The sequence below is a fragment of the Candidatus Binataceae bacterium genome (assembly GCA_035294265.1).
Classification (GTDB): domain Bacteria; phylum Desulfobacterota; class Binatia; order Binatales; family Binataceae; genus DATGLK01.
On record DATGLK010000035.1, the window covers coordinates 57,351 to 115,021 of the forward strand.

Below are 57,671 nucleotides of genomic sequence, written 5' to 3' on the forward strand. Positions count from 1 at the left end.
ACTGGGCGCAGCTCGGGAATGGCCTTGCTCCAAGCCACGAATTCGTAACCATTTAGGCCGGCCAAACCGATGTTGCACAGGATACAGTCGGGATGCCAATTGCCAAGTGTGCTCCAGCCTTCGCTGGCATGCGAACTCATCCGCAAGTCGGCACCCGCCATTTGCAGTACGTACTCCAGTGCTTTGCGGGTCTCCTCGTCGTCGTCGAGCACCAGCAGTTTCTTGCCCTCCAGGCGGCGGGCGATCGGTGGCTTGTGGAGCTCCGCGGCCGGCTCCGCCGGCTTCAGCATTGGCGGTCCAATCAAGGGCAAGCTGACAACAAAATCTGCGCCCTTGCCCACTCCGGAGCTTTTCGCGTCAATCGTGCCAGCGTGGCTTTCGACCACGTGTTTGGAAATTACCAACCCCAGGCCCAAACCCGCCTGTCCTTGGAGCGAATCCGGTTCAAGCTGAGAAAAGGCCTGAAATAGCCGCTGATGCTCATCGGTGGTAAAGCCACGACCACTGTCGTGCACGATTACCTCCGCCCGATGCTCGCGCTGACGCGTCTCCAACTCGATTTGCCCACCCTCATCGGTATAGCGCAGCGCATTGTTGAGTAGATTGGTCAGTACCTGCTCCAGTCGCACCCGGTCACCCCTTATCCACAGCTCGACCGCAGCGGGCTTGAGCCGAAACTCGATCTTCTTACTTCGCGCCTGCTCCATAAACGTTTGCGCGCAGGCGGCCACGATCGTGCCCAGTTCCACCACCTCGAGATTAATTTGAAACTTACCCGCCACGATCCGCGAAACATCCAGCAGATCGTTGATCAACGCCGCTTGCGCATGCACTCCGCGATGAATCGCGGTCAGCCCTTCACCCAAGGTACGCTGATCTATCTGCTGACGTTCTAATGCGGCCAGAAGTGCGTCGGTCCAGATCGAGATCGAGTTGAGCGGCCCGCGCAGCTCATGGGAGAGTACAGCCAAAAACTGATCCTTTGCGCGGCTGGCAGCCTCGCTCTCCTGCAGCCTGCCTTTAAGCTCGGGATCCAGGCTCCGCGGCTCGTATGAATTGTCAATCTCGGCAACCATCTCCTCGTCGCCACACGCATAGCGCAACCAATGGCTGGCCACAATTCGCAATTCCCCAGCTTTGCCGATGTGAACCAGATCCCCCTGCCACGAACCAACCTTGCGAAACTCCGCTCGGATCTGTCCGAGCGGAGTTGGAAATATGGTCCGCAGGAGCTGATGACTCACTCTGCCCAGTGCCTCGGCTTTGGTGTAACCATAGAGATCTTGCGCGCCCGCGCTCCAATATACGATTCTGTCTTCCGAATTGCGCACGAAGACGTGTGCCGCGCTCATAATCCCTAATGCGTCCAACCGAGCGGTCACTTTCTCACGATCGAAATGGAATCGGTGATCGGACTGGGACGTTTGCTTACCCATTTTTTCCTGACCTGCGTAGAGACCAGCAGATTAAAAGTCTAGCGCACGGGGGAAATGCCTAGGACGCCGTATATACTGAATTAGTTAATTAAACGTAATTGTAAGTGAAAATGAGATAGTAATATCTCACGCTTCCAATGATAGTAGGCAGCAACTAAAGTTTATTCGAAGCAAGGTCTAAATAAGCGAATGCCACTCCGGGCATTTGTGTGTCAGTATTGCGTTTGTTGTCTCAAACGAGCTCGAAATTAACCCCAGCGTCTTGGTTGTGCGCTCTTTACCGCTTCCTTGGGGGCAGCAAGCAAGCGAAACGACTGGTGCTCGCGCGGCGTCATCGCGTTTTTTCGTGCCGTCGCGTTGCTATTGTTGTTTCGGGAATAGTGTCTTCGGCTCAGTCACTCGCGCCCGCCAACTCGATAACATAGCCGTCAGGATCCGCGACGTAGACATACGGATAACCCGGCGCATGCTCGCCTCGCCCTACAAATTTACCGCCCGCTTCGACCGCGGCAGCGGTCACTTCCTCCAGTGACCCTTGGTCGACCCGAAAGCCCAGATGCTGCAAGCCGGCGGCGCCGATCGGGAGGGTCTGATGCAAGGTGATCACCTGATGGGTGTGCGAGCTCAGGAAGAGCATCGTCCCCTCGCGGAAATCCTCGTGCAGGCCGAGCGCTTGGCGATAGAAGCGCGCGGAACGATCGAGGTCGGCCACATTGATGTGAAAATGGTTGAGAGATGCCTTGATCATAAGCTCCCCCTGCCAGGATCGCGGACAACCCTGGACAAAAACTGATGGTATCAGCTTCTCCACCTAATAAAAATGACTACTACACCAAGCAACCCGGTCAGCGAAACTTTAGCGAACACCTTCCCGTCTCGGGCCGGCATCTCGCTTGACCCCGGCGCTACCTGAGGGTCTGGAATTGTTGGTGCGAGAGGGGGGACTTGAACCCCCACGCCTTGCGGCACCGGATCCTAAGTCCGGCGCGTCTGCCATTCCGCCACTCTCGCGGATCGGAGAAAGAACCCGTCGTGCGCCCCTACCGACAGGGGTCTGACCCCTGCCGAGGATGATTGTGACATAACAACGAAACCCTCAAAAGGCTGGTCCGCGAACATTGAACGAACGCAGCGTCGGAGATCCCGCTATCAGGAAACGTCACCCTGTCAGCGCGGTCAAAGGACGCTGCACAACCCCTCAGCGGACGATGCCGCGCCGGCGCAAGTCGTCGATCGCTTGGGCGGAGTAGCCCAGCTCGGTCAGCAGCGCCTGCGTATCCTGACCTAAATCCGGCGCCGGGCGCAGCGGTTGCCGCTCACCCTCCAGTCGAATCGGCGAGGCGACCGCTCGAATTCGGCCGCGCCCTGGATGGTCGGATTCCACGATGCGCTCCTGCTCGCGCACGAAACCGCTCTCCAGCGCTTGGCGCACGTCTTTGACCGCCGCTGCCGGTACGCGCCCGGCAAAGCGCGCCAGCCACTCGGCGGTGGGTCGAGTCAGTAAGATCGCTTCCAGCTCGTCATTGAACTGCGCGCGATGCTGCAGGCGGGCGGCGAAATTGGCATAGCGCGGCTCCTCGATCCATTGCGGCCGGTCCACCAGCCGCGCCAGCTCGGCGAAGAACTTCTCCTTGTTGCACATAATGAAAATCCAGCCGTCGGCGCTGCGATAGAGCTGGCTTGGGACGAGTGAGGGATGACCCGAGCGAGGCTGGCGACCCGTGAGCGCGCCCGCATTAAGATACCAACTCGCCACATAGGAAAGCGTGTGCAGGGCGGTATCGAACAGGCTCACGTCCAGGTCACGCCCGCGCCCGCCGGCGCGCACCTCGATAATCGCCGCCAGCAGGGCCATCGCGGCTACCGTTCCCGCCATCAGATCAACCACCGACAAGCCTGCGCGGGTGGGCGGACTGTCAGGCTCTCCAGTCAGGCTCAGGAACCCGGTCTCCGCCTGCATCAAGTAGTCATAGCCCGGCCATGCGGCCCGCTCGCCCTTGCGCCCGTAAGCCGACAGATGGACGCAGACCAGTTTGGGATTGATCGCGCACAAGCTGGAATAGGTCAGTCCCAGCCGCTCCGCCACGTCGCCACGCAGGTTATCGAAGAGCGCATCGGCGCGCGCCGCCAGGGCGCGTAGAATGTCGCCGCCTTCGGGGGTGCGCAGATCGACCGCCAGACTACGCTTGTTGCGATTGAGGGCCTCGAAAAACAGGCTGTCGCCGTTGGCAAAGAAATGCGGCCCGACTGTCCGGCTGACATCGCCCCCCTCGGCCAGATTTTCCAGTTTGATTACCTCGACTCCCAAATCGGCCAAATGCTGGGTAGCGAACGGCCCAGCGCCGTACTGCTCCACCGCGATTACCCGAATACCCTGTAACGGCAACCCCATCGCCAACACACTCCAGTAGAGTTGCGTACAGTCTTGCGGTTGTCGGCGGCGAGAACAAGGCGACGGAGGCGAGTCAACTCGCGCTGGCGCCGAAACTTACCCAAATTGACCTTCCTTGGCTTCGAAAGTCGGAACAGGATGCGGTATCATTAAGTAGACCCACACCCTGGTTCTTCCCCAAGGAGTGGCAGCTTGAGCAATCCGACCTGGAAGGCGTGGGACATGTTGCGCTTGCTCCGCCATGGCGGGCCCGCTCTGTGTAACGTCGCGGTGACCAACGCCTGCAACGCCGCTTGCGCTTTTTGCAATTTTTCCCGAACCAAGACTAAATCCAAGGATTGGCGCTGGATCGACGCCGACCGCTTCCTCCCGGCGCTGGATATTCTGTACCAGCGCGACATTCGCTACTTAGCCTTCTTTGGCGGCGAGCCTTTGCTGCATCCCCGGCTGAGCGAAATGGTCGCGGCGGCAATCGGCAAAGGGATGGGAGCGCTAGTGATCACCAACGGCTGGTTGCTGCCCAGCCAGTTGAACAAGCTGGCCGCGGCCGGACTGAAGGTGATGTTCATTTCCATCGACGCACCCGCGATGGCGCGCCACGAGGCCAATCGCGGCCTCAAAGGGCTGGAGGAGCGGATCAGGGAAGGGATCGGCGCGATGAAAGCCTTGGGAATGAGCGCCTTCGCTTCGGTCACGATGAGCAAACTTATCGATGATTACCGCGCGCTGGTCCCGCTGCTGCGGGAACTGGGTTTCCGGGCGGTAACTTTCTCCTATCCGCAACAAACCCCTCACGGCTCGACTTCGCTCATCTGGTCGGAAGACTGCGAGCTGCTGGATTTCACTCCCGCGCAGCTTTCTCAGGCCTTCGACCAGGTTGATGGCCTGCGCGCCTATTTTCCGGTCACCAACCCCAGCGCCTCCATCGCCGACATGAAACGCCATCTGCGAGGCGAGCGCGAACGATTCACCTGTCACGGCGGTTATAAGAGCTTTTACATGGATTGGAACTACGATATCTGGCGCTGTGAGGCCTGGAACGAGCCGTTATGCTCGGTATGGGATTTTGCCAACACCCCGCTGGTGCGCGACGGCTGTACCGCCTGCATCGCCGATTGCTACCGCGATTCCAGCGTGATGCTGCAATTCGCAGTCGCCCTGGGCGACAGCCTCGACCATCTCACCCAAGGCCGTCCGCTGCAGGCACTCAAAGTCCTGGCCGCGCGACGCAACCTGACTTCGCTGGGAGCCGTGATCGCCAACAGCCGCCTGATGCCGCGCTTGGCCGCGCGAGGTTAGGCGCGCCCCTACAGTATCGCGGCAAGAACCTCCAAGTCATGCCAATTTCCAGCAAGCTGGCGCTAATCGCCAATCTCAAGCATCCCGGCGAGCGAATTTTCGGACGCTGTGTGCTGGAGCGAGTACTAATCCTGTGCGAGCGGGCCGGCTGCAACCGTTTCGTGATCGTCTTAAACGACTTGCCGCGCCCAGCCGTCAGCAGCGCGTTGGGAGCCTATCGTGGCGATTCACGGGTATCGATGGTACCCAACCCACGCGACGCGTTCGCCGATCTGGACGGCCATCGGAGCGGACTTTTGATCTCGGGCGACCTGGTTTTTTTCCCCTCGCACCTGCGCGCGCTCGAAACTCAGGCCGCCACAGCTCCGGATCAGCTTGCCGGAATTGCGAGCGCCAACTCACCGGCAACCAGCTTTATCGCGGCGGGAACACTCGAGCGCCTGAAAGAAGCCTTGGAGGCAAGCCGGAGCTTCACGAGCGCTGGCCTACTGCCTTTCACCCTGGAGCACGATGCTATCGATCGCGTCGAGGCTCAGCGCCGGCTGGCAATCGGCGTCAGAACGCAGAGCGCGGCCCGCGACTCTTTCTTGGCACGCGCACTCGATCGCAAGCTTTCCTGGCAGCTGAGTCTTCCCCTGGCTGGCACCCGGATTACGCCGAACCAGATTACGATCGTCAACTCGATGCTTGGCGTGGGCGCGGCCTGGCTATTCGCGCTGCCTCATTATTGGTACCGGCTGGCGGGCGCCTTGCTGTTTGTGGTGATTACCACTCTGGACGGAGTCGACGGAGAAGTCGCGCGGCTTAAGCTTTTAGAGAGCGAGTTCGGTGCCCAACTCGACATTATCAGCGACACCATTGTCAATTTCATCGTATTTATAGGGATATATATTGGCTGCTACCGAGTCGGCGGCAATTCCACCTACCTCCACCTGATCGCACTTTTGGCCGGAGGCTACGGTTTGTGCGCATTGGTATACTTTTGGGCGGTAGGGAGCGCCGGGGCGGCCAACGACCGCTGGGCACAGGTGATTGATCGCTGCACCTCGCGCGATTTCAGCTACCTACTGTTGGCTTTTGCCCTGCTCGACATCCTTCCGGCATTCGCCTGGGGAACAGCGCTTGGCAGCTACCTATTCGCGATCGGCCTAGCGCTGGCGGTCGTCCTCAAGCGGTCCGGCGGCGTGAAAAAGGCGCCGCAACTCGCGGCTGCGTTGTCTCCCCCAGGTCAGCGAGAGAGGGCTTAAAGCAAATAACCTCAGACCATACGGGTCAACTGCCCCAGGTTCTCCGCCACCGCCCCCAGCGAATGCGCTACGCTGCGGCGCGCGAGCAAGCCGGCGGCCTGCCCTACTCTGCCCTGGGCCAAAGCCCGGGCTGCGTCCGCGACCGCGATCCCCGCATGCATCAGAACGCTGGTGTCGCGATAGCAGGAAATCATGCAAGCGGTACATCGATCGCGCCGGTCGGAAATTTGCTCGAAGTCGAAGACCGAGCCCATCGGTTCCTTCCAGTCCTCGCATCGCCAGATGTTGAGATCCCAGTCCAGGTAGAAGTACTTGTGGCCACCCACGCAGGGAAAGCATTCGCGCTCGCCGCGGATGTGGCGCTCGATCTCGCTTAGCGCGGCGCTGGAATTAAGCACGCGGAAGTTGTGCTTGAGCGCCTTGATCGCGGCGAGCGCCGCTATTAGTTCGCCATCCTCGAACTTGAGCAGGTCCGAATTCTGGTCGTAGATCAGGGAGGATGAGCCCAAGGCCGCGCGCCGCGGATAGCAGAAGGTGACGGCGCTGAAGCCCATCGGCCCCAGCAATTGAGGCAGCTTATCGTATTGGACCAGGCGGCTCATAGTAACCGACGCGATGGGCGACAGGCCGCCTTCGCGCGCGATCTTGAGTCCCGCAATCAGGCGCTGGCCCAGTCCCGGCAGACCGCGATTTTTCTCATGCAGGGCCATCGAATGGCTGTCGATCGAGACCAGCAGCGAGTTGAGACCAGCGGCGATAAGGCCGGGCAGCTTTTGGGGCAGGTACCAGCCGTTGGTAATAATCGTGGGCCGCATCCCCGCCGCCCGGGCATCGGCTACCATCCGCTCAATCTCCCGATGCATCAGCGGTTCGCCGCCCTGAAAGTTGAGATAGCGAATTCCCCGCCGATACATGATGGGCAGGGCACGCGCCATGGCGTCGCGGTCGATCCAGCGGCGCTGCTCGACGCGGTGTTTGCTGCGCGCGAAGGAGCAGAAGTCGCAGGCGGCATTGCAAGCGTTAGTCACCGACACATCGCACGCGGCCGGCATCAGTTGCCAGCGGCCGCGTCCTCGCGCGCTTGCCTGGAGCCCGTTTGTCGCCATTGCGCCAGCTTCCCTCTCTTCAGTGCGCACTTCCGTGCCGATACTCCAACGTTACCACAATGACCGGAGCAGCGCGCGAAAGCTCGCTGCGACACTCTTGCCCTGCCTTAGGGGAGGATAGATAACAAGATTCAAGTTTTCATGAATAAAAAGCTCTCGGCCGCCCTCGACAAGGCTACGAATCAGGCCGGCGGCGAGCGTGCGCGCGCGCAGCGCCAGCCTTGGTTGCAAAACCTCCTTGCTCTGCTGCTTTATGCGACGGCGACCTGGGCGATTGTTGGACGAGCGCTGCTCAGCCGCGGATTTTCCTGGCGCCTGGGAGAATGCGCGCCTTGCGATCCTGATGTGTACCTGTGGGCTTTGGCCTGGTTTCCCCATGCCCTACGTCACGCCCTCGATCCTCTCTTCACACGCGCGGTTTACGCGCCCGGCGGTTACAATCTAGCTTGGTCGACCTGTATCCCGGGCGCCGCTCTGCTGATGGCGCCGGTGACGGCCGTCCTGGGGCCGTTGTTTTCCTACAATATCCTGACCCTGGCCGCACCAATGGCCGGTGCCTTCGCTACCTTTGTGCTCTGCCGTCTAGTGACCGACACATTCTGGCCCTCGGTGGCTGCCGGTTGGCTGTTCGGCTTCAGTCCCTTCGAACAGGTTCAACTCCCCAACCATCTCCATCTGGCGCTCGACTTCCTGCCGCCGCTGCTGCTCTACCTGGCGCTGAAGTACTGGATGGAACGGCTCCCGGCCTTCAAATTCATTGCCTGGACCGCAATCTTGCTGGTTGTGCAATTTTCCTTAAGCCCGGAAATTTTTGCCGACACCATCGTGTTTTCGGCAATCGCCTTCACGGTCGCCTATCGTATGGTTGAGCCGCGGGCCCGCGTCGCGCGGCTGATACGCATGTCGATTCTGGCCCTGACTTTGGCCACGCTAACGCTGATTCCCGCGCTCGCCGCCACGGCAAGCTCCGGCATAGGCCTATTGCCGGTGTTCAACCCCGCCCATTGCTCGGTTGATCTGAGCAATTTTTTTCTGCCCGGCGTCGGATGGCTGAGCAAGTGGCCCGCACTGGCTCGTCCGACGCAGCGGCTGGGATGCGAACCGGCCGGATTCATGGGATTGCTGCCGCTGATAGCCCTACTTTTTTTGGTGGGAACTGGCGCACATGGCCCCGCTCGCTTACTGGTAACCATGCTGGCGATAGTGTTAGCGGCCGCGCTGGGACCAGTGGTGCGTTTCCAAGGCCGCGCCTGGTTGCCCGGGGTGGGATTATTGTGGCTGCCGTTCCCGCTTATCAATAACGCCCTACCCGCCCGCTTTATGCTGTTTTCCTTTCTGCTGCTGGCGCTGATTTTGGCGCGATGGTTAGCGGAGCGGCGCTGGGAACTGGCGCGCTGGACGATTGCGGCGGTAGCCCTGGCCATGCTGCTCCCCGGGCCGCAATTCAGTGCAGTGATTAAGCCGTACATCCCGGGCTTCATCGCCAATGGTGACTATCGCCGTCTGCTGGCTCCAGGCGATACCGTGCTGATTTTACCGTGGGGGGAAGACGGGCAAGGAACGCTGTGGCAGGCGACTAGCGCCTTTTATTTTCGCCTGGCGGGAGGTTATTTGGGCGCGGTCACTCCAGCCGAGTACCAGCGTTGGCCGATTGTGCGTGCGCTGGATCGCGATGGTCCCTATATTCTGGATGACGGCGCTCAGTTGCGCGCCTTCCTGAGCGCCCATCGCGTCCGCGCAGTAGTCGTCAGCCAACCCGATTACCCACCGTTAGCAAAGCTGTGCGCGGCCCTGGGGGTGGCGGGACGCAGGCTTGACGGGGTTCTTTTTTTCGACCTCCGCAACGACCAGGGGTCGCCGGCCAAACCGGCGGACGCCGCCGCGATGGACCTGCGATATAATGGTGCGCGACTCGCCGCCCTGCTCGGCGCAGCGAACCGCTATCTTCGTTCAGGTCGACCGCTTGAGACTTTGTCGGCTAGCGCCGCGACCGAAGCAGGATTGCTATCCTACGACGACGTAGGTGATCCCGCCGCGCGCCAGATTCCCGATCTGCCGCTAGTTGGGAGGATTTTAGGATGGCCCGCGATTTCACGCTTGACCTATGCATTGGCGGGTCACGGGTGGCTGCGCAGCCGCCTAGCGGCTGAATTGAGACCCGGTGTTACGATGGCACTGACGACGGCGGGAGTATGGTTGGGACCATGGCCCGGCGGGCGGATAGCTGCGGGCGTGATTTGCGACCCGGCAACCGCACGTGTCCTGGCAGGTCGCTACGCCCATAGCGCCAAAAGCATCTTTTATCCCTACCCCGCCACCTATCGCGATCTGGGCGAAGCGGGGCGGCCGCACTTGCTGCTGCTGACTTTCACTCCGGAGACAGTCGGAGCGCTGGCAAATCAGCGTTCAGCGGCCGAGCGGCGAGTTGCCGAACTCCTGATGGAGCCGGATTTCCGCGGCTTTGGCCTCCTGCGCAGTGGAGTAACGACCCACCCGCACGCGGTACCAGGTCTGCCCCGCCATCTGAGTCTGCACGATAAAGGGCTGAAATCCCCGTGCGCGTAATTTGGCGGCCATCTGCTCGGCTCCCTGACGATCCATCACCGCATCGATTTGAACGCTATAAGGCTCGGGGTGGGCGGCCGGGGCCAGTTTGGGCTGAGTATTGAGGGCTACTTTCTTTCGCGCGGCCAACGCGGCGCGCTTGGTTGGCAAATGATCGTTGGTCCCGCCCGGCGCGGGTGCTACGTAGTCCACTGAAGGAGGTGGCAGCGCGCCACTCACGTCGGGTGCCACCGGAATGCGCTCGGGTGCGGGATTACTCAGCCGGCTGGAGCCCGCGCTTCGTTCGCGCAGGCTGGCCAGAGTCTTGTGCAGGTGATCCGAGGCAGGCGCTGGCGCGCCACCGCTATCGCCTACCGGCATCCCGGCCGGCGGCATCACCGCTGCGTCGGGCGACACCGGTGGGGCGTTGTCAGGCGCGGGAGCGCTGGCGCTGTCGGCCAGCGGCGCGCCAGCACCGGGAGCGCTAGATGCCGCGGTCGCCGCCCCTGAGAGGGCCGGCGCCGGCGGCAACGCCACGCTGCTGGCGGTCTGCTCGGCTGGCGGCTCCTGGGTGGCCAGTTCGTGGCCTGCCACCAGACCTAGGCCGAAAACGGCCCCAGACAAGCCCACTAGACCGATTAGGATAACGATTGTTCCGCCCGCACCGATTTCAAACCGCATCACCGACGCCCCATTATATTTGAGCCCAGGACTTCGCTGGCTGATTGATGTCCCCAGGCTTACATCCGCTCCGGCGCATTGACTCCCAAAAGCTTAAGTCCGCTTGCGATTCCCTCCTTGAGCAAACCCGCCAGGAACAGGCGAGCCTGACTAAGAGCCGCATCGTCGCTTATTATACGATTACTTGGCTTATTGTAGTAGCGATGAAATTCCCCCGCCAAATCCAGCAGAAAAAACGGGATTCGATGGGGTTCGAGTTGGGTTACGCTCTCAGCTACTACCTCGGGTAACTGCAGCAGATGGCGCGCCAACGCTAACTCCTCTTCCGACCAGCGGCTCAGTTCCAAGGCCTGTAAGTCGGCGGGCACAGCCAGTCCGACCTTGGCGGCCTCGCGAAAGACACTGGCCAATCGGGCGTGTGCATACTGGACATAGAAGACGGGATTTTCGGGCGCCTGGCGTTTGGCTAAATCGATGTCGAAATCGAGATGGGTATCGCTTTTGCGAAAAAGAAAGAAAAAGCGCGCCACATCGCTGCCAACTTCGTCGATTAGCTCGTCCAGCGTGACGAAGGTCGCCTTGCGCGTGGACATTTTAACTTTTTCGCCCCCCCGGGTCAGGGTCACGAATTGATAAATGATCGCCCGTATCCGCTCCACCCCATATCCCAGAGCGGCGACCGCCGCCATCACGCCCTGATACTCGGCGATATGGTCGGCTCCGAACACATCGACAATGAGATCGAATCCGCGCCGCAGCTTGTCGATATGATAGGCAATATCGGGAGTGCGATAGGTCGGCTCGCGCTCTGGGCCGGAGCGTACCAGGACGCGATCCTTGTCCAGTCCCAGCGGCTCGCCGCGCAACCACAGCGCACCCTCGTACTCGGCCACCAGATTGCGCGCGCGCAAAGCCTCGATCACCGCATCGACCTGACCGCCGCGGATTAAATCAAGCTCGTTGGTAAAGAGGTCGAACTTGATCGCCAACCGCTCACAGGTATGACGAATATCAGCGAAAATCGCGGCTTCGGCGGCCTCCTTGAAGGGCTCCGGCGCCGCTGTGTTGGCCAGAGCCGCGCCGTGGCGAGCGACTAGATCGCGCGCGATTTCACGAATATACTCGCCCTGGTAACCGTCCTCGGGCATCGCAGCCTCGTGCCCCAGTTCCTGCAGGTAGCGCGCCCGCACTGATTCCGCCAGCATCCTCATCTGACGGCCGCCGTTGTTGAAGTAGTACTCGCGCACGACTTCGAAGCCGGTGGCCTCATGGAGCGCCGCCAGGGTATCGCCCAGCACCGCGTTGCGACCGTGCCCCACGGTTAGCGGCCCGGTTGGGTTGGCGGAAAGAAACTCGACGTTAACTTTGCGCCCGCCACCGATTTGCGGGTACCAGAAGCGCGCGCCGGCGCGGGCCGCCTCGCGCATCCGCTCGTGCCAAAAGCTCGGGGCGAGGCGAAAATTGATAAACCCCGGCCCAGCTATCGTAACTTCACTCAGCTGCGGGTCGCGGGCCAGATAGCGGCAGATGGTGTCGGCAATCGCGCGCGGCGGTTTTGCTTCGGCCCGCGCCAGAATCAGGGCCAGATTGGTGGCGGCATCGCCATGCCTGGGATCGCGCGGGGCCTCGACGGTGAATTGCGGGGTAGGCGCGTGCAGCTCGCCCGCCTCACGAGCCCGGCGCATCGCCTCCTCAAGCAGCAGAGTTAATATTTCTTTCATTGCACGAGCGGCTTGGCAGCATCGTGCCAGATAGCCGCCCCGCTGTTAAGGACGTAGCCCTGTCCAGACCGTAATTGGTACAGTTCTACTTACGCGACCACTTGGGGTCGCGCGACAGCGTGGGGTATCCCGACCCCACCTGAATCAGGACGCCATGAGCCGAGCGCGGCGAGATAAAAGCCTCATGTGAATCGGGCCCCCATTGCCGTTCGCCGACAATTCGCACTCCACTGGCCTTAAGCGCGGCCAACGTCGCGGCAACCTCGGGTACCCGAAAAGTCACGTGATGGACTCCTTCGCCGCGCTGGTCGATGAAGTGCTGAACAAACGAGTCCTCGCCTACCGGCTCGATCAGCTCGATAATCGTGTCACCAAGCTCGAAATTGAGTACCCGAAAGCCTTCTTCCGCGCGTTTGCTCTCAAACAGGAAACGCGCACCCAAGGCCGTCTCGAAGAAGCTTCGTGCCTGTTCGGCGCTGCGCACCGCGATAGCAATATGGTCGAGATTAGTCAGCCCCGCAGTAGCTCGCCGTGGCCGCCGAGTCGGTTTATTGACGGCTTTGCCAGCACCGATCGAGCCGCCAGCCTTGGCCGGACGCGCTACCAGAGAAAGCTCTCCTTGGTACGATAAATCACCGGTTTAACTCACTAAGAAGGAACTATCCGACAAAACCTATGAGTTTGGAAGCTTACGCCACAGCGCCGTCAATCTGCGACATAGCCGTGCGGAAGTAAGATAAGCAAGGATTGCGCCTACAAATAGTTCGTGCCACGGCGAAGCATTTTGCACAAGATTCGATTTTTGCGAAATCGATCAGGCCATTCGTGTGACCAAGGCGCAGGATGCCGAAAAACTCGGCTCGAAGGAGGTCGAGACGGTGCTGAAAATGGCAGCCTACACAAAAGATGGCGGCTTTCCTTGATCCTTCCTCCCCGAGCAGCGGAGATAAGCGAGCCTCGGCAGGCTGCCAAGACTCTTCCTACGGCCTGCTTAAACCTGGCATACCAATTGCTCCTAACGTTAGACAGTCGCGGTTGCCAAGAACAGCGACATTAAGAAGTCAAATAGACAAAAATAGACAAGCGGAGGATTTTCAGCAATGAAGGCCATCAAAACCGTACTGACCGCAGCGGCGTCGGCGCTCGCACTCAGCGCGGTGGCAATTCCTACCTGGGCTAGCACGATGCCTACCCCGACCACTCAGAGCCAGGCCCGCCAGCTACTGGATCGCGTCACTCATGAGGTCGATCAAACCTCTTTCGGGTTTATCAATAATCCGCAACCTGAGCGTCAAGACCCCTATATGAGCGAATACAGCGCCGGGCTCAAGGCGTATCAAAGCGGCAATTACGATGCGGCTGTTAAGGCCCTAAATCAGGCCGAACAGGATATGAAGACCACGCGCGAATGGGCTGAGCGCAGGTAGTTTCCAACTAGGTTGGCGGCGATGGGCGGGCCCCAATGTAATTGGGGTCACGCCCGCTCCCGGCGGCTTGCTCCTCGCGCTGAGCGAAGTGGGCAAACAGCCAAAGGATTGCGGACGGCCTCCTTCAACCCTCTGTTCCAATAGTGCCTCGCCCGACGCGCTGGTATGCCTATGAAGCGTCTATTTTCATCCGTGTGTATATAGTTGGCATACGCAGATCTCCTCAAATCTAGCGTAGATAAAAGCGCGGCGGGATTATAGTTCGTCTCAATCGATATGGAGCCGCGCAGCCAGGCCGCTGAAGCGCTTGCGTTCTTCGTCGTTGCGCACCGCTTGGGCCAGGGCGGCGCGGGTCCCGACCAGCACGCAGATGCGTTCGGCGCGAGTGATCGCGGTGTAAATCAGGTTACGCCGCAGCATTAGGTGGTGGCCAGGATAAATCGGCATCACCACGGCCGGATACTGACTGCCCTGACTTTTGTGAACCGAGATCGCGTAGGCCAGGGACAATTCTTCCAGCTCGGCCACTTCGTAACGCTGGCGCCCCTCCTCGAAGCTCGCCTCCAGCCACCCGGCGCTAGGCTCGATCCGCGCCACGTGGCCGATCTCCCCATTGTAGATCTGCTTATCGTAGTTGTTACGCAATTGGATCACGCGGTCACCCTCGCGCAACTCGCGTTCGCCCACGCGCCAAGGCCGCCCCTGCTGGTTGAGCACCCGCTGGAGTTCAAGGTTGAGGGCCTGCACTCCCAGCGGGCCCCGATTCATCGGGGTAAGAACCTGAATCTCGGCCGCGCTGGAGAGGCCGAAATGGCCCACCAACCGCTGTGCCACCAACTGCTTGAGGGTGCTTAAAATCTCCTCTGGAGTGTTGCGCTCGAAGAAAAAAAAGTCGCCGTCCGCGCGATTACTCAAGTCGGGCGCCTCGCCGCGGTTGATGCGATGGGCATTGGTCACAATGAGACTCTGGCTGGCCTGGCGATAGACCTGATGGAGTTCCACTACCGGCGCCAACCCGGAACATAGGACGTCGTGCAATACACTGCCCGGCCCCACCGAGGGCAGTTGATGGCGGTCGCCCACCAGCAATAGCGTGCACCCCGGTGCCAGCGCGGCCAGAAGGCTGGAGAACAACTCCAGATCCATCATCGAGGCCTCGTCCACGACCAGGAAACTGGTGCGCAAGGGGTAGAGCGGGCCACGGATGAATTGCCCGCTGTCGGGCGAATATTCCAACAACCGGTGCAGAGTACGGGCTTCGCGGCCGGTCGCCTCGGCTAGGCGGCGGGCGGCGCGGCCGGTGGGTGCCGCCAACAGCGGACGCACGCCCAAGTGGTCGAGCGCCGCCAGCAGTGCGCGCAGCAGGGTGGTTTTGCCCGTCCCCGGACCTCCGGTAATCACTGCCAGCTTGCTGCGCAGCGCGCAGCGCAAGGCCGAGAGCTGTTCGGCCGAAAGCTTGATCGCCACCGCCTTGGCGGCGGCCGTCAACGCGCGTTCCACCGCCGCGGGTGCGATGGCTCGCCCCTGGCTCAGACGCCGCAGGCATTGGCTGACGTTGACTTCGGCTTCGTGCAGCCGGCGCAAATAGACCATCGGTTCCGCGCCTTCGGACTCCAACACCACTTCGCCAGTTTGAACTAGTTCGGCCACCGCCTGCGTGGCCAACTGCGGACTCATCTCCAAGGCGCGATGAAATTCATCTTCCAGGTAGGCCACCGGCATGCAAACGTGCCCGTCTTCGGCCATTCGCTCCAACAGATACATCGCGGCACCGCGCGCGCGTTGGATCGAATTGCGTGCGATTCCGACCTGCTCGGCGACCAGGTCGGCGGTGCGAAAGCCGATTCCCGTAACCGTGCGAGCCAGCAGATAAGGATCGTTGCGAATCACTTCCAGGGAGCGGCTGCCGTAGAGCTTGTGAATGCGGCGCGCGTGGTGAGCCGCGATACCGTGGCCGCGCAAAAAAACCATCAACTCGCGCAAGCCGGTGCGGTCCTGCCATACGTTTTGAATCTGGCGCACGGTAACCGGACCCAACCCCTTGACCTCGCGTAGGCGGTGGGGCGCGTGGTCGAGGATCTCGACCAGGCTGGGACCGAAATGGTTGGCGATTCGCTTGGCCAGCGCGGGCCCCACCCCCTTGATTTGGCCCGAAGCCAGGTAGCGCTCCAGCGCGGTCAGTTCGGCGGCCTTGAGAACCTCGCTGTCGGTGATCCGAAATTGGCGGCCGAAGCGCGGATGATCTTCATAAACCCCGCTCAGGCGCAGCATGCTCCCAACCAGCGGATCGGGCAGGAAGCCGACTACTACCACGCTTTGGTGCCGCTGCTCGGCATCCTCAATCCCAAGGCGCGCGACTACATAGCCGCTGTCGTCATTGACGAACAGGATCTGATCGAGCACGCCCTCCAGCGTTTCGCTCGCCGCCATCGGCGTAGCCATCACCATCTCGCCCTCAGGCCGAGCGCGCCTGCCGACCGCGCCGATGGGCAGCCCGAGTCATGCCGCCGAGGGCTGCTCCGACAAGCCGCGGGCCGCGCCTGCACCGTCGGCGACCCGGATCGGCAGCACCACCAGGCTGTAGCCCTGCAACTCCAACCAATGTTGGATTTCGTAGGCAGTCTGATTGTGCAAAAAGCGATTGAGAAAACCGTCATGCTCGGAGATAAGCTTGCCGGCGAAGAAGACGGCATGGGGAAACTCGTGGGCGACCTGCAGGCACAGGCGGCGCAGCTCCAGGATGGTATCGGTGCCCACCGACAAGCGCAATTCGGCATGAAAGCCAAGGTTGGAGGCGAAGCGGCAGTACTCCTCCAGATCGTCGCGTAGGGCCTTTTCCATCTCGGCCAAGCGCTCGTGACTACCCAACTGAGCCGAATCTACCTCCGCCACCGAAACGAAAACCAGGTTAAGAAACTGGCGACCAAACAAGCGTGGGAGGGCGACGATCGTCCCCAGTCCCAGACCGTTGAAACCGTTGACCAGGATTATCGCGGTGGGGGCCTTGGGGTCGTATTCACTGGCCGGTTGCTGGTCGGCTGCGAAGAGCTGAGGGACGATTTGCACTTCGAGCTGCCCCACCGCCTTGGCCACATTGGCGTAATGCTGGCGCACCACTAGGCATAAGGCCACCAGACTGCCGGTCATCACCACCGTAACCCAACCGCCCTCGTCGAACTTAAGCGTCAGCGTGATAAGCAGGATGCTGGCCGTGAACAAGCATCCGAGCCCGTTGATGCACAGCTTGCGCAGCCAGGCGCGCTCGGCGCGCCGGCTCTGCCACCAATGCACACTCATCCCTAGCTGGGAAAGCGTGAAGGTCACGAATACGTTGATTGCATACAGCACGACCAGCACGTCCACGCTGGCGCGCGTGGCGAGCAGGATAACCCCCGCCGTCAGCCCCATCGCGAGCACGCCGTCCTGGGTCACCAAGCGAGTGCTGAGATAGGAGAAGCGGCGCGGCAACCAGCGGTCATGGGCCATGTTGGCGAGCACACGGGGGCCGTCGATAAAGCCGGTCTGCGCCGCCACGAACAGCAGCGCCCCCTCGGTCAGCAACGCGAAGGTGATGAAGGCGCTACCCACCGGCAAGCCGCCCAGATGCCAACCACCTGCCAGCCGCTCAAACATCACTGCGTTGAGGGTCTTGCCGTGCTCGGGCTCGACGTTGACTAGCAGGTAGCCGATCAGGATGCCGCCGGCGATGAACGCTAGCGAGATCGCCATGTAGATCATCGTATGTTTGCCGGTGACGGTGCGCGGTTCACGTAGAATGGGCAGGCCGTTGCTAACCGCCTCGATCCCGGTGTAGGTGCCCCCGCCCAGGCTGTAGGCGCGCAGGAAGATAACCGCCAGCGCGACGAATCCCAGGCTGGCGATCCCACTGTGGACCTGCGCGACGGCGTCGCGCATCACCATCGGCAATTCCGCCCCCCGGGACACCAGAGCATAGGCGATGATGAAGACGTGAACCAAGACGAAGGCCAGGAAGATCGGCAGCAGCGTCATCACTGACTCTTTGATGCCGCGCAGGTTCATTCCCACCATCAGCACCACGATCAGCAGGCAGAAGAGCAGCTTCCAATGAAGGATGCTGGGCGGCAAGAAACTGAACACCGCGTCGGCGCCGCTGGCGATGGAAATCCCCACCGTCAGCACATAATCCACTACCAGCGCACAGCCCGAGACCAGGCCCAGGTGGCTACCCAACAATTTGCTGGCAACCAGGTAGCCGCCCCCGCCATTGGGGAATAAATCAATGGTCTGGGAATAAGAAGCCGAGATGACGAAGACCGTCAGCGCGGTCATCAACGCCATGAACACCGCCAGGTATTGATGATGCCCCAGGGCCAAAAAGGCCTCCTCGGGGCCGTAGCATGAAGAACTCAAGCCATCGGAGCCCAGCCCCACCCAAGCCAGGAACGCGATCAGGGACAAGCGATGGAAGACATTGGGGTCGTGCAGATCGCGCGGCGGACCAATCAGGAGGTTGGTCAGGGTGCGCTTGTTGTCTTTGGAACCTTCGCCAGATTGATTATTCAGGCTCATCGTTGATTCGAGGGTCAGCTACCGCATGGTAGGGACCGGCGCTACTCCCGCCGTTTAATGGCACGACCTCGAAACCCTCCTCTTAGACCCAGTTATTGCGCTGGCACCAGCCCGAGCTGGTAGCGCGCTCCGTCGATTACGCCTTGCATTACCGCCAGCACCATCATCGGTCCAGTCCCGCCAGGATTGGGAGCGAGCCATCCGGCCACGGCGCGGACCCCCGCGAAATCGATGTCGTTAGTAAAGCGGTCGTCGCCTGGACGGCGAAAGCCCGCGTCACATGGGCTCCAGCTTCGATCATTGATGCGATGATCAGGTGGGGCTGCTCGGGGCGCGCAGCAGTCCAAGAGACTATCATTTTGGCTCTGAGGCAAAGCTGGGCCAAAGCTGGAGCATGGCGATGGCGCCGACGACGCGTTTGCAGCCCCTGGGCATGCGCCCGCAGTTCGGACATCAAGTTTGCGCTGCATCTTCGACCATCCACCAAATTCTCACTCTATCGGGCCGTTAGCATACCATGCCGATGGCGCGCGCCAATTGTGCCGGATGCACGTGCCTCAAGCGGGGCGCGACCGATTCAGAACAGCCTGCGCCCGCAGGTAATCCTCCGCCGTGTTGAGATTGAAGAAGCTGGCAAGCTCCGGATCTAGCGCGCGAAGCTCGGATTCCCGGAGCCAGCGTGTCGCCAGCCGCTCCAGCAAGGCGCGCAGGCGGGTCTCCTTGGCGGCCAGCAACGCGTCGATTGCCGTCAGCGCATCGGAGCGGCGATAGGCCGCGCACAAGGGTTGCGGTCGTCCCTGCACCTGCGCTGCCACAGCCTGATCGGAGGGTTCGAGCAGCGCGCACAAGCCGGCCGCCAATTCGACCCGCAGGAAGGGCAGATCGCAGCCACAAGCGAATACCACCGAAGCCTGGGCAGCGCGCAGCCCCTGGCCAAGCGCCGAGAGCGGACCGGGATAAGGGCTCGGGTCGAAGACAACTGACACACCGGCAAGCCCTTTCAACCAAGGCTGCTCGAGCTGGGCTGCGGCCGCCACGACAATGATTTTGGCAAAGTTTCGTTTGAGTTCTCCTACCGTTTTACTGAGTAAGCTGTCGTTGCCCAGGCGCAAGCCGGCCTTGGGCGCGCCCAAGCGCGAGCCGCGTCCGCCGGCCAAAACTACCGCGGCTAATTCAGCTGCCATATCCGCACTCGCGGCCCGGGCCGAGTCATGCTGTCAATGTGAACGAGCGGAGCATAGAAAGCATCGTTGGGATCAAAGACGGGAGTGGGCGCACCCGCAACCAACGGGTTTTCGTCCAGGCGCAACATGGCGTGTCTGTTGAGCTCGACCAATTGCACTGGAGTGGGACCAGGAGAGTAATAAGCCAGCGGGGGGAAGCTGTCAGACATCACCCAGCGCGCTCCTTGCGCACGTGCGAACGCGAGGTTCACGAACGGCACGATTTGATAGCGCCCCCATTCAAGCGGCGGCTTGCCATATGGGGTGGTGGGAGCAGTGGCCGCTATGACGCTGCCGGGGGGAACGTGGGCGTCGATCCATTGATGTGCCAAAGAGCGGGTATCGCACCGCCCGAGTAGGCGATCGAGCTGTACGTCGCGGATCGCGGCGGGAGAAAGCAGGACGGCCAGCGCCAAGACAATGGCGGCCACGGCGCGGTGGGTGCCAACCCACATCTGCAGGCGCGCAAGCACGGCCGCGACGAACCCCCCGGCCAGAATCACCATCGCGGGCAGCGGGATCATGACGTAGCGATAAAAGACATAATGGCTTTGGGTCATACCCAGGAAAGTCAGCCAGATAAATGCCATCAACGCCCAGGTCCCTGGCCGGGGACGCAGCACCGCCCACGCCATCGCCAAGGCCAACAGCGCCAGCAGTGGCCAGCTCAACGAGTCGGGCATGGCATGCAGCCACAGCCATCCCCAACCATAGCCGGCTTGCGCATTGGGCACGCCGTACAGAATGTAGCCGCGCTGGTAATTGAAGTCGGCGACCGTGCGCGCCCAATCCAGAAAGAAATAGGGAGTGGAGCAAAAGAAGACCAGAAAACAGACCAGGCCCATAAAGTACAGCCGCGGGGAGATCAACCCGCCCAGCCAGGATTGGCCATGGGCGGCGCGAGCTTCGAAGTGCGCAACGATAAGCCCACCGACCAGCGCTCCGGCCGGATACTTGGTGGCGACCGCCAGCCCAGTCAGAGCGCCGGCCGCCACGTAGTCGGCGAGTTGGCCGCGGCGCGCCATCCGGAACACAAACCACAGCGCCAGAGTTAACCACAACACGGTCGCGCTATCAGTCGTCGCAAACTTGGATTCCCGCACCGCGAGCGTTGCAAACGCCAGGATCGCCGCCGCGCTCAGCCCCGCCGGAATACCGAAGCCGTAGGCCGCGGTTAAATAGATGACGGGGATGGTAGCCGTGCCCATCGCGGCCGAGACGCGGCGTGCTACCAGGTAGGCTAGAGCCTGAGCATCGGCGCCGTAGGCGGCACGAAAATCGTGCCGATGGCCGGTCAGGGCGCCATAGCCCCACAGCGCCGCATGTTGGACGTACATCTGAGCAGCGGGATAGAGGGCGAAATGTGGATTCCAATCGTTCTGGAAATCTAGCGCCCGCGAGATCATATATTCCTCATCGGGCCGATAATGGTCGGGCCAGCCAAAGCTAGTGGCCGTAAAGCGCAGCCATCCACCGACTAAAGTGAGCAGGGCAAGACCCATCATCAGCCCGAGCGTAGCGGGCCGTGCCCGCGCGTCTGGCGCGGGCATGAGCGGAGCGGGGCCGTTAATCACTGCCACGTCCAGAGGACTAGCCACCGGAGTCGCGCTTTCCACAGTCTTGGAGGGTAGCGAAACCAGCGCTGCGGCCCAAGGCAAGCGATAGGGGGCATAGTGGAAATTCAAGCCCAACCACTTACCTTAATCTGTGTCTAAGCAAGCCGGAAACTGCGTAGTCGGACCCCTCGAGGCTGTTGGTTGCCCTTTTCGCGCCTAGCCTGTAGAAAAAATCCGTGGCGTTCGGTCAGTTTATCCCAGTCCTACAGCTCAAAACAGGCAACCACCACAGCCGTGCCTCAGCGCGTCTTCCGCCTTTGATTCTGCTCACAGCGCTAACCCTCCTTTCAGCTCACACGGCGCTTGGCGCCAACACTGTGGTCAACGGTGACTTGTCGCGTGGCTCGGGTGGCGCCCCCGCGAACTGGAAACCTGATGGATGGATGGCGGGCGCGACAATTTTCAAATGGTTGCCGGGCAGCGACGGCCAATTGATAATTATCAACCAGCGACCCAACGACGCACGCTGGGTGCAACGCCTTCACTTGACCCCCGGCTGGTACCATTTCAGCGCCGATCTCCGCACCCGCCAGGTCGGCTCAAACAACACCGGGGCGACTCTTTCCCTGCTCCAGGATTGGGTCAGCTCGCAGGAACTGCACGGCACCAACGATTGGCAGCCGGTCGATTTTTATCTCAAGGTTGGCAAAGCGGGCGCAACCGTCGATCTGGCCTGTCGGCTGGGCGGTTACGGCAGCACCAATGATGGCGAGGTCGATTGCCGGCACATCAGTGCGCTCGCCGTCGCTCCCCCGCCGCCGACCACGCCACGGCTCTTCGACCTCGATGCGCTGCGAGCGGCCAACACGCCGCCACCGCAAAGCGGGAACACCAGCATGTTTCTGCTGGTGCTGGGCATCCCCATCCTGCTGTTCGTGATCGCCTACCGCGCGCGCGCGCTGAAATCGGGATCGAGCGGCCCGCCCGACCTAGGCGCACCCGGCGCGCCGGGTCAAGATAGCCCAAAGCCGAAACTGCCGGCGGCTGGCGATACCGACATGAAAGCGATGGGGGTTGAAGCTGGGCCAGCGCTGCAACCAATCCGAAAGGTTGAAGTGGCACTGTTTCTGTTGTGTATGCTGAGCTTCGCCTATTTCTACCAAGCCTCTGATCACAGCACCGCCTCGCGCATCGATCTCATCCGTGCCCTGACCGAGCGCGGCACGGTATGGATAGACTGGTACGCTGGCTTCAACACCGCCGATATCGTCCAACTGCGCTCGCACATCTACTCCAACAAGGCACCAGGCGGCGCCTTGACCGGGCTGGTCCCGTGGGTTTTGGTGACTGGCCCGATGCATCTACTGATGAAGCCGGGACCATGGTTTTGGGCCCTGGCAACCTATTTGACCACGCTCATGTCGGTCAGCCTGATAAGCGCTCTGCTCTGCCTGCTGGCTTATCGCTTCGCGCTTTTGCTTGGCGCCAGCCAGCAGCGCGCCGTGATGGTCGCGCTGACTTTGATGTTCGCCACGATTATGTTTCCCCATGCCACGGAATTCACCGCCGAGCCGATTGCCGCCTTCTGCGTGTTCGCAGCCTTCTATCTATTAGTACGCACTGAACCTGCGGACGGACTAGGTGCCCCGTTGGCGGCAGGGCTGTTGGCCGGCTGGTCGGTGCTATGCGACTATCCCACCGCCATCCTGGCCGCGGTGGTGGGCTTTTACGCCCTGTGGAAATTAGGCGATTGGCGCAGGATTGGAATATTTTCTGCGGCAGCCGGGGCGATGGCACTGCTGTTGGCGGCCTATGATTATGTGGCTTTCGCCAACCCCTTCTTCCTCAGCTACGAGGCCTACATGCTGCCGGGCAGCGATCGCTTCGCGGCGCAAAAAGTCGGCTTCGCAGGCGTGACTTATCCGCATTGGTCAATTCTTTGGAACGTGCTCTTCGGGGCGCAGCGCGGCCTGTTTTTCTGCAACCCGGTGATGCTGCTGACGATTCCGGCCCTGCTCTACTGCTGGCGCTTGCGGGCTTGGCGCGCCGAGTTTATCGCGATGCTGGTTATGATTACCGCCTTCGTCCTGTTCAACGGCTCCTACGGCGATTCCGTGGTGTACTGGGGCGGCGGCACCGCGACCGGACCGCGCCACATGATTTCCGCCCTGCCCTTCATGGCCCTGGTGCTGGTCGCTTTGCCGGCGGCGTTCGATTATCCTTGGACCGCACTGGCCTTGCTGTCGGTATTTTTTATGCTGATGGCAACTGCGATCGACCCACACCTGCCTTACGAATACGATAACCCACTGCGTTATTTTCTGTGGCCCGCTTATCTGCGAGGCGACCTGGCGTTCAACAAGGGTCCCTATTTCGGTGGCCCGCCTATCGTGGGCGATGCCGTCGCCTTCAACCTGGGCAAGCTGGCTGGTCTGCCCGGCGCGCTCCAGCTTTTTCCCCTTTTGGGCGTGTGGCTGGCGCTGGGCTGGTGGCTATGCCAAGACTTGCCGGCAAGCTCCATGTCCTCACCCTGGCCGATCCGTGTGGGATCGCTCGTCCTGATCGCAATCTTCATCCCACCCCTGTTCGGAGCTGTCTTCATGCGCCCCAACCTCAAGCAACCCTACGGATTGTTGGGGCGCTACTACGAAGGCTTGGAGCCCGGTCGGTTCCCGCCACACATCGTGCGAATCGACCATCAAATCGCTTTTGACAACGTAGTCACGCTGGGCTCCCTGCCCTATCCCTCCTGCGTTACCTGGAGTGGTTCGATTTTCGCTCCGGTGGCAGGTCGCTATCGCTTTCTGGTTACCGCCGACGATGCCGGCTGGCTCTCCATCGACGGCAATCCCGTGATTCGCGATCCCGGTGACGTGACCAAGTTGGCGGACGAAGGCGAGATTTTAATGAGTGCGGGCTGGCATTCGATTCTAGTCGGTCAACGCAACATCTGGGGCGGTGCCTCGATGCACCTTTATTGGCAACCGCCCGGCGGCAACGGCGAGAGCCTGGTTCCCAGTCATTATCTCCGTCCCAGCCAGGTGACATCATCACCTAGGCTGAGTCGGCTGGAGCCCCGGCGCGCCACTTGATCTCGCCTTTTGGGCGCGCTCCCGGCTATAGCCCCTCGTGGCGCTCGCCGTAGGTTGGCACGAAAATCTGATCGAGCGGCAGTGGCCGGTCGATCAATCCCTGCTCCACCAGATAATTGACCAGGGCTTCCAATGTTGGCCGATTGGCCTCAATTCCGTATGGCCACGGATCGGCACCAAAGAGCTGGTCAATTTCCTCCAGATCATCCGACAGCCATGGCAGCATATAGCGCGTCGCACCGGCATAGCGCATTTTGGAAAGCGCAATCTTTTTCGCATCACACATCGCTTCGTACAAGCTGGAAGCGACGAACCGATGCTGCTGGTAAAGCTCGCGCCGAATCACCACCAGATGCATGATCGGAAAGATTCCGGTGCGCTTGTAATACTGCTTTTCAACCTCGCGGTAGTTGGGGAACAGGCGCACGATGTCGGGATTGGTACGGATCGCGGCCGGCACGCTGGTACCGGCAATGGCGTCGATCTTGCCCTCGACCAGCAATTGGTTGAGCGATTTACCGCTGTCGTTGATCTCGATATGTACCGGGCGCAGCAGCGGCGGCGCAGAGGGCCTGCCGTGGGCGCCGGCGCTGTTGATCGCGCCTTGCACCCATTGGATACGTGACAGATCGACGCCGTATTCGTGCTGCAGCAGGCCGCGAATAAATACCGCCGCTGTCATCGTGTACAGTGGCACCCCCACCCGCTTACCCTCTAGATCCTTGGCGCTCTTGATGCCCGCCTTGCGATTGACGCAGATAAAACTGTGGCGAAAGACCCGCGAGGGAAACACCGGAATGGCGACCAATGGACAATCGCCACCGGCTAGGCGGCTGATGTACTCGGAGCTGGACATTTCGCAGGCGTCGAACTCCAGCCCGCCCCCCATTCGATCGAAGATGTCGCGCGGCGAATCGATTGCCAGGAAATTGAGATCGATACCCACCGGCCGGACCTCGCCCGTGTAAAGTGCCAGCATCCGGTCGTATAGCCCACAGGCAAAGCTTACTTTGAGTTGAGACATTGGTAACGCTCCTCTCAGGTGCATCGCGCCGGTCGGATCGGCTGTCCAATTTGGCCCACAATAATGGGGCACGCACGGAAAGCAAACTGGGCGACCCGCGGCCACCGCCACCAAAATGCCCCTGCGCTTTGCGCGGGGGCGCGGCGGCGGGTATCGTTAGCCGCCAGCGTGCCTGTTAAGCCCACAGGAGTAATGGCGCAGTATCTGGGAATCAAGGAGAAGGTTCCCGACGCCATCCTGTTCTTTCGCCTCGGCGATTTCTACGAGATGTTCTTCGAGGATGCCGAAATCGCCTCGCGCATCCTGGACATTCAGCTGACTGCGCGCTCGCGCGAGGGTGCGCCGCTGTGCGGTGTCCCCTACCACTCAGCACAACCCTATATCGCCAAGTTGCTCAAAGCCGGGCGCAAGGTGGCGATCTGTGAACAGACTCCAAGCTCCGGCACGCGGGGCCTGATGACGCGTCAGCTAGTGCGCATCATCACCCCCGGCACCGTCAATGACGAGTTGGTGCTCACCGCTGACGAAAAGAGCTATTTGTGCGCGGTGGCGACGGCGCAAGAGCGCCTCGCGCTGGTTGCCATCGATATCTCCACCGGCGAGTTCAGGATTACCGATTTCACCAACCCATCCAGCCTGCTTGAGGAATTAAAGCGGTTGGCAGCGCGCGAAATCGTACTAGCTCATAGTGTCGGAGCAACATTGGCCGACCAGCTAAGCGGCTTTCCTCTGAGCCGCCTTAAGCCCGAGCAACTTACCGCCCAGCACATTGACGAAGTGCTAGCGCGCCGGGTCGGCGCCCAGGAAATGGCATGCCTCGACCAAAGCCATTTGCGCCAAGCCGCGGCGGCGGCGCTGCTCTACCTGGAGCAGACTTTCGGCCAGGAACTCTCCCATCTGGGCGCGCCGCAGCGATACAGGGCCAGCGAACATCTGGAAATCGACGAAACCAGTCGCGCCCACCTGGAACTGATACGCTCCAGTGAGGGCAGCCGCGCCGGCTCGCTACTCGCGGTGCTGGACGAAACCCGAACCGCCGCAGGAGCGCGCGTGCTCGCTTCCTGGTTACTCTACCCGCTGCTTGATCTAGCCGCGATCACGCGGCGCCAGGACGCGGTCGAAGAGCTGTTCGAGGCTGACCTGGGCGCGGACGCGCTGACTGCGATGGGCTCGATCGGCGATCTGGAAAGGCTGGTGGGACGCATCGCCAGCTTGCGCGCGGGGCCGCGCGACTGCCTCAACCTGGCCCGGGCCTTGCGTGCCATGGCCGATCTCAAACAGGCCTGCGCCAATTTCACTTCGGATGAAATAATCAACTTGACGCAGGCACTCGACCCGATGCCCGAGCTGGCGGAAAAGATCGAAGCCGCAATAACCGACGCTCCGCCGCTCAACCTGCGCGAGGGCAACGTGATTAGGGCAAATTTCGACGCCCGGATCGACGAGTTGCGCGCGCTTAGCACCGACGCTCGCGGCGTTATCGCGGCAATGGAGGCGCGCGAGCGCGAGCGCAGCGGCATCCCTTCGCTGAAGGTCCGCTACAACCAGGTGTTTGGCTATTACCTGGAGGTGACCAAGGCACATCTGGAGCGCGTACCATCAGATTACGAGCGCAAGCAGACGCTGGTCGGCGCCGAACGCTTTACTACCCCAGAGCTGAAAGAGCTGGAAGGTAAGATCCTAAGCGCAGAATCGGAGCTGAAGGAGCTCGAAAGCGAGCAGTTCTTCAAACTGCTGCGAGAAATCGCGGGAGCGCGAGCGAGCCTTAAGCGTAGCGCTAGCGCGGTGGGCGAACTGGACGCCCTAGTATCGCTGGCCCAGGTGGCACGGAGGCGGGGCTATGTGCGGCCAGCGATGAACTCCGAAGCGGTGATCAGTATTCGCGACGGCCGCCATCCGGTGCTCGAAGCGGGGCTGCATCGGGGCGAATTTGTTCCCAACGACGTCGAACTCGATCCTGCCGAGCGCCAATTACTGCTCATTACAGGTCCCAACATGGCAGGCAAATCGACCTATCTGCGCCAGGTCGCGCTGATTGTCATCATGGCCCACGCGGGCAGTTTTGTGCCCGCCAGCCAGGCCCGAATAGGGTTGGTAGATCGCCTCTTCACCCGTATCGGCGCGCGCGACGATCTGCGGCGGGGCGAATCGACCTTCATGGTGGAAATGCGCGAAACCGGACGCCTGCTGTCGGGACTCAGCGCGCGTAGCCTGCTGTTACTGGACGAGGTCGGACGCGGCACCAGCACCTTCGACGGCCTGGCGATTGCCTGGGCAGTAGCCGAGTATCTACACGACCACACCCAGGCCAAAGTGCTGTTTGCAACCCATTTTCACGAACTCACCGACCTTGCGCGGGAGCGGCCGCGGGTCAAGAATCTTTGCATGGCGGTGCGCGAATGGAACGGCGAGGTCATCTTTCTGCGCCGGGTAACCGAAGGCGCCGCCAGCCGCAGCTACGGTCTGGAAGTGGCGCGACTGGCTGGTCTGCCCCCCGCCGTGATTGAGCGCGCCGCTGAGATCCTGACCAATCTAGAAAACAGCGAATTGGATGCCGACGGCCGCGCCCGGCTGGCACGCGAGCGACGCCCCAGCAGCTCAGGACGGCAACTCGGGCTGTTCTCGAGCGCCGAAGAGCGTGTGCTGGCAGATCTTCGACAAACCATACCCGAGACACTCACGCCACTTGACGCACTTAACGAACTGGCTCGCTTGGTTAAACTGCTGGGCCCGCGCGGCGGCTGAAGCGCGGCAACTACAGGCTTGTGAGGAGCGGTGGGGATGGGAAAAGACGAAGCAGGCAGGAGGAAAGGGAGGAGCGCCCGTTGGACGCTTCTCCCTTTCCTCCTCCTGGCGGGGTTGGGGCTGGGCCTAGCCAGCCCCAACCCCGCCCGCGCCACCACCCTGCTCGCCGTGCAGGCCCGTCAAGCCCAGTCCGCGGTCCTGCTTGATTTCCTCCTCAGCGCTCCTGCACCTTGGCATTTGTCCCACGCCCACGGCCAACTTCGCATCACCCTACCCCAGGTCCATCTTGCCCTACCCGTGCGTCCTCTGTTTGGCGCCGAACCTGCACCGTTAAGCACGTTGCGCACGATCGAGAGCACAACCGGCTGCGAAATCGAGCTCGCGGTCAGTGGTGAATGCGCCTATGCGGCCGGGTTGCGCGGCAACCATCTGTTGGTAGCGCTGGCCCCCGCCCACGCCGCAATCGACCTGGCGGCAGCCCTGAGGCACCTGCGGCTGGGCCCCGCCGCTTCGCCGGAGCGTGCGGCGACGCTACCATTTACTCCGCTACTGAACCAACCGGCTGGCGCTTCGCTGGTTGTGATCGACCCTGGCCACGGCGGCTTTGACCCCGGCACCCGTGCCGCCAACGGGCTGCTCGAAAAGGACCTCGCGCTGACTCTGTCCCGCAAATTGGCCGTGGCGCTCAAGCAGCGCGGCGTGCGCACCTTGCTTACCCGCGACGACGATCGCTATCTGAGTTTACCCGCCCGCACAGCGATCGCCGATCGCGCCGGCGCCGACCTGTTTGTTTCCATCCACTTGAACTGGAGCCCCAATCCCAATGCCGCTGGCCTCCAGGTATACTACCTCAACAACACGACCGACCGAGCGACCCTGCGCCTGGCGCGGATGGAGAACCGGGGCCAGGACACGGTGCCTGCAAATGGCGGGCTCGATTACATTCTGAGTGATTTGCGCCAGGAATATAAAGCCACTCAATCTTCAGCCTTGGCCACCGGGATGGAAGCAGCGGCGGTGGACCGGCTAAGGGCCCAATTTGGCCCCGAGATTCACGGGCTGGGGGCCCATCGTGGCCCCTTTTACGTCTTGGTTGGGGCGGCAATGCCAGCGGTGTTGGTGGAAGGCGGCTTTTTATCCAACTCGCGCGAGACCGCGCACTTGATGGATCCCACCTATCAGCAGGCTTTGGTCGACGGACTGGCTCAGACCATCGTGCAATATCTTAATCAAAACCAAAGCGCCGGAGCGTTGTGAACCCACATTCCGAAGGTCCCCCCGTTGGCGCAAGCGCACCACCGGCTTGGCTGCTAGATGAAGCTGAGTTGCTCGAGCGCATGAAGAGCGAGCGCCCGGGCCAGGTCGTCAGCCAGCGCTGGAAGATGGCGCGCGAGGGGCTCAAGGAGCGCCATTTCGCCGGCGCCAGTGGCAGCGAAATCGTTGCCGCCCTTAGCGCCGCGATGGACGCTATCGTCCGCGCCTTGTGTATGCATGGCGAAGCCCAGTATCGCGGTCGTTTTCCTCGCCTAACCCAGCGAATGGCGGTGTTTGCGCGCGGCGGTTATGGGCGCGCCGAGCTCAACCCGTGCTCGGATATCGACCTGTTGTTTTTGCACGAATGGAAGCCCGGTCCCTACGTGGAGATCGTGGCCGAGACCATCCTGCACGCGCTGTGGGACGCCGGTTTGGCGGTGGGCCATGCCGTGCGCAACGTGCGCGAATGCGTGCGGATTGCCGATAGCGACTTGAAGGAAAAAACCGCACTGCTGGATTGCCGCTATTTGGCCGGAGACGGGCGCTTGCTGGAGGACTTCAACCAGGCCCTCAACGACGACATCCTCAATCGTAATCAAGGCAAGTTCTTCAAGGCCAAACTGGAGGAGAGCCGCCAGCGCCAGGCTCGTTACGGCGATACCATCTACCTGCTCGAACCCCAACTCAAGGAAGGCGAAGGGGGTTTGCGCGATCTTCACACCGCGCTCTGGCTGGCCAAGGTCAAGTACAAGGTTCGCGCCTTGGAGGAATTGGTCCAGAAGGCGGTAATCAGCCAAGCCGAGTTGGCCGAGGTGCTAGCGGCGCGCGATTTTCTGTGGCGCCTGCGCAATTCGCTGCACTTTGTCAGCGGCCGCCATACCGATCAGCTCACCTTTCAGTACCAGGAAGACTTGGCTCCTGTGCTTGGCTTCAGCGCCGGCCCGGGCCTGAGCGCCAGCGCGGCTCTGATGCAAGCCTACTACCAGCAGGCCAGCGTGATTCACATGTTCGCCGAAGGCCTGATCGCGCGAGTGACCGAAGAGCCCGAGACGGGCTTCTTCCGACGCGGCCTGGTGCGCCAAATTCGCCCGGGCGTGGTGATTCAGAAAAAACTTCTGGCCGTGGCCCAGAGCGACTTTTTTCGCCGCGATCCGCTCAACCTGGTAACGATCTACGCCGATTGCCAAGCTCACGGAGTCGAGTTGTCGGGCAGCACCTACCAGCTGGTGCGCGACAGCCTGGGCCTGATCGACGACACGACCCGCGCCGATCCGCGCTTTGGCGCGGCCCTGATCTCAATCTTACAAGGCGGCCAGCGAGTAGCCGATACGCTGGAAGCAATGCATCGGTCGGGCGTGCTGGGCGCGTTGATTCCCGAGTTCGGCAATCTCTACGCCCGCGTCTTGCACGACCTCTATCACATCTACACCGTCGATCGGCACTCGCTTATCGCGATCCGCGAGTTGGAGCGGTTGCGCGCGGGCGACTCCAAGACCACCCTGCCGCTACTCACCGAGGTGGCGCGCGCGCTGGATACGGTTGCATTGGTCTACTTGGCCCTGCTCCTGCATGACATCGGAAAGGGGCACGGCCACGACCATCACGAACGGGGCGCGCTGCTGGCACGTGAGGTCGCCCAGCGCTTGGGGCTGGCGCCAACGGAGGTCGACACCGTCGTGTTCCTGGTCCGCCACCACCTTTACATGTCCGAGGTGGCGCAAAAGCGCGACATCGACGACCATCAATCGGTCGCGGAATTTACTCGCGGCGTGGGCTCCATCGACCGGCTCAAGGAACTCTACCTGATGACCTTCGCCGACATGCGCGCAGTAGCACCCAAGGTTTACACTAACTGGCGCGATTTGCTGCTCAGCGACCTCTACATGCGTGCCCTCAAGTTGCTGGAACAGGGCGACCGCGAGGCGGTCGATCCCGCGCGCGAAGTGCAACTAGCTAAAGACGAGTTGCGCTTGCAACTGGCCGGCAATCGCGAATTGGAGGACTTCCTGCGCCAGATGCCTGACCGATATTTTCTTATCACCCCCCGTCAGGATGTGCCCCTGCATCTGAGCCTCATGCAGCGACTGCGCGAGGAACCCCTGATCTGCCATCAGCGCCATTTTCCCGACCGTGAGTTCAGCGAATTCACCGTGGTGACGCGGGATCAGCACGGGCTTTTTTCTAAGATCGCGGGCGTACTGACGGCCAACAGTCTCAACATCCTGTCGGCCCGAATCACTACCCGTGCCGATGGCATTGTGCTGGACAGCTTTCGCCTCTCCCATCTGGGCGGCGGCGCCGTAATGGCGATGGAAGAGGAACGTTGGTTGCGGATTGAGCGCGACTTGCAGGCGGTACTATTCGGCACGATGCCGATCGATGACCTGGTGGCACGCAACCACCCGGCCGCCGCTGGCGGCGGGCGGCGGTTTGTCTCGCGGGTGGCGACCGAAATCACCATCGATAATGCCATCTCCGATCGCCATACCGTGATCGACGTGTTCACCCAGGACCGGGTGGGTCTGCTGTTTACCATCACCCACTGTCTGTCGGAACTGGGACTAAAGATTCATTTGGCGCGCATCTCGACCAACGCCGATCAAGCACTGGACGTTTTTTACGTAAGCCAGCAAAACAACGGCAAAATCACCCAGCCCAAGCAGTTGGACAAAATTCGCACCGCCCTGCTTGGCGCTCTGGACGAACCGGCGACCCAGACCGAGACTACCTCGGAGCCCGCCGCATGAACCCATCCGAGCAGTGGGAGCGAGCAACCAACCGCCATCTGGAAGGTTTGCGCGTCGAGCGCGGTCTGGCTGACAATACGCTTGACGCTTACCGGCGGGACCTCAAGCGCTTTAGCGCCTTTTGTCGCGAGCGCGAGATTACCCCTGCGCAATTGAACGCGCTGGTGATGCTTGACTACCTGGAGGCGCTGGCCGAACAGGGTTTGGGTCGTACCAGCCAGCGCCGCCATTTGACCACGATTCGCAACCTGGTCAAGGAATGGCTGCGCGAGGGCATCCTGGAGCAGGACCCAACCCTTGAGATAAAGCTGGGGCCAATGGCACGGCCGCTGCCGCACACTTTGAGTACGACGCAGATCGAGGCCTTGATCGGCGTGATCGATCCGACTACTCCACGCGGCTCACGGGACCGGGCGATGATGGAGCTGGCATACGGCAGCGGGCTGCGAGTGTCGGAATTGGTCCGCCTGCCACTGGCGGCGCTCGATGCGCGCAGCGGGCTGCTGGCGGTGGTCGGTAAGGGAGCCAAGGAACGGTTAGTGCCCTTCGGCGAGCGCGCCCGACAGGCTTTAACTCATTACTTGGAGAGTGGGCGCGCGGCCTTGCTCGGGCAGCGGCAAAGCCCGTTCCTGTTCGTGGGGCGCGCCGGGCGGCCGCTAACCCGCCAAGCATTTTTCAAAAATCTCAATACTTGGGCGGGCCGACTGCCGCGCCAACTGCGGGTACACCCACACATGTTGCGCCATTCCTTTGCCAGCCACCTGCTACAGAATGGCGCCGACTTGCGCGCGGTACAGGAAATGCTTGGCCACAGCGACATCTCGACCACCCAAATTTATACCCATCTGAGCACTGCCCATCTGCGCAAAGCCCATCGCAGCTTTCATCCACGTGCTCGGCTGGATAAGGTATCGTCTTAAACCTGATGGCATCGTTCGATCTTTCTCGCTTTGTTCTGGAACTGTCGATCTGGGCTCTTCCTACGCTGTTTTCGATCGTGCTGCACGAAGTGATGCACGGGGTGGTTGCGCAGCGGCTGGGGGATGATACCGCCCAGCGCGCCGGCCGCTTGACGCTTAACCCGCTCTCCCATATCGATCCGTTCGGCACGGTGGTCCTGCCCATCCTGCTGATGGCGGTGCATTTGCCGGTATTCGGTTACGCCAAGCCCGTGCCGGTAGATTTTCGCCGTCTACGCAATCCGCGGCGTGACATGGTCGCGGTGGCAGTGGCGGGACCGCTGACCAACCTGGTGTTGGCCACATTAAGCGGGATCGGGGCCCGCTACCTGGCAGCGCAATTGGGCCCCGACAGCCCGCGCGCGGTAGTGGTGCCGCTGATTTTGATGCTACGGGCATCGGTGATCGTTAACGTGGCACTGGGGATTTTCAACCTCTTTCCGCTGCTGCCGCTGGACGGCGGACGAGTCCTGGTCGGGCTGCTTCCGCTGTCGCTCGCGCGCAAGTTCGCCCGCCTCGAACCCTATGGCCTGCTCCTGCTTTTTGTGCTGCTTTATACCGACTTTTTTACCCGCGTGATCAATCCAATCATTGGAGCGGTCACCAGGATTTTGCTGTGAGCCAGGACAACCCCACCAATCCGCCCGAGCAAAGCGGGCGCTGGTTTCGCCTGCCCGTCTTCGAGGGTCCGCTGGACCTGCTGCTCCATCTGATCAAGCGCAACGAACTCGACCCGCAGGAGGTGACCGCCAGCGTGGTCACCGAGCAGTACCTGGAGTATCTGGAGCTGTTGGACTCGCTCAACCTCGACGTCGCTGGCGAGTACCTGGTGATGGCGGCCACACTGTTACTAATCAAGTCCTTCGCCCTGCTGCCCCATCAGGGCCCGGGCGACGAGGACGAAGCAGACGAACTAAAGCAGGATTTAGTCGCCCGCTTGCTCGAATATCAGCGCTATCGGGAAGCCGCTTTCAAGTTGGGAGAGCGCCCCCTGCTGGGACGGGACGTATTCGCCTCCGCGGGCGAAAAACCGGTCGAAGAGGCGCCGTCAGCCGCGGCCTACCAGGTTTCGATCTTCGACTTGATCGAAGCCCTGCGCGCCGTGCTGCGCCGGCTCGAGCAGAAGGGCACCCGCGAGCTTAAGCTGCGCGACATTCCGGTGGCCCAATGTATCCCGGTGATCCTAGGGCTGTTGGAGCGCAATCCGCGCCTGGAATTCACCGCGCTGTTCGAGAACCTGAGCGATCGACCACTAGTGGTGGCCTATTTTCTGGCTTTGTTGGAATTGATCCGGCGCGCCCACGTGCGGGTGTGGCAGGAGCAGGCGTTCGGGCCTATCTGGCTGGCGTATAATCAGCCTCCCAAGGAGTAAGCACGCGCGGTGGATGACGAGAATTTGAAGGCGGTGGTGGAGAGTCTGCTGTTCGCGGCCGGGGAACCACTGTCGCTCAACCGTTTGGCCGCGGTTCTGGACGAGGCACCCAAAGAGGCGTTACGCCAAGCCCTGGCCGAACTGGCCGCTGACTGCAATCGCGAGGGGCGCGGGATCGTGCTGGCGGAGGTCGCCGGCGGCTATCAATTGCGCACCGCCAAGGAGCACGCGCCCTGGGTGCGCAAGCTGCTCGCCGCGCGTCCCCCGCGCCTATCGCGCCCGATCCTCGAAACAGTCGCGATCATCGCCTATCGCCAACCGATTACCCGCCCCGAGATCGAACAGCTACGCGGGGTGGATAGCGGCGCCGTGCTCGACAGCCTGTTGGAGCGCCGGCTGATTCGGGTCGCCGGGCGCAAGGAAGCGCCAGGACGTCCTCAACTCTATGCTACCACGCCCGAGTTCCTGGAGACTTTCGGCCTCAAGGACCTCGACAGCCTGCCCGATCTCAGCGAGTTGCGCGAGGTCGAGCAGCAGATCGAGACGGCTGAACAGCGGCGCCTGGACGAGCAGGCCGCAGGCGAGGAGATTGCGCCTGAAGCGGTTCCCATCCAGCCGCTTGTCGCACACGAGCAAGCGGCCGAGGAAACCGCCGAGCAAAGCACCGATGGGGCGCCCGCTCAGCAAGAATCCTCGCAGGAGCGGGAACAGCACGCCGCGCGTGAAACCGACCCAGCCCAATTGCCAGCGCAGGAACCTGCCTTGGCGTCGGAGCCCTCGCGCGAGAAGGATTAAACCCCACCGCGTAGTATCTTATCGGAAGCGACCCAATCCGGTTGCGCCGGATCCCGGAACCGCGACAATCGCCGCCCAGGGGATACAAACCGCCACTGCCAATTTCAACACCCAAGGGGGCATCACCTCCGCGCCGCCACCCAGGCACAACCTGCGGCTTCACCATATCCTTAACGGCACTGGCCCGGCCCCCCCGAACACTCCGTCAATTTGAGGTAGAGTCCGTCGCCTGGTGACCCGCTCCGAAAAAGGAGCCGGATGGGAGACGCCGAGGTGCCGGCGGACAGCTAGAGCAGATACCCAGATTCACGCCGTGGATAGGCCGGTGGTTCCTCGGCCGGCTAGCAGCGGAGTCAGCAATTCGCCGCGCAGTTGCTGCTCGCTCCATCACAAGACGACCGCGTTCGTTACGCTATCAGCATCACCAGACCATCATGTCCGGGCGCGGCAACCCAGTGCGCAAAGATGATCTCACGCGCTGTCCCCGGGTAAGCGCCCAGTGAGCGCGTGGTGGAGCAAACGGTCCCCGTGCCCAGGCGAAAGCGGGCGCAATCAGGCCTTGGCGCGCCGCTCCAGCTTACGTAAGCGCTGGTCCTGATCCTTGATTTGCACCGTCAACCGATCGTCGAAGCGCTCGAATTTCTTCAGCAGGTTGGCCAAGCTTTTGTTAGTCGTTTTGACTTCAGTTTGCAAATCACCCATCGCACCTTCCGCAACGCTCAACGCGTTTTTGCGCTCGGCGCTACCGCCTCGCTCCCCGCTTACGGCGCGGGTCAGGTGATCCAGCCGGGCGCCGATTTCGCGTCGCAGTTCGGCGGCGCGTTTGTCCAGATCCTCGCTCAATCTGCGGCGAACCACTTCCATCCCGCGGCTTAGTTCAGCCGCCGGGCGCGCCGAGCCAAGGTCCTGGACCGCCCGGCGCAGTTCCTCGATTCCGTTGAGATCCTGCTTGAGCTGGATGCGGGCCGCGCCCAACGCCTCGTTGAGGCGGACCATCTCAAGTGCGAGCTCTCCGCGCATCGACTCAAGGCCGGTCTGATTGTCGGCTATCCGGTCGGCTAGAAAGCGGACCTGCCGTCCAACCTCGGCAAACTGGGAGACCATCTCCTCGCGCAACTGGTCCAGCCGTCCGCCAAAGCCGGCCGCCACTTCGACCACCAACTCAAAGCGCGAGCTGAGCTGGGTTAAAAGCGCCTCGATCCGATTGCTCGCCGCGTTTCCGCCATCCTCGTCCACGACCACCTCCCTGTGTAACGCCTAATGGATAATTTTGCCGAAACGGCGCCAGCGTATCGGCAGCCAGGAGGAACTTTCGGAATCCCACGACCAGTATATCACCACTGCCCGCCCTTCGACGTTACGATCGGGCACAAAGCCCCAAAAGCGGCTGTCGTAACTACGATCGCGATTGTCCCCCATGACGAAAATCTCGTTCGTGGGCACGGTCACCGGCCCGTAATGGTCACGTGGCGCGATCATCGCGCTCCGATCGGTGCCCGGCTCGTAGTAAGCATGGGGTTGAGTCACTTGCTTACCGTTGAGGATCACCGACGCGCCACGAATCTCCACCGTGTCACCGGCCAGCGCGACTACACGCTTGATGAAATCCTTGGTCGGATCGGGCGGAAACACAAACACAATCACATCGCCGCGATGGATCGGCTCCAATCGGAACAGGTAGTTGCCATACGGGACGGTGCCGGCCAAGGGCTGGAGACCGAAAAAAGAATCGGGCAGGCGCAGGCCGTAGGCCAGCTTGTTGACCAGGATATGATCGCCGATCAACAGCGTGGGCTCCATCGAACCGGAGGGGATTTTGTAAGCCTGGACCAAAAAGGTCCGGATGACCAGGGCCAGGACGATGGCGATAACCAGCGCCTCGGCGTACTCGCGCACCGCCGATTTAGCGCGCGGCGGCGGCTCGTACTGAAACCCTTGGGCGGGGGTTGCGGGATTGTGCAGCGGTCCAGCCACGTAAGTTATTCTCCCACCTTGAGTAAGGCGAGAAAGGCCTCCTGAGGAATTTCGACCCGTCCAACTTGCTTCATTCGCTTTTTGCCTTCTTTTTGTTTCTCCAGCAGCTTGCGCTTGCGCGTAATATCACCGCCGTAGCACTTGGCAGTGACGTTTTTGCGCAGCGGCTTGACCGTTTCGCGGGCAATCACCTTGGCCCCAATCGCGGCCTGGATAGCAACCTCGAACATCTGGCGCGGGATTACTTCGCGCATCTTCTGGCATAATGCTCGCCCTCGTTCGTAGGCTTTATCCCGATGTACAATAATCGACAAAGCGTCGATCAGCTCGCCGTTGATTCGTATGTCGAGTTTAACCAGAGGTTCGGGGCGAAAGTCCAGAAATTCATAGTCAAGTGAAGCGTAGCCGCGGCTTACTGACTTCAGCCGATCGTAAAAATCGAAGACGATCTCGGCCAACGGCAGTTCGTAGCGCAGAATTACTCGATTGACGCCGAGGTAGCGCAGATCGTGCTGCACCCCCCGCTTATCCTCGCACAGGCCTATCACCGCGCCAACGAACTCGTCGGGCATGTGGATGGCAGCCAGGATAAAGGGTTCCTCAATGGCTTCGATTTGCCCCTCATCGGGCAGATGCGCCGGATTATCGATCATCAGCCGCTCGCCATTGGCCAACACCACCCGGTAGGCCACGGTAGGTGCGGTGATAATCAAGTCCAGGCCGAACTCGCGCTCCAGCCGTTCCTGGGCTATCTCCATGTGCAGCAGGCCTAGAAACCCGGCGCGAAAGCCAAAGCCCAGGGCTTGAGAGGTTTCGGGCTCGACAATCAGGCTGGCGTCGTTCAATTTAAGCTTTTCGATAGCATCGCGCAGCGCGCCGTACTGGTTGGCCTCGGTGGGATAAAGCCCGGCGAAGACCATCGGCTTGAGTTCTTTAAAGCCCGCCAGCGCGCTGGCGGCGGGGTTGAGCGCATCGGTTACCGTGTCGCCCACCCTCATATCGGCGACGGTCTTGATACCCGCCACCACCATTCCAACCTCGCCGCAGCCCAGCACTTGGGTGGCCTGCTCGTGAGGCGTGAAATAGGAGAGGCGGCTGACCTCGCCCTCCTTGGCGGTTCCCATCAGGCGAATGCGGGCACCTTTTCGCAGCTCGCCGTCGACCACGCGAACCAAGCTGATAGCGCCTTCGTAGGGATCGTACCAGCTATCGAAGATCAGGGCGCGTAAGGGCGCCCGATGACGGTCGGGCGGGGAGGGAAAGCGATGAACCACCGCTTCCAGCACCTCGTCGATTCCCACTCCCTCTTTGGCGCTGGCTAGAATGGCCTCGGAGGCGTCCAACCCGATGACCTCTTCGATCTGGCGCTTTGTGCGCTCGACATCGGCACCGGGCAGATCGATTTTGTTGATTACCGGCACGATTTCCAAACCGTTATCCAAGGCCAGGTAAACGTTGGCCAGCGTTTGCGCCTCCACCCCTTGGCTGGCATCCACCACCAGCAAAGCCCCTTCGCAGGCGGCCAGGCTGCGGGAAACTTCATAGGCGAAATCAACGTGGCCGGGAGTATCGATGAGATTAAGCGTATAATTGTTGCCATCGCGCGCCTGGTAGCTTAGGCGTACCGCGCGGGCCTTGATGGTGATTCCGCGCTCGCGCTCCAGATCCATCGAGTCCAGGTACTGTTCCCGGCTTTCACGCTGGCTGAGCGCGCCGGTGCGCTCCAGCAGTCGATCCGCCAAGGTGGATTTACCATGGTCGATATGCGCGATAATGGAAAAATTGCGCAGCAGTTCACACTTGGTCATCTAAGAATCTGCCCGCGTCCCAACCGCTCCGAAGTTTCGTGCGCAGGCTCGCATGGGCGTTGCGCCCAGCACGACCCTGCTCGCCTTTCCACATTGTGACAGCTAAGAGCGCGCCGCACTACCCGGCACCGGCGAGCGGCCGCGGAAATATTCCAGAGTTTGGCGCAGACCCTCCGCCAAACTGGTCTGCGGCTCCCATCCTAACTCCCGTCGCGCCCGGCCCGCGTCGATCACCGAGCGGCGCTGCTCGCCGGGGCGAGCTGGCGCCCGGAGTGCGACCGCACTGCTTCTCACGATTGCGGCCGCCATTGCGTAGAGTCCGTTGACGTCGGTCTCCACAGCGGTACCGACGTTGAAGCTGCCGCTCGCGCTGTGGTCGAGCGCCGCCAAGTTGGCACGCACAATGTCGCCGACATATACGTAATCGCGGGTCTGGGCGCCATCGCCGTATATCGTACAGGGCAGGCCGGCCAGCAGACGGCCGCAGAAAATCGCCACCACCCCTGCTTCGCCGTGGGGATCCTGGCGCGGACCATAGACGTTGGCATAGCGCAGGGCGGTGAAATCGATCCCGTATTCGAGACGATAAAATTCGAGGTAGTGCTCGGTGGCCAGTTTGGCGATGCCATAGGGGCTAAGCGGGCGGCAGGGATGGGTTTCATCACAGGGGAAGCGGAGCTGCTCGCCATAGATGGCGCCACCGGTGGAGGAAAAAATTATTCGCTTGAGGCCTTGCCCGCGCGCCGCCTCCATCAGATGGAGCATTCCGACTAGATTGACCTGGGCATCGAAGGCCGGATCGGCGACCGAGCGGCGCACATCCATCTGGGCCGCGAAATGGAAAATCACCGCCGGCCGCTCGCGCTCAAGCACCGTGGCCAGCGCGGCTGGCTCGCGTAAGTCGGCGTGGTAGAAGCGTGCGCGCGGATTCAAATTGGCGCGCTTGCCCGAGGACAGATTGTCCAGCACCGCCACCTCTTCTCCGCGCGCCACCAGCGCGTCGACGGTGTGCGAACCGATAAAGCCGGCACCGCCGGTGACCAAGATTGCCATCGGACCCCTTAGATCGGGTGACGTCCCACCGAATAGTAGGTAAAGTTGAGTGCGCGCATCAGGGCCGGATCGTACAGGTTGCGGCCGTCGAAAATAACCGGCTGCTTGAGCAGCTCTCGCAAACGGTTGAAATTGGGTTGGCGGAATTCGTTCCACTCGGTCAGGACGAGCAGCGCGTCGGCGCCCCGCAGCGCGTCGTAATTGATCGTGTGGTAGGTAATGCGCTCACCGAAGATCCGGCGCGCATTATCCATCGCTTCCGGATCGTGAGCCGCGATGGTCGCCCCCGCCGCTAGCAGCCCTTCGATTATCGTGATTGACGGCGCCTCGCGCATGTCGTCGGTGCGCGGCTTGAATGCCAAGCCCCACACCGCCAAGGTACGGCCGCTCAGATCGTGACCAAAGTGGGCTTTGATGCGGTCTACCAACAGGGTTTTCTGCCGTCGATTGACCTCTTCGGCGGCCTTAAGCAGAGAGAACTCCTGCTCGTATTCGCTGGCGGTGTGGATCAGTGCTTGAACATCCTTGGGAAAGCAGGAACCACCGTAGCCAATGCCGGGAAACAGGAAATGGGAGCCGATCCGCCGGTCCGAACTCAGGCCGCGCCGGACGTGACTGATTTCCGCACCGGCCGCCTCACACAGGTTAGCGATCTCGTTGATGAACGAGATGCGCAAGGCCAGCATCGAGTTGCAGGCGTATTTACATAGCTCCGCCGAGCGCCGATCCATCACCAAAATCGGATTGTCAGTGCGTACAAATGGTTCGTGCAGCTCCTTGAGGATAGCCGTGGCGCGATCGCTTTGGCTGCCGATAATTACCCGGTCGGGACGGGTAAAATCTTCGATCGCGGAGCCCTCTTTGAGAAATTCAGGAACCGAGCAGACGTCGAAATGAGCGCTGGTGTGGCTGCGTACCAGGGCCTCGACCTTGTCTCCGGTTCCTATCGGCACGGTGCTCTTGACCGCCACGATATGGTAGCCCTGGATGGCCGCGCCAACCTCTTGTGCCACCGCCATCACGGCGCTGAGGTCGGCCGCACCGGAACTATCCATCGGCGTGCCGACGGTGATGAAGGTGATCATCGACTGACGCACCGCCGGCACCAACTCCGTCATGAAGCTTAAGCGCCCTTCACGCTGATTGCGCCGCACTAGTTCCTGCAACCCAGGCTCATAGAAGGGGACCTCGCCCGCCCGCAGCCCCGCGATGCGAGCGCGGTCGATATCGACGCAAACTACTTCGTTGCCGCCCTCCGCAAAGCAGGTTCCCGTGACCAACCCCACATACCCGGTACCGATAATGGCGATGTTCATCCTGACTCCTTTGCCCGCGTCCTTCCCGTCAGGACAGCCACGGACCACCCTGGCCAGTCGGGCCACGCGCATACAGCCCTGGTGCCAAACCGCTATATCTTTTCGGAGCCTTGCGGGCTTGTCCAGCACGCGGGCAAAAAAGTCCACGCAGCCTGCTTCAGCCCTCCTATTCCCCGGGGAAAATCAAGGTGGGGGCCGGCTTTGCCCGTGGCAAGCTGCGGCCGATGCGCACACCGATTGAATTTTTCCGCGCCCGGCCCAACTAGCTACGACCGCCACGGTTCGTCAGGGCGAAGTCCAGCGCGGCCGATGCTGGTCGGTCAGCGCCAGATAGTCGCGGTAACGCTGGTCGATCTCCTGCCAAGTCAAGCTCAGCAGTCGCTCACAACCAAAGGCTTCGACCGCGAAGGAGGCGAGCACGCTGGCATATATAGCAGCCGGGCGGCAAATTGCCGGCGCCAGCTTCCCTTGACGCACCAGATAACCCACGTAGGCGCCGGCAAAGGTATCGCCAGCACCAGTGGGATCGACGCTCTGTTCGAGCGGCCAGGCCGGTGCGACAAAGACACCATCGGGGCTGAATTGCCAGAGGCCGTGCTCGCCGCGCGTAATCACCACTACTTGCGGGCCGCGGCTGAGAAGGGCCCGGCCGGCGCGCAGCAGGCTGCTGTCATCCGCCAGCAGCAGGGCCTCTTCTTCGTTGAGAAACAGCAGGTTGAGATCCGCCAGGGCGCGGAGCAGCTCGGCGCGAAAATCGACGATCCAATGCGCGATGGTACCGGCGGCGACAATCCGCGGGCTATGGGTCTGGCTGAGCACCGAAGCCTGCATGGCAGGGGCCAAGCCGGCCAGGAAAAGATGGTCGGCGCGACATTGGTCGGGCAGCAATCGAGGCTGGTAATCGGCGAAAACGCCAGGCTCTAGCGCCAACGTCTGGCGGCGCGCCGCGGTCGCCTCGTAGCGCACGCGCCAGCGGAAGCTGGGTCCCTCGCGAACCTCCAAGTTGCGCAGATCGACATTGCGTTCGGCCAACCATTGACGATGATCCGAAGAAAAGTCACGCCCAACCACGGATACCAGGCTGACCGGCCAGAAGAAGCCCGCGCCCAGGGCAAAGTACGTCGCCGAGCCACCCAGGACGTTGTGGCGAGAGCCGGCGGGACTCTCGATCGTGTCGTAGCCCACGGTTCCCACCACCACGATACTCATGCCGGCGCACCGCCCCGTTCCGACAAAAGCTGCGCCAACGCCTGTTACTCCCTCGGAGTTTGAATATCTGCTTCAGTTCGCCAACCAGCCCGCACTACAAATATTTGCCGATCAGGAGATCCAGCGCGGCGCGGGTCTGGCGCGGAATTACTGAGCGCTCGGTGACGATCGCGCCCTTGAGCGCCTGGGCGCAGCTGCAGCTACGCGTGCTCACGGCCAGCCTCGCGGCCAGATGGCTCAGCGCGGCGCGCGCGGTGGTAACGTTCGCGCCAAGCACCTGAATGACATCGCCGATATCTACTTCTTTCTCACTTAGATGCCAGCAATCGTAATCGGTGACCAGCGCCAGAATCGCGTAGCAGAGCTCCGCTTCGCGTGCCAGGCGTGCCTCCTGCACCGCAGTCATGCTGATCACGTCCACCTTCCAACTACGGTAGAGCTGGGATTCAGCACGAGTGGAAAATTGCGGCCCTTCGATCGACAGGTAGGTCCCACCCTGGGTCACCGTGGCTCCTGCGGCGCGGCAGGCCAGGGTCAAGTCGGTGGCCAGGTGAGGGCAAACCGGATCGGCCATGGAAACGTGACCGACGATGCCGTTGCCAAAGAAGCTCTGCGGCCGTTTGAAAGTCCGGTCGATGAACTGGTCGGGAACAAAAAAATCGCCCGGCGCTAGATTCTCGCGCATGCTACCGGCCGCACTGATCGACAGCAGCTGCTGCACGCCCAATTGCTTCATTCCGTAGATGTTCGCACGATAGTTGATCTCACTGGGCATGACCCGATGGCCGCGGCCATGGCGGGAAAGAAAGACTACTGTGATGCCGCCGAGGCTACCACGAACATAGCTGTCCGAAGGCGCGCCAAACGGAGTGTCAAGTTCGATTTGCTCGACTCTCTCCAACCCCGGCATCTGGTAGAAGCCGCTCCCGCCGATTATACCCAAAACCGTCTCAGCCATCGTTCCTCGCCATCCCTGCCAAAGCGTCGCGAGCAACTGCCCTAGGTTGGCAGCGCGCGCTCGTGTTCTACCCGCAACTGGCCACAGGCGGCGGCGATGTCGCGGCCGCGACTTTCGCGGATAGTTGCGGTCAAATTACCCCTCAAAAGCTGCGCTTGAAAGGCTTGTAGCCGCTCGCGCGAACTGCCCCGGTAGGGAACTCCGGGAAAGGGATTGAAGCAGATCAGATTGACCTTGGCGCGCAATGGCGCCATCAGCTTGACCAGCCGGCGCGCGTCGGTGTCGCTGTCGTTGACCCCTGCCAACATCACATATTCAAAGGTGATCCGGCGCCGCCCCAATTGAAGCTTGCGACAGGCTGCCAACAGCTCCGCCAGCGGATAGCGGCGATTGATCGGCGCCAGCCGGTCGCGAATCTGATCGGTTGTAGCGTGCAGCGAGACCGCCAGGTTGACTGCGGTATCGGCCAGCAGCCGCTCGATCAGGGGAACTAGGCCGACGGTCGAAACCGTGATCCGGCGCGGCGAAATCCCCATCCCCCATGGGGAAGTCATAATCTTGAGCGCGCGAACGAGGCGCTCGTAATTGGCCAGCGGCTCGCCCATTCCCATGAAAACGTAATTGGTCAGTTGCTCGCCGCTCTCCAAATAGCGCCGCGCGGCAATCACCTGCCCGACGATCTCGCCCACAGCCAGATTGCGCTTGAGACCCATACGAGCGGTGGCACAGAAATCGCACCCCAAGCCGCATCCCACCTGGCTGGAAAGGCACAGCGTGGTGCGGCCGGCGCCTGGAATGATCACGCTTTCGATCGCTTGGCCATCGGCCAAGCCGAGTAAAAGCTTACGGGTACCGTCGCTGCCATCGTGAACGACCGTCGCTGGCAGCCCCGTGAGTTTAAAGTGTTGGTTGAGATATTCGCGCAATTCCAAGGGTAGATTGGTCATCGCGGCGAACGACTCCACCTGCCGCTGGTAAAGCCACTGGGCCACCTGCCGAGCGCGATAGGCAGGTTGCGCGGCGGCCGCAGCCACAGCTTCGAGTTCCTCCAGCGCGAAATCGCGAATGTCAGCCTTGAGACTGGTTAGCGCAGGTTGGACCACCGCGTAAGTTTAGCCTAAGTGGGCGGCCAGCAATACCCCGCACTTGTCGTTGGCCGCAACAGCCTGCCCATCCAAGTCTGCAGTCGCGGATCACCTAGTAGAGCAGTGGACAGCCCCGGCCGCGCTTCTTTCCGCCCAGACTCCGAAGGCGCTCGCGCAGCTCGCGGTCGCGGTCTTCCCTGCATCGAAAGTTGAAAGCGCGATCTAAAAGTCGATTACGCCCCCGTTCCCCGCTTGAGGTAGCAGCGCAAGATCGTCCGGCACGTCACAGCCCTCTTCAAACCCGCCGATACGATCGAGCCGCGTATCGAGACGGCTACAGTCCGCACCGAAAAGCTCGCCAAATCGGTCTTAGCCAAGGCATTTCACGGCGGACTCCACTATAGCCTCGATGGTGGGCCCGGATGCGTTCCCGCATCAGCTCTTTCAGCCCGGCTGCGATCCGGCGGTTCCACCACGCCCGCCCAATCGGCTTGTCTTACTAGATTCCGCTGCGGCGGGCCCAATACTCCCATGCCCGATCGATTCCCAGCGGACTGGTTGCCATCCGGGTGGTCTCGGAGACCTCTTCGTCGCTTAGGAAGGTGACCTCGCCCAGTCGCATCGCCTCCGACTGCAAACGTGCGTTGACCATCAGATAAATGGCGGTACTTACGGCAGCCTTGAGAGTGTGGCCGACCACCGCGCAGCCATGCCCGCGCATCAAGCTCACTGTGTTCTGCGCCAGGCAGTTGGCGAGATCTCGCCCCTGCTCCAAGGTGCGCACCAGCAGATCGGTATGGCCGAATTTCGTCCTGATATCCCACACCGGAATACGGGCGCCGATGGCGCCTGCGGTATGGAGCAGCGGCCGCAAGCGCACATTGGTAACGGTGAAGGGAATTACTTCGTAAGCATGATTATGAATCACCGCCATCACGTCGGGACGAGCGCTGTAGATGGCGCCGTGGATGGGCCGTTCGGCATACATGGCGCGTCCGTTTTGATTGATCGGATTGCACTCCAGGTCGTACTCAATCAAATCGGCCTCGCTAACCAGCTCGGGCGCGCGCGCCCCGGAGAGAAAAAAGCGGTCCGGCCGTTGAGGATGGCGGATACTGACGTGACCGAAGGCGTCGACCACCCGTTCGTGGGCCAAAATCCGATTGGCTATAACCAAGTCACGTAACTGCGCTGCAAGATCACTCATCATTCGTCCTCCACGCCCCTCGCTTGGGGAGCGCTCGCCAAAGTTCGCGCCCTTACAGGGCCAACTCCTCCAGACGCTTACCCGCGGTCTCGGGTACCCAGAGCAAAACCAACAGGGCGCCCAGAACTGGTCCGACCCCAAACAGGGAGGCGGCATTGCCCAATCCATGCATCGGAATGGACAGCAAGCCAACCGCCAGAGGCGCAAACGTCCAACCCAATTGACCCAGGACCTGGACGCACAAACAATAACCGCCGGCGCGCGCCTTGGTGGGAAACAGCTCGGCGGAAAGCGCCGAGGCGGCCGTGCGCGCGCCCTGATAGCTGAACATGGTCGCGGCCAGGGCCACCATCATGCTGTTATGGGCGGAGCTCTGAAACAGCAGGGCCATCGCAATGCCGGCTCCCACGCAGAATAGGATCGCAGCCGGACGCCGGCCCAGGCGATCCATCAGGAAACCGCAGCTCAGGGTTCCAGTGGTCGCGACCAGGTAGGCCAGGACCACGGCAAAGCCGATCTGCCCAGAGCTCCACTGATGGTCGCGCTTGGCATAAAGGCTGAAGAAGGAGATCGTGGGACCGCCGACCAGCCCCAGGCTGTTGCAGAGCAGGGCCAGGACCAGCACACGGCGTCGGTACGGCCCGCTCAGCGGCGCGATACTCTTGCGCAGATGGCTGAACACTCCGGCCCCGATCGTGCCCACCTCTCCCACCGCGCGCAGTTGCTCGAACCGCGCCGTCTCGCGCATTCCGCGCCGCAGCAGCGCAACCAGCAGCAAGGGCGCAATTCCCAACAGATACATCCCGCGCCATCCCCACCGGCTGGGCGCCACATAGCCGTAGAGCAGGCCCGCCGTGGCCACACCGAAGAACGCGGTCATATGGAGCACAGCGATCCCTCGGCCGCGCGCTCGTTCGGGAAATTCCTCGGTGATCATCGTCATCGCGACGCCGAACTCGGCGGCCAGAAAGACCTGCGAGCAGCTTTGAAAAAAGGTAAAGCTCGCCATTCCCCGCGACAGCGCGGTCAGCAGCGTGAAAACGGCGTAGCACAGCACGGTGCAAGAAATGACTGGCTTGCGGCCGAAATGGTCCGCCAGGGTGACGACGAAAAATGATAACAGGCCGCCAAATCGCACTACCGCCGCCATCAGGCCGATCGAGGCATTGCCAAGCGCGAAAGTATGCGCGATATCCGGGGTGCAGAGATGAAAGATGGTGATATCGTAGCCCTCGAAGATAGTGGCCGACATCAGCATCCCGACCAGCATTACCAGGTATCTAGTTGAACGCTCGGGGAGAAAGCTGGCCGCCTCCGAAGAACATGGCATCGTGACGGCACCTGAGGGGCTGGCTTCCATTTAACCTGCACGCAGCGGCATCAGAAGCAATCTTTTATCTCTGTCAGAGTTAATCCCGCCTCGCAAGCCAAGAGGCGTCAGCTTAAGCGGCGGATCCACACTGTTTTGCCCTTTGCGCCACTCCGTGATGCCGCGCACGCCGGCGCTTGGTAAGAGTCGCACGATTGGAGCATCGCATTTATCGCCATCTCAGGGTGTGCTAATTAGCGAATGAGACCGCGCCTCGCGGGGTGGTCACCGACCAGGCAAGGAGCGTTACATCGATGCTAACGCGGGCGGAAAACCAGATGTTGACTCAAGTCGGACCGGGAACTCCAATGGGCGAGTTGCTGCGCGAATGCTGGACCCCCGCCCTGCGCAGCGCCGGCCTGGAAGCCGATGGTGCGCCTGCGCGCGTGCGACTTTTGGGCGAGAACTTCGTCGCCTTTCGCTCAACCGACGGCCGGGTCGGCTTCTTCGACGAAGGATGCCCCCATCGATGTACCTCGCTGGCACTGGCCCGCAACGAGGACAACGCGCTTACCTGTATTTTCCACGGCTGGAAAATCGACGTCTCGGGCAAAGTCGTCGAAGTGCCTTCCGAACCGCCCGAGCGGCGGACCGAGTTCGCCGCTAAGGTGCGGGTGCGCCATTACCCGGTCCGCGAAGCTGGGGGCCTGGTCTGGGTCTACCTGGGCAAGCGCGAGCAACCGCCCCAGTTCTACAACTTCGAATTTCATCAAGGGCCGGCCTCGGCGATAGCGCGCCGGGCGGTCGTGCACGGCAACTGGCTGCAAGGTTTCGAGGGGCAGTTGGATTCGGCCCATCTGGGGATGCTGCACAGCAGCGCGATAGCCGCCAATCCTTTTGCGATCGATAACCGCACCGGCCCGATGTCGCGGGCCAACACCGCTCCTAGCTTCGAATTCATCCTAAAACCCTACGGCTTTCGCGAAGCCGCCTTGCGCCATTTGCCCGACGGCACCGTCTACGCGCGGATTCGCGAAGTCGTCTTGCCCTACTTTTCCTTCATTCCCGGGGACCAGGGAAAATCTCGTCTAGTGGTAGCGGTGGTACCGATCGACGACGAATGGAGCGCCCATTGGTATTACTACATGAATCCCTACGGACCGGTGCCTCAGGATTACCGCGACTGGGCGTTTTGGGGTACTACCGACAACGACGACAATTACAGCCAGGATATGGGCAACCGCGATAATATGTGGCATCAGGACCGGCGCGCGATGAAAGAAGGGCATTGGAGCGGGATCATGCGCAACTTCACCTACGAAGACTTTATCGTGGAGGAATCGATGGGTCCGATCGTCGATCGTAGCCGTGAATATCTGGGCAGTAGCGATACCGTGATCATCCGCAGCCGGCGGATGCTGCTCAAGGCCCTGCGCGAGCATCGCGAGCACGGCACCCTGCCCTTCGGCCTCGACCGCCAGATCGACTATAGCCGGGTGCGGGCGCTGGCGATCCGCTTTCCCGCGACGCAAAACTGGCTGGAAATCGATCCGCTCAACCCACCTCCCGCGCTCTAGTGTCGCGTCTCCTGAATAGGCGGAGCGTTTAGAGGTCGCACAACTCGCTACCGCCTTGGGCCTAGTGGGGCGGGCCGCCGTGCCCTCTCATCGTGTGCGCGGGCCGAGCCGCCCGCGCCACCGCCCTCCGAGCTGCCCGAGATCCTTCTACCGCGTTCGCTTTGCTCATGATGGCGTACTGGCCGCTGGCCATTTCACTTGCGAAACGCGATTCTAGCTTTGGCTACCGAGCCGGGCCGGCAACAGTAAAGAAGTCCGGCACCAGATACCCGAACACCCCGTTACGCACACTGTCGCTTGCGAACAGCTCGTTGTGCCCCGGATCAATCGCTAAGCCGTCGGGATGGAGCAACTCCGAGGCCGGTCCCATGATAATCGCCTGCGGCGGGACGTCACCGTTGTCGGTTTCCTTCCAAACTCCGACAAAGCCCAATGGCCCGGTGAAAGCGAGTAACGGCCCGTCGCACTTGGGACGCGGTTCGAAACCACCTTGGTCGTAGGATGCACCCAGATAATGGTTGGAGGCGATCGCGTAGATCTTTCCCCGGTAGTACTGGACGTGCCAGCCGCTGACGATGCCCGTAGTCGGCCCGCTGATTACCGTCTTAGGTGGTACGTTTCCGCTCGCCCTACGATCGAAGGTGAAGATCGCTGGAGCACCATGGGTTGAACCCGAAGCAATCACCAAATCATGGTCAGTATCGACCGCAACGCCGCTGGCCCCGGTCATTTGCGTGCGATTGCCACGAATCACGCGCAATGGCGGGATGTCGCCGTTGCCGGTGAGCGGGAAGACCAGCAACCCGTGGGAAACGACGTCGGCTACCCACAACTCGTTGTGCTTTACGTCAACCGCGGGTTGAAATGGGTAATGAATCTCCGTGTGTGGCCCTTGAATCACCCGCAGCGGCGCGACGTTGCCCTGACTGCCGCCGCGGAAAAAGACGATCGAGCCGGCCAACGGTTCGGTCCCAATCACCACGTCGTGCAGAGGATCGTAGGCGATGCCATGAGCCACGCGGGTAAGTTTGGTGCGTTGACCTTCGATAACCCGTACTGGGGCGACGTTTCCACTTGCCGACCTGGCAAATGCCGCGATGCGCGGATCGCTGACTCAATTGGGCACCAGCAATTGGTCGCGCTTGGAGTCGTACGCCAGCGCCATCGGATTACCGAAACCGGCGCTGGGCGTTCCTTCCGGCGCATTGCGAATCACCCGGCGTGGCGGCGCGTCACCCTCGTCGGCGCGGCCGAACACGACCGCGGTATGTCCAAAGTTCGCGACCCATAGTTGGTCGTGACTGGCGTCGTAGGCCACCCCCATCGGATAGCGAATTCCGGTGCGAGGTCCGCCCAGAACCCGCAACGGCACGGCATCGCCGTCGGCATCGCGAGCAAACACCAGGATCTGATTGGCGGCTTCGTTGGCCACGAACAATTCGTTATGAACCGGGTCGACCGCGATTCCGGTGGGCCAGTTTAACTCCGTCTTTGGCCCCTGAATCACCCGTATTGGAGCTGCGTCGCCCTTGGAATCGTCCTTAAAAATCCGAATCGAGGGCGGGAAATATTTACCACCCCCGCTGTAGTCGGCATCCCAATAGCCCTGATTCCAATTGCCGTAATTAGAGACGAAGATCTCCCCGTGAGCGTCGTCCCAAACCACGCCGTGAGGATCGGCCAAACCGGTGTGCGGTCCGCGAATAGAGCGCAAGGGACGCTCGGCACCGTGGGCCTGCAGGCGATAGAAAATGATCTCGGCGTTGTGTTGGATCGACACCGCCATCTGCTTGTAGCGCTGGCTGAGCGCGATGCCATAGGAGCCGTGAGGCACGGCGAGCACGCGCGAGTGGAAATTGCCGTTGGCAGAATAGGGAAACCCGGCGACATCGTCGCCGACATCGTTTTCCGTGGTGTAGAACTCGTGACGCACGGGATCGACCGCGACCCCGGCGGCAAACGACAAAAAGGTATTCGGCCCTTTCACCCAGCCCAGATATTGGGTCAGGTTCGAATCGTCAGGCGGCGCAGGCACGGCCAGCGAGTAGATCAGTACGCTTTTGAGGTTGGTATCGCTGAGCACTGCGATGCCAGCCTTGGAGTCGATCGCGATGCCGTTGAATTCGGGAAACGGATCGCACAGCGCGCTAGCCGGCATGATATCGCCGCCGGGAATTGCATATGAATCCAGCAGAGCTTGAAATTTCGCCGGCAGCGCGACCTTGATGCCCTTGGGATGGCCGTTGGCGTCAGCTTCCACCAACCGCTCGCCGTTGCCCATCAGCTTCGGCCGTGCCACCGGTTTGCCAACCCCCGGTCCCGTTTGGGCCGCCGCCGTGCCGACCCAGGTCGGAGCGGACCAATGCCCCCCACCCAAGATAGTCTGAGAGCCGGCAGCGATAAGTAAACCCAGCGCGCATGCGGCCATGCCGGCGAGTCGGACAAGCCTGCGGTTGCTCATGCTCTAAAGGCTCCTTCAGCGGGCCGCGAACCGGGCGGCGAAGCTTCACCTGCGAGCCAGCGAGCGGCTTGGTCGCCGCGCGCTGGCCCACGCGAGGTTTGCGCGTCTTTAGAAGAAACCGGGGACCAGGTAGCTGAAGACGCTGTTGCGCACGCTGTCGCTAGCAAAGACCTGACCGTGCTTGGCATCGACGGCGATTCCCACCGGATGCAACAGTTCACTGGCTGGCCCCAGAATGATCGCATGCGGCGGTACGTCGCCGCTATCGCTCTCATTCCAAACCCCGACAAAACCCAGCGGCCCGATAAAGGGCAGCATCGGTCCGTCGCAGTTGCCCCGTGGCTTGTAGCCGCCGGGATCGTAGGAAGGAATGTAATAAAAATTGGAGGCGACGGCGAAAATCTTGGAATCCGCCACCTGCACGTGCCACACGCTGATGATCCCCGTACTCGGTCCGCTGATGATCCGCTTGGGCGCAACGTCGCCGTTGGCGGTGCGATCGAAGATAAAAATTCCGGGCCGATAGTTCTGGCTATAACCAGTCGCGACCACCAGGTTGTGCGCGGGATCGACCGCCACCCCGCTGACTGTACCCAACACCGCCTTGGGCCCCTTGATGATTCGCAACGGTGGAATATCGCCGTTGCCGTCCAGTGGAAACACATACAGCGCCTTGGCTTCCAAATCGGCGATCCACAGCTCGTTGTTCACCAGGTCCACCGACGGCTCGTAGGGCGAATGCAACAAGGTGTGGGGGCCCTGGATTACGCGAATCGGAGGCGTGTTACCCGCCGTCCCGCCACGGAAGAAGACGATCGAGGCGGCCAGCGGCTCGGTTCCGATAATTACATCGTGTTTGGCGTCATAGGCGATACCATGCGCTACCCGCGTCAGCTTGGTGCGCTGGCCTTCGATGATGCGAACCGGCTTCACATTACCACTTGCCATCCTGGCAAAGACCGCGATGCGCGGATCGCTGACTCAATTGGGTACCAACAGTTCGTCGCGCTTGGAATCGTAGGCCAGCGCCATCGGATTACCGAAGCCGGCCGCCATGGTGCCCTCGGGCGCGTTGCGAATTAGCCTAACCGGCGCGACATCGCCCTCGGCACCGTTGTCAAAGACCTCGGCGGTATGGCCAAAGTTAGCCACCCACAATTGATGACGAATCGAGTCATACGCCACGCCCATGGGCTGACGGATCTGAGTCGCCGGGCCGGATAGAATCCGAATCGGTGCCACGTTGCCGTTGGCGTCGCGTGGAAAGACCAGCACCTGATTGCCGGCCTCGTTGGCGACATAAAGCTCGTTGTGCGCTTCGTCGATCGCGATCCCAGTGGGCCAGTTGAACTGCGTCTTGGGCCCCGAGATCACGCGTACCGGGGTCACGTCACCCTTGCCGTCGTCCTTGAAAACACGAATCGAGGGCGGATAGTAATGGCCCCCGCCGGTATAGTCAGGATCCCAATAGCCCTGATTCGAGTTGCCATAATTGGAAACGAAGATCTCGCCGTGCTGTTCGTCCCATACTACCCCGTGCGGATCGGCCAGTCCGGTATGTGGGCCGCGGATCTCGCGCACCGGCGGCTCGACCCCGTGCGCCTGCAGGCGAAAGAAAATGATCTGGGCATTGTGCTGAATCGCCACCGCCATTTGTCTGTAGCGCTGGCTGAGCGCGATGCCGTAGGAGCCATGCGGCACCGCCAGCACTCGCGACTTGAAGTTACCATTGGCCCCGTATGGAAAGGCCGCCACGTCATCGCCAACGTCGTTCTCCGTGGTGTAGAACTCATGGCGTACCGGATCGACCGCGACCCCGGCGGCAAAGGAAAGAAAGGTATTGGGTCCTTTCACCCAATGCAGGGGCGTTGTGATGTTGGGATCGCTGGGCGACGCCTTGATGTCGAGCGGATACACCAGCGCGCTCTTGAGGTTGGTATCGCTCATCACCACGATCCCAGCCTTGGGATCGATCGCAATCCCGTTGAACTCCGGGTAGGGGTCGTGCAGCTCGGTGGCGGGCATGCAATCGCCGCCAGGGATCGAATAGGAATCCAACAGCGCCTGGAATTTCGCCGGCAGCGCCAATTTAACCCCTTTGGGTCGGCCGTTGATGTCCGCGCCCATCACTCGCGCGCTGCCGCGTCCGCTCAGCGAGAGCGCGGGAATTCCAGGCACCTCATCGCCCTTTTGCTGGCCCCAGGCCGACGTCGCACCCAATTGCCACGTTCTCCCGGCTGGCCCACCCAAGCCCAACATCAACCAGGCGCTTAACCCGACTACCGCAGCAATCACCTCGATTTTCTTCATCTGGCACCCTTTCCACCTGATCGGCTAGGTGGTTCACGCCGTGGTTACGCCTGTCACGCCACGCTTGTGCGAACAGGCGCCCGCAAGCTTTCCTAACTTAGTTCGCCTTTTCGAATAGCGCAAAGGCACAAACAAACTTTAGCCAGTGAGGCGCTCGCTGCAGTCTTGCAGTGTCATTCGATTTCTCGTGCGAAAAAAGTCCCCGTTTCAGCAGACGTTAGTGCTCCGCTTCCACGGATCCCAAAGCCCTACTAGACCACGTTCTCCAGCCGCATGCTGAGATCGGCGGCGCGCACAGAATGCGTAATCGCACCCACTGAAATAAGCTCCACCCCGGTCTGCGCGATGGCGCGCACATTACCCAGATTGACGTTGCCCGACACCTCGATCGGGATGCGCTTGGCCACGATTGCGCAGGCTCGCCGGATGTGATCGAGATCCATATTGTCGAGCAAAATTACGTCGGCCGCTGCCGCTACAGCTTCCTCGACCTGCTCGAGAGTCTCGCATTCAACTTGAATTTTCAGCGTGTGCGGGGCGCCGCGGCGCGCGGCCTGTACCGCGGCCGTGATCGATCCGGCGGCCACAATGTGGTTGTCCTTGATCAGCACACCGCTGTCCAGCGCGTAGCGATGATTACCGCCCCCACCCACGCCGACGGCGTACTTCTCGATCGCGCGCAAGCCGGGATGAGTCTTGCGGGTATCGATGATGCGCGCCGTGGTTCCGGCCACCGCCGCGACGAATTCGGCGGTGGCGGTGGCGATTCCGGTCATGAGCTGTAGAAAGTTGAGCATCACGCGCTCGGCCGCCAGCATCCCCACCAGATAGCCGTCCAATTCCGCGGCCAGCGCCCCCGGCTCCAGCCGAGCGCCTTCGGGGGCCAGGCTGCGCAGCCGCGGTTGGGCTCCGGCATGGTTGAACAAAACCTCCACCAGCGGTCCACCGCAAAACACCACCGGCGTGGCCTTGACCAGGATGCGAGCGCGCCCGCGCTGGTTGTGAGGTACAGTCAAGCTGGTGGTGACGTCCCCCTGCCCGACATCTTCGGCCAAGGCGCGTTGTAACAAGTCGGACAAGGCAAGACGATTGATGAGCTCCATGGGCTATTCCTGCACAAGCATTTGCAGTTGTGCGGCCAGCGCTTGCTCGCGTTGACTCAATTCCTCGGCGCGTTGCTCCATCTGCTCGATGGTTTCGGGCGCGGCCTTGGCCATGAATTCGGCGTTGCCCAGTCGGGCGCGATGCTGGTCGAGATGGGCCAGGACTTCAGCCTGCTGTTTTTGCAACGCCGCACGGGCCTTGGCAAGATCGAACTCCGCCGGCGTCCTGACCCGCACTTCAGCCCACCCCAGCGCCGCCGCCAGCGTCGCGGGCTCGCGCGGTGCACCAGCCGCCACCACCTCGATTTCCGCCGCCCGTCCCATCACCTGGGCATAGGCGCGCCACGTCGCGACTTGCGCCGCGATCGCCGCGTTGGCGGCGACTATCACCACACTCGCGCGCTGGCCAGGATGGTAACCGGCGAGCGCACGCAAGCTGTTGATCGCCTCGCTGGCCTGCACGCAATTGGCCATCGCCAGGCCCTCGGCGGCGCTGAGCATTTCGCGTTCGGGAGTGGGAAAGCTGGCGACTGCCAAATGTTCGCTCAGCGCGGTCTGCTCCAGATATGGCCGCAACGCCTGCCACAACTCCTCGGAAATGAACGGCATAAAAGGATGCAGCAGCCGCAACAGCCCATCACAGCAGTGAACCAATGTGTATCTGGCCCCCTCGCCCGCCAAGCCACCCTGGCGCAGGGGTTCCTTGACGAGCTCAATGTACCAGTCACAGAACTCGTGCCAAATGAAATGATACAGCCGCGCCGCGGCGGTGTTGAACTCGTAGCCGTCGATCGCCGCCGTCACATCGATCGTGGTTTGGCGCAAGCGGCTCAGAATCCAGCGGTCGGCCAGACTTAATTTATCCTCCGCCACCGCCGGCAGCGGCACCGGTGCAGCGGGCAAGTTCATCAGGATGAAGCGCGCGGCATTCCAGATCTTGTTGGCAAAAGCGCGCGCCGCCGCCAGGCGCTGATTGCTCAAAACCAGATCGCGCCCCTGAACCGCAAGCTGGGCCAAGGTAAAGCGCACCGCATCGGTGCCGTAGGTCTCCATGATTTCCAAGGGATCGACCACGTTACCGCGCGACTTGGTCATCTTTTTGCCGAACTGATCGCGCACCAGCGGCGTGATATAGACGTCGCGAAACGGCACTTCGTCCGTGAACCACAGACCGAGCATCATCATCCGGGCGACCCAAAAAAAGATGATGTCGAAACCGGTCACCAGCACCGAGGTGGGATAATAGCGCCGCAAATCGCGGGTAGAATCGGGCCAGCCCAAGGTCGAAAACGGCCACAGGCCGGAACTGAACCAAGTATCCAGAACGTCTTCTTCCTGAACCAGCTCGGCACTGCCGCATTTGGCACAGCGCTCGGGCCGTCGCGCGGCGACGACCAGCTCAGCGCATTCGCGGCACTGGTAGGCTGGGATACGATGGCCCCACCAGAGCTGGCGCGAAACGCACCAGTCGTGGACGTTCTCCATCCAATTGAAATAGGTATTTTCCCAAAAGCGCGGATGGAACTTGGTGCGTCCGTCGCGCACCGCCGCCAAGGCTTTTTGCGCCAGCGGCGCTACCCGCACAAACCATTGCACCGATAGGCGCGGTTCGAGCACGGTATCGCAGCGCGAGCAATGGCCGACGGCGTGGCGATGGGGCTCTTGCTTTTCGAGCAACCCCAGCGCCTGCAGATCGCCGAGCACGGCCGTACGCGCTTCCTCGCGGCTCATCCCCGCGTAGGCTCCCGCTGCCGCGGTCATCCGCGCCCTGGCGTCCATGATTTCGATCTCGGGCAGCCCGTGACGGCGGCCCAGCTCGAAGTCGTTGAAGTCGTGGGCGGGAGTGATCTTGACCGCGCCGGTGCCGAAGCCCTGCTCAACCGTCGCGTCGGCCAATAGCGCAATCGTGCGCGTGGTGAGCGGCAGGCGCAATTGCCTACCCACCAGCTCGCGATAGCGCGGGTCGTCGGGATGGACCGCGACGGCCGCGTCACCCAGCATCGTTTCGGGTCGCGTGGTGGCTACCACCACGCCGCCCTCCCCGCTGTTCAGCGGGTAACGAATATAGTAAAGCGCGCCGGTTTCTTCCTTGTGTTCGACTTCCAAATCCGACAGCGCAGTTTCGCACCGCGGGCACCAGTTGATCAGGCGGCGGTCGCGATACAGCAGTCCCTGCTGGTACAGCCGCACAAAGACCTCGGTCACCGCGCGCGACAATCCCTCGTCCAGAGTGAAGCGCTCGCGGCTCCAGTCACACGAGGCGCCCAGGCGGCGCAGCTGATGCAGGATGCGGCCACCGTAAGTGGCGCGCCAAGCCCACACTCGCTGCTCGAAGGCCGCCCGACCCAATTGATGGCGGCTGAGTTTCTCGCGCGCCAGCTCACGCTCGACCACGTTTTGCGTGGCGATTCCCGCGTGATCAGTGCCCGGAACCCACAGGGTGTTGAAACCCTGCATGCGCCGGGTACGGACCAGGATGTCCTGCAGTGTCACGTTGAGCGCGTGCCCCAGGTGCAGTTGGCCAGTGACGTTAGGCGGGGGAATCACAATCGAAAAGGCGAGGCCCGGCGCGGCCGGATCAGCGGTAAAATAGCCGAGATCGACCCAGCGCTGATACCAGCGCTCTTCGGCGCTTTTAGGTTCGTAGGTTTTGCTCAGTTCCAACGCTCTTCTTCCACAATCGCCACGCTCGGACTACGCCTGGCTGCTGACTTAAGGGCAAGCAAGCTGAGGCCGCAAGTCACGTCTTGGCTCCAGTCCCCACTTACTTTGCGTCAAAATGACACATTTGGACTTGGTTGCCCAGTACCTGCGCGCGGCCGCGCGGCGGTCAGACGCAATCCTGATCGCCCGCGGCCGGTCGCGCTACAGCCGGCAGGATAACTAGCGCACCGGGCGATCTTCCTTCGTCATAAGCAGAAGGGTTTCTGGCTGAAGCCATCTTTTATGCAGGAGTGCAGCTTTCAAAAGCAAGTAGCGCTTATTCAAGGATGACACACGGGCGGCTCGCCCCTGAGATTTTTGACCCCCATGGGGCGCGAAAGAGCGGGAGAAATAACCAGATCGGAGGCGAATTGCTCAGTCCGAGCGCGCGCCACACGACCGCGCGCGCCGGCCGCAGCCTACAGGC

At 61.6% G+C, this 57,671-nt stretch carries 41 protein-coding genes, 1 tRNA gene and 1 pseudogene (2 of these 43 cut by a window edge); 12 read left to right on the forward strand and 31 right to left on the reverse strand.

Annotation, left to right across the window (positions count from 1 at the left end):
• The 4 genes from VKV28_06540 to VKV28_06555 all read right to left on the reverse strand — a co-directional run.
• Positions 1 to 1,352 carry the 5' portion of an ATP-binding protein gene (locus VKV28_06540; GenBank protein ID HLH76454.1) on the reverse strand. 142 nt of this gene lie to the left of the window's left edge, so only the first 1,352 of its 1,494 coding nucleotides appear in the window; the start codon lies at positions 1,350 to 1,352; its stop codon lies beyond the left edge, outside the window.
• Positions 1,353 to 1,827: 475 nt separating this feature from the next.
• Positions 1,828 to 2,184: a VOC family protein gene (locus VKV28_06545; GenBank protein HLH76455.1), complete on the reverse strand. Its 357-nt coding sequence runs from the start codon at positions 2,182 to 2,184 to the stop codon at positions 1,828 to 1,830.
• Positions 2,185 to 2,363: 179 nt separating this feature from the next.
• Positions 2,364 to 2,447 (reverse strand) — tRNA-Leu (locus tag VKV28_06550).
• A 187-nt stretch (positions 2,448 to 2,634) separates the two neighbouring features.
• On the reverse strand, positions 2,635 to 3,828 hold the full coding sequence (locus VKV28_06555; protein HLH76456.1) for a CoA transferase: 1,194 nt from the start codon (positions 3,826 to 3,828) through the stop codon (positions 2,635 to 2,637).
• Between the two features lie 192 nt (positions 3,829 to 4,020).
• Between VKV28_06555 and VKV28_06560 the strand changes: the two genes are divergently transcribed.
• Both VKV28_06560 and VKV28_06565 read left to right on the forward strand, forming a co-directional pair.
• A complete protein-coding gene (locus VKV28_06560) occupies positions 4,021 to 5,127 on the forward strand; it encodes a radical SAM protein (GenBank protein ID HLH76457.1) in 1,107 nt (368 codons plus the stop codon).
• Positions 5,128 to 5,165: 38 nt separating this feature from the next.
• On the forward strand, positions 5,166 to 6,374 hold the full coding sequence (locus tag VKV28_06565; protein ID HLH76458.1) for a CDP-alcohol phosphatidyltransferase family protein: 1,209 nt from the start codon (positions 5,166 to 5,168) through the stop codon (positions 6,372 to 6,374).
• Positions 6,375 to 6,385: 11 nt separating this feature from the next.
• Here VKV28_06565 and VKV28_06570 read toward each other — a convergent pair whose 3' ends face one another.
• The 4 genes from VKV28_06570 to VKV28_06585 form a co-directional block, all read right to left on the reverse strand.
• Positions 6,386 to 7,480 (reverse strand): radical SAM protein, encoded by a 1,095-nt coding sequence (locus tag VKV28_06570; GenBank protein ID HLH76459.1) that lies wholly within the window; start codon positions 7,478 to 7,480, stop codon positions 6,386 to 6,388.
• A 2,406-nt stretch (positions 7,481 to 9,886) separates the two neighbouring features.
• Positions 9,887 to 10,705: an SPOR domain-containing protein gene (locus tag VKV28_06575; protein ID HLH76460.1), complete on the reverse strand. Its 819-nt coding sequence runs from the start codon at positions 10,703 to 10,705 to the stop codon at positions 9,887 to 9,889.
• 59 nt (positions 10,706 to 10,764) lie between these two features.
• Positions 10,765 to 12,426: an arginine--tRNA ligase gene (argS, locus tag VKV28_06580; protein HLH76461.1), complete on the reverse strand. Its 1,662-nt coding sequence runs from the start codon at positions 12,424 to 12,426 to the stop codon at positions 10,765 to 10,767.
• A gap of 85 nt (positions 12,427 to 12,511) precedes the next feature.
• Positions 12,512 to 12,910, reverse strand: coding sequence for a VOC family protein (locus tag VKV28_06585; protein HLH76462.1), 399 nt, complete (start codon positions 12,908 to 12,910; stop codon positions 12,512 to 12,514).
• Between the two features lie 616 nt (positions 12,911 to 13,526).
• On the opposite strand from VKV28_06585, the gene VKV28_06590 reads away from it, so the two are divergent.
• Complete coding sequence (locus tag VKV28_06590) at positions 13,527 to 13,853, forward strand: hypothetical protein (protein HLH76463.1); 327 nt, start codon at positions 13,527 to 13,529, stop codon at positions 13,851 to 13,853.
• Between the two features lie 267 nt (positions 13,854 to 14,120).
• On the opposite strand, the gene VKV28_06595 is transcribed toward VKV28_06590, so the two are convergent.
• From VKV28_06595 to VKV28_06615, 5 genes are all read right to left on the reverse strand, one after another.
• Positions 14,121 to 16,283 carry an ATP-dependent RecD-like DNA helicase gene (locus VKV28_06595; GenBank protein ID HLH76464.1) on the reverse strand — a complete coding sequence of 721 codons (2,163 nt, stop codon included), beginning with the start codon at positions 16,281 to 16,283 and terminating at the stop codon, positions 14,121 to 14,123.
• A gap of 69 nt (positions 16,284 to 16,352) precedes the next feature.
• Entirely contained in the window at positions 16,353 to 18,404 is a 2,052-nt protein-coding gene (locus tag VKV28_06600) for an APC family permease (GenBank protein ID HLH76465.1), read from the reverse strand.
• 92 nt (positions 18,405 to 18,496) lie between these two features.
• Positions 18,497 to 18,874 carry a hypothetical protein gene (locus VKV28_06605; GenBank protein ID HLH76466.1) on the reverse strand — a complete coding sequence of 126 codons (378 nt, stop codon included), beginning with the start codon at positions 18,872 to 18,874 and terminating at the stop codon, positions 18,497 to 18,499.
• 87 nt (positions 18,875 to 18,961) lie between these two features.
• Positions 18,962 to 19,588, reverse strand: coding sequence for a molybdenum cofactor guanylyltransferase (locus tag VKV28_06610; protein HLH76467.1), 627 nt, complete (start codon positions 19,586 to 19,588; stop codon positions 18,962 to 18,964).
• Positions 19,573 to 21,225, reverse strand: a complete 1,653-nt coding sequence (locus tag VKV28_06615) for a glycosyltransferase family 39 protein (GenBank protein ID HLH76468.1) — start codon at positions 21,223 to 21,225, stop codon at positions 19,573 to 19,575. Before VKV28_06615 ends, VKV28_06610 begins: the two co-directional genes overlap by 16 nt.
• Before the next feature lie 401 nt (positions 21,226 to 21,626).
• Between VKV28_06615 and VKV28_06620 the strand changes: the two genes are divergently transcribed.
• A complete protein-coding gene (locus VKV28_06620) occupies positions 21,627 to 24,275 on the forward strand; it encodes a PA14 domain-containing protein (protein ID HLH76469.1) in 2,649 nt (882 codons plus the stop codon).
• A 25-nt stretch (positions 24,276 to 24,300) separates the two neighbouring features.
• Here the strand turns inward: VKV28_06620 and VKV28_06625 are convergent, their stop codons facing one another.
• Positions 24,301 to 25,299, reverse strand: a complete 999-nt coding sequence (locus VKV28_06625; GenBank protein ID HLH76470.1) for an ABC transporter substrate-binding protein — start codon at positions 25,297 to 25,299, stop codon at positions 24,301 to 24,303.
• Positions 25,300 to 25,491: 192 nt separating this feature from the next.
• Here VKV28_06625 and mutS point away from each other — a divergent pair, with 192 nt between their 5' ends.
• The 7 genes and pseudogenes from mutS to scpB all read left to right on the forward strand — a co-directional run bounded on the left by mutS (position 25,492) and on the right by scpB (position 35,171).
• Positions 25,492 to 28,044 carry a DNA mismatch repair protein MutS gene (gene mutS, locus VKV28_06630; protein HLH76471.1) on the forward strand — a complete coding sequence of 851 codons (2,553 nt, stop codon included), beginning with the start codon at positions 25,492 to 25,494 and terminating at the stop codon, positions 28,042 to 28,044.
• A gap of 36 nt (positions 28,045 to 28,080) precedes the next feature.
• Positions 28,081 to 29,301, forward strand: a complete 1,221-nt coding sequence (locus tag VKV28_06635) for an N-acetylmuramoyl-L-alanine amidase (protein ID HLH76472.1) — start codon at positions 28,081 to 28,083, stop codon at positions 29,299 to 29,301.
• A gap of 80 nt (positions 29,302 to 29,381) precedes the next feature.
• Positions 29,382 to 32,045 (forward strand): [protein-PII] uridylyltransferase, encoded by a 2,664-nt coding sequence (gene glnD, locus VKV28_06640; protein ID HLH76473.1) that lies wholly within the window; start codon positions 29,382 to 29,384, stop codon positions 32,043 to 32,045.
• Between the two features lie 32 nt (positions 32,046 to 32,077).
• Positions 32,078 to 32,965 (forward strand): annotated as a pseudogene (locus tag VKV28_06645) (tyrosine recombinase).
• Between the two features lie 5 nt (positions 32,966 to 32,970).
• Positions 32,971 to 33,624: a site-2 protease family protein gene (locus tag VKV28_06650; protein HLH76474.1), complete on the forward strand. Its 654-nt coding sequence runs from the start codon at positions 32,971 to 32,973 to the stop codon at positions 33,622 to 33,624.
• On the forward strand, positions 33,621 to 34,376 hold the full coding sequence (locus tag VKV28_06655; protein HLH76475.1) for a segregation/condensation protein A: 756 nt from the start codon (positions 33,621 to 33,623) through the stop codon (positions 34,374 to 34,376). Before VKV28_06650 ends, VKV28_06655 begins: the two co-directional genes overlap by 4 nt.
• Before the next feature lie 9 nt (positions 34,377 to 34,385).
• The gene (scpB, locus tag VKV28_06660; protein ID HLH76476.1) at positions 34,386 to 35,171 is read left to right on the forward strand and encodes an SMC-Scp complex subunit ScpB; all 786 of its coding nucleotides are present in this window, start codon (positions 34,386 to 34,388) and stop codon (positions 35,169 to 35,171) included.
• A gap of 552 nt (positions 35,172 to 35,723) precedes the next feature.
• Here the strand turns inward: scpB and VKV28_06665 are convergent.
• From VKV28_06665 to VKV28_06710, 10 genes are all read right to left on the reverse strand, one after another.
• Positions 35,724 to 36,407: a hypothetical protein gene (locus VKV28_06665; protein ID HLH76477.1), complete on the reverse strand. Its 684-nt coding sequence runs from the start codon at positions 36,405 to 36,407 to the stop codon at positions 35,724 to 35,726.
• 21 nt (positions 36,408 to 36,428) lie between these two features.
• Entirely contained in the window at positions 36,429 to 37,145 is a 717-nt protein-coding gene (gene lepB, locus VKV28_06670; protein HLH76478.1) for a signal peptidase I, read from the reverse strand.
• 5 nt (positions 37,146 to 37,150) lie between these two features.
• Complete coding sequence (lepA, locus tag VKV28_06675; GenBank protein ID HLH76479.1) at positions 37,151 to 38,953, reverse strand: translation elongation factor 4; 1,803 nt, start codon at positions 38,951 to 38,953, stop codon at positions 37,151 to 37,153.
• 102 nt (positions 38,954 to 39,055) lie between these two features.
• The gene (locus VKV28_06680) at positions 39,056 to 40,006 is read right to left on the reverse strand and encodes an NAD-dependent epimerase/dehydratase family protein (protein ID HLH76480.1); all 951 of its coding nucleotides are present in this window, start codon (positions 40,004 to 40,006) and stop codon (positions 39,056 to 39,058) included.
• A gap of 8 nt (positions 40,007 to 40,014) precedes the next feature.
• A complete protein-coding gene (locus VKV28_06685) occupies positions 40,015 to 41,322 on the reverse strand; it encodes a UDP-glucose/GDP-mannose dehydrogenase family protein (GenBank protein HLH76481.1) in 1,308 nt (435 codons plus the stop codon).
• A 285-nt stretch (positions 41,323 to 41,607) separates the two neighbouring features.
• Positions 41,608 to 42,531, reverse strand: a complete 924-nt coding sequence (locus VKV28_06690; protein HLH76482.1) for a PfkB family carbohydrate kinase — start codon at positions 42,529 to 42,531, stop codon at positions 41,608 to 41,610.
• A 94-nt stretch (positions 42,532 to 42,625) separates the two neighbouring features.
• Positions 42,626 to 43,489, reverse strand: coding sequence for an S-methyl-5'-thioadenosine phosphorylase (mtnP, locus tag VKV28_06695; GenBank protein ID HLH76483.1), 864 nt, complete (start codon positions 43,487 to 43,489; stop codon positions 42,626 to 42,628).
• A gap of 41 nt (positions 43,490 to 43,530) precedes the next feature.
• On the reverse strand, positions 43,531 to 44,592 hold the full coding sequence (gene rlmN, locus VKV28_06700) for a 23S rRNA (adenine(2503)-C(2))-methyltransferase RlmN (GenBank protein ID HLH76484.1): 1,062 nt from the start codon (positions 44,590 to 44,592) through the stop codon (positions 43,531 to 43,533).
• A gap of 481 nt (positions 44,593 to 45,073) precedes the next feature.
• Positions 45,074 to 45,784, reverse strand: a complete 711-nt coding sequence (locus VKV28_06705) for a class II aldolase/adducin family protein (GenBank protein ID HLH76485.1) — start codon at positions 45,782 to 45,784, stop codon at positions 45,074 to 45,076.
• A gap of 49 nt (positions 45,785 to 45,833) precedes the next feature.
• On the reverse strand, positions 45,834 to 47,111 hold the full coding sequence (locus VKV28_06710; protein ID HLH76486.1) for an MFS transporter: 1,278 nt from the start codon (positions 47,109 to 47,111) through the stop codon (positions 45,834 to 45,836).
• 293 nt (positions 47,112 to 47,404) lie between these two features.
• On the opposite strand from VKV28_06710, the gene VKV28_06715 reads away from it, so the two are divergent.
• A complete protein-coding gene (locus tag VKV28_06715; protein ID HLH76487.1) occupies positions 47,405 to 48,667 on the forward strand; it encodes a Rieske 2Fe-2S domain-containing protein in 1,263 nt (420 codons plus the stop codon).
• A gap of 223 nt (positions 48,668 to 48,890) precedes the next feature.
• Here the strand turns inward: VKV28_06715 and VKV28_06720 are convergent, their stop codons facing one another.
• From VKV28_06720 to era, 7 genes are all read right to left on the reverse strand, one after another.
• Entirely contained in the window at positions 48,891 to 49,685 is a 795-nt protein-coding gene (locus VKV28_06720; protein HLH76488.1) for a hypothetical protein, read from the reverse strand.
• A 96-nt stretch (positions 49,686 to 49,781) separates the two neighbouring features.
• On the reverse strand, positions 49,782 to 51,128 hold the full coding sequence (locus VKV28_06725) for a hypothetical protein (protein HLH76489.1): 1,347 nt from the start codon (positions 51,126 to 51,128) through the stop codon (positions 49,782 to 49,784).
• A gap of 108 nt (positions 51,129 to 51,236) precedes the next feature.
• Positions 51,237 to 52,076, reverse strand: a complete 840-nt coding sequence (locus VKV28_06730) for a hypothetical protein (GenBank protein ID HLH76490.1) — start codon at positions 52,074 to 52,076, stop codon at positions 51,237 to 51,239.
• Between the two features lie 33 nt (positions 52,077 to 52,109).
• Positions 52,110 to 53,438 carry a hypothetical protein gene (locus VKV28_06735; GenBank protein ID HLH76491.1) on the reverse strand — a complete coding sequence of 443 codons (1,329 nt, stop codon included), beginning with the start codon at positions 53,436 to 53,438 and terminating at the stop codon, positions 52,110 to 52,112.
• A gap of 251 nt (positions 53,439 to 53,689) precedes the next feature.
• Positions 53,690 to 54,541: a carboxylating nicotinate-nucleotide diphosphorylase gene (gene nadC, locus VKV28_06740; protein ID HLH76492.1), complete on the reverse strand. Its 852-nt coding sequence runs from the start codon at positions 54,539 to 54,541 to the stop codon at positions 53,690 to 53,692.
• Positions 54,542 to 54,544: 3 nt separating this feature from the next.
• Positions 54,545 to 57,205 (reverse strand): valine--tRNA ligase, encoded by a 2,661-nt coding sequence (locus VKV28_06745; GenBank protein ID HLH76493.1) that lies wholly within the window; start codon positions 57,203 to 57,205, stop codon positions 54,545 to 54,547.
• A 458-nt stretch (positions 57,206 to 57,663) separates the two neighbouring features.
• Positions 57,664 to 57,671 carry part of the coding region annotated (gene era, locus VKV28_06750) for a GTPase Era (protein HLH76494.1) on the reverse strand (this coding region is incomplete at its 5' end). 874 nt of the annotated region lie beyond the right edge of the window, so 8 of the 882 annotated nt are shown.

What these genes read in the sequence shown, in the direction of transcription:
- VKV28_06620 (HLH76469.1), top strand. Translation starts at nt 21,627, where the DNA reads ATGGCGGGCGCGACAATTTTCAAATGGTTGCCGGGCAGCGACGGCCAA.
- VKV28_06685 (HLH76481.1), bottom strand. Translation starts at nt 41,322, where the DNA reads ATGAACATCGCCATTATCGGTACCGGGTATGTGGGGTTGGTCACGGGA.
- VKV28_06600 (HLH76465.1), bottom strand. Translation starts at nt 18,404, where the DNA reads ATGAGCCTGAATAATCAATCTGGCGAAGGTTCCAAAGACAACAAGCGC.
- VKV28_06635 (HLH76472.1), top strand. Translation starts at nt 28,081, where the DNA reads ATGGGAAAAGACGAAGCAGGCAGGAGGAAAGGGAGGAGCGCCCGTTGG.
- nadC (HLH76492.1), bottom strand. Translation starts at nt 54,541, where the DNA reads ATGGAGCTCATCAATCGTCTTGCCTTGTCCGACTTGTTACAACGCGCC.
- VKV28_06590 (HLH76463.1), top strand. Translation starts at nt 13,527, where the DNA reads ATGAAGGCCATCAAAACCGTACTGACCGCAGCGGCGTCGGCGCTCGCA.
- VKV28_06610 (HLH76467.1), bottom strand. Translation starts at nt 19,588, where the DNA reads ATGGCAGCTGAATTAGCCGCGGTAGTTTTGGCCGGCGGACGCGGCTCG.
- lepA (HLH76479.1), bottom strand. Translation starts at nt 38,953, where the DNA reads ATGACCAAGTGTGAACTGCTGCGCAATTTTTCCATTATCGCGCATATC.
- argS (HLH76461.1), bottom strand. Translation starts at nt 12,426, where the DNA reads ATGAAAGAAATATTAACTCTGCTGCTTGAGGAGGCGATGCGCCGGGCT.
- mutS (HLH76471.1), top strand. Translation starts at nt 25,492, where the DNA reads ATGGCGCAGTATCTGGGAATCAAGGAGAAGGTTCCCGACGCCATCCTG.
- VKV28_06545 (HLH76455.1), bottom strand. Translation starts at nt 2,184, where the DNA reads ATGATCAAGGCATCTCTCAACCATTTTCACATCAATGTGGCCGACCTC.
- VKV28_06710 (HLH76486.1), bottom strand. Translation starts at nt 47,111, where the DNA reads ATGCCATGTTCTTCGGAGGCGGCCAGCTTTCTCCCCGAGCGTTCAACT.
- VKV28_06735 (HLH76491.1), bottom strand. Translation starts at nt 53,438, where the DNA reads ATGAAGAAAATCGAGGTGATTGCTGCGGTAGTCGGGTTAAGCGCCTGG.
- VKV28_06625 (HLH76470.1), bottom strand. Translation starts at nt 25,299, where the DNA reads ATGTCTCAACTCAAAGTAAGCTTTGCCTGTGGGCTATACGACCGGATG.
- VKV28_06725 (HLH76489.1), bottom strand. Translation starts at nt 51,128, where the DNA reads ATGAGCAACCGCAGGCTTGTCCGACTCGCCGGCATGGCCGCATGCGCG.
- VKV28_06575 (HLH76460.1), bottom strand. Translation starts at nt 10,705, where the DNA reads ATGCGGTTTGAAATCGGTGCGGGCGGAACAATCGTTATCCTAATCGGT.
- glnD (HLH76473.1), top strand. Translation starts at nt 29,382, where the DNA reads ATGAAGAGCGAGCGCCCGGGCCAGGTCGTCAGCCAGCGCTGGAAGATG.
- VKV28_06715 (HLH76487.1), top strand. Translation starts at nt 47,405, where the DNA reads ATGCTAACGCGGGCGGAAAACCAGATGTTGACTCAAGTCGGACCGGGA.
- VKV28_06570 (HLH76459.1), bottom strand. Translation starts at nt 7,480, where the DNA reads ATGGCGACAAACGGGCTCCAGGCAAGCGCGCGAGGACGCGGCCGCTGG.
- VKV28_06565 (HLH76458.1), top strand. Translation starts at nt 5,166, where the DNA reads ATGCCAATTTCCAGCAAGCTGGCGCTAATCGCCAATCTCAAGCATCCC.
- VKV28_06650 (HLH76474.1), top strand. Translation starts at nt 32,971, where the DNA reads ATGGCATCGTTCGATCTTTCTCGCTTTGTTCTGGAACTGTCGATCTGG.
- mtnP (HLH76483.1), bottom strand. Translation starts at nt 43,489, where the DNA reads ATGGCTGAGACGGTTTTGGGTATAATCGGCGGGAGCGGCTTCTACCAG.
- VKV28_06705 (HLH76485.1), bottom strand. Translation starts at nt 45,784, where the DNA reads ATGATGAGTGATCTTGCAGCGCAGTTACGTGACTTGGTTATAGCCAAT.
- VKV28_06595 (HLH76464.1), bottom strand. Translation starts at nt 16,283, where the DNA reads ATGGCGGCGAGCGAAACGCTGGAGGGCGTGCTCGATCAGATCCTGTTC.
- VKV28_06730 (HLH76490.1), bottom strand. Translation starts at nt 52,076, where the DNA reads ATGGCAAGTGGTAATGTGAAGCCGGTTCGCATCATCGAAGGCCAGCGC.
- VKV28_06680 (HLH76480.1), bottom strand. Translation starts at nt 40,006, where the DNA reads ATGGCAATCTTGGTCACCGGCGGTGCCGGCTTTATCGGTTCGCACACC.
- VKV28_06605 (HLH76466.1), bottom strand. Translation starts at nt 18,874, where the DNA reads ATGCAGCGCAAACTTGATGTCCGAACTGCGGGCGCATGCCCAGGGGCT.
- VKV28_06690 (HLH76482.1), bottom strand. Translation starts at nt 42,531, where the DNA reads ATGAGTATCGTGGTGGTGGGAACCGTGGGCTACGACACGATCGAGAGT.
- VKV28_06555 (HLH76456.1), bottom strand. Translation starts at nt 3,828, where the DNA reads ATGGGGTTGCCGTTACAGGGTATTCGGGTAATCGCGGTGGAGCAGTAC.